Origin of the sequence: Streptomyces sp. NPDC004266, assembly GCF_042874095.1 — a bacterium.
GTDB lineage: Bacteria > Actinomycetota > Actinomycetes > Streptomycetales > Streptomycetaceae > Streptomyces.
On the sequence record NZ_JBIAMM010000001.1, the window covers coordinates 453,991 to 507,469 of the forward strand.

Sequence of the window (53,479 nt, forward strand, 5' to 3'; positions counted from 1 at the left end):
CGACGCGCAGGCCCGGATCGAGGCCGACTGGGACCGGTTCGTCGTCCCCGGCCTCGGGGTGCGCTGCGTGGTCCCCAACCCGTGGGTCACCGGCGGCGAGAGCTGCGAGCTCGCCCTCACCCTCTGGGCGATGGGGGAGTCCGACCGGGCCCTCGCGATCCTCCAGGACATCCGGCACCTGCGCGCCGCGAACGGCATGTACTGGACGGGATACGTCTTCGAGGGCGCCACGGAGGGCGACAAGGCCGTGTGGCCCGAGGAGCAGACCGCCTGGACGGCGGGCTCCCTCCTCCTCGCGGTCGCGGCCCTCGGCGGCGAGGAGGCGACCGTCGCCGTCTTCGGCGGCGAGCGGCTGCCGAGCGGCCTGGAGCCCGACTGCTGCGCCTGAACTTCCGGCGGGTTCTGGCCTGATGCATGCTTGACGCACGCAATTTTCGGGCGAGAGGCACCCCTTACAGCGCTCTAGGATATGCACGTTCATGGCTGGCATGGACATGCATATCAGGGAGAATCGGTCACAGATGGACCGTGCGGGGTCGGTCAAGGACCTGGCGAGCGAGCTGCTCGCGTTGAAGAAGGCATCGGGATCGAGCTTCGTCCAGCTCAGCGAGAAGACGCACTACGCCAAGTCGTCGTGGGAACGCTGGGTCAACGGAAAGCAGTTCCCGCCGCGCGACGCCGTGGAGCGTCTCGCCCGGCTCTGCGGGACCGATCCGGCCCCGCTGCTCGCGCTCTGGGCCGAGGAGGACGCGCGGCGCGCGGCACCGGAACCCGAGAGCGGGACCGGGGCGGAAGCCGAGGCCGGGGCGGACACCGGGACCGGGGCGGCGACGGCCCGGCGCCGCCGCGTCCTGTGGTCCTCGGTCGTGCTCGCCGTCCTCCTCGTGGCGGGCGCGATCTCCTACGCCGCCCTCTCCGGCTCCGGCGAACCGCCGGCCGCCCCTCGCCCGAAGCCCGTCGTGAAGGTCGCGGGACCGGCCACCGGCTGCACCCTCACGGGCTGCGAGGGCCGTGACCCGAAGAAGATGAACTGCGGCGCCGACGCCGTCACCGTACGCACCGGCTCCATCCCCAAGGACCTCGTCATCGAGCTCCGTTACAGCCGGGCCTGCCAGGCCGCCTGGGGCCGGATCTCCTTCGCCCAGGTCGGCGCCACCGTCGTGGTCAACAACTCCGACGGCGCCGCCCAGGCCGACGTCGTGCACTTCGACCGGGACGTCTACACGCCGCTGATCGCGGCGCCCGACGACGGTTCGGTCTGGGTCTGTGCGGCGCTCCCGAAGAACGGCCCGCGCAGCTGCACCGGCCGCTTCATCCCGAGTGAGGAGACGGCGCAGCAGCCGTAGTCGCGAGCACCTCGCGCGCGGCCTCGTCCTGGCGGGCGAGGAGGGCCGTCCAGTCCCTGGAGACGGCCGGGTGCCGGTCCAGCCAGGCCTGCTGGACGGCGGCGAGCCGGGTGTACGCGATGGTCAGATAGCCGGTCGTGCTCTTGCAGCGCAGATCCGCGCGCAGGATGTCACGGCCGCCGAGGCGGGCCCGCTGGGTGGGCAGGGACTTCAGCAGCGCCTGCGGGTCGCGCTGTCCGGGGAAGTCCGCCCGGTCCATGCACTGCTGCCAGCGGCCGGTCGCGTCCCGGAACCTCGGGTCCTTCTCCAGGGCCGCGCGGGCCTGCTCCTGCCCCTCGAAGAGCAGGATCCGCGTGCGGAGCCAGCGCGTGCGGCCGTCGCCGAGCAGGCGCGTCTCGGCCTCGGCGAGGCAGCCGTCTCCCGGCCTGGACACGCTCATGCCGAGCTCGCCCTTGACCGTCACCCGCTTGTCCTCGTCGCCGAAGAGGGCCTTCGCGTACGCGGGGGAGGCCTCGGGGCTGCCGGGCTTCGGAGGCGTCTCGCCGGGCTCGGCCGGAGTGGTCGGGGTCGGGGAAGGGGGCGTCTCCAGGCCGAAGGGACGCGGTCGTTCGTCCTCGCCGGAGCCCGCCGGGGGCGTGGCCTTCGGGGTGTAGCGGAAGCCCTTCCGCGCCATGCAGTCGACGGCGTAGCGGCGTTCGGCCTCGGCGCTGCGGGCCTGGACGCCGGTCCACGCGAAGAGACGGTCGGTTACGGGCGGCATCCGGTGCAGCCGCTCCAGGGCGGCCGTCGACACGAGGGCCTCGTCGGAGACCGGGGGAGCGCTCTGGGCGGAGGCCAGCAGCGTGCCGCCGACGACGGCCGCTCCGCCCGCCAGGACGGCGGTGAGCGTGAGCAGGACACGGCGGGGACGACGGGTCCCGGTCATGGTGCGGATGCCTTTCGTCGGCGGAGGAGTGGGCGGGGCCCGGTGCACCCCTGTGGCACCGGGCCCCGTTCGCGCGTGGTGCGCGGGGTTCGCTCGGAAGCGGGCTTCGCTCAGAAGCAGTGGATGGTCGTCGACGGACGCAGCTGGAGGGAGCTGGCCTGGGCCTCCTGCCAGCTCGCGAGGCTGCCGTAGAAGACCTGGCTGCCCGGGTTCACGCAGAACAGCAGGCCGCCGCCGTAGTTGATGTCGCGGTAGTAGTGGCTCTCGTAGCCGCCCGTGCTGGAGTTGCTGGCGGCACGCACGTTGTCGTTCACGACCGTGCCGGAGCCGGGCGTGCCGGGGTTGTCGTTGAAGTAGTCGTTGGTGAAGTTGGCGTCGCTGTTGTAGTAGTCGTGCGAGCCGCTGTCGCCCAGCTGCGCCCAGTACGCGCAGTGGTACCCGGCGCCGCACATGTAGCCCGCGGAGGCCGAGGTGGCGGTGACGACACCGCCGCCGACGAGCAGCGCGGTGGTGGCGGCGACGACCGCGGCCTTCTTGCGGAGCCCCGTGACCATGCTCATGTTTCGTTCCTTCTTTGTCGGCGATGCGTGCGCGACCGCACGCGGGCGTAAGACTTCCGTCCGGCACCCGGTCCCGTATTGGAGAAAAACGACGGATCCGCTTCCGGATCCGGGGACTCAGCCGGCGATCCAGGAGCTCGACGTCCCCCGGTCCGCGAGGAAGCGGCCCGGAGGCATGCCGGTCATCGCCTTGAACTCGACGCCGAGGTGGGCCTGGTCGTAGTAGCCGCACCGGGCGGCCGTCTCGGCGGGCCTGCCGCCCGCCCTCAGCAGCCGGATCGCACGGTTCAGCCGCAGGATGCGGGCGAGCCGCTTGGGACCGAGGCCGATCTGTTCCCGGAAGCGGCGCTCCAGGTGCCGCAGGCTGAACCCCGTGGCCGCCGCGACCTCGCGGATCTGCAGGGCCCCGGCGGACCGCTCCAGGAGCCGCCAGGCCTCCAGGACGGCCGGCGAGGGCACGCCGGCCCCGTCCGCTTCCGCCGCCCACCGCAGCAGCGTCTCGTCGAGCAGCGCGAAGCGCTCGGCCCAGCCCGGGGCGTCCGCCAGGGCCTCGCCCAGGCGGCGGGCCCGGTCGCCCAGCACGTCGACCGGGTCGGCGAGGACGTCGGTGAGCTCCGCCAGCGGGGTGCCGCCGAGGAACCGCTGCGCGGCCCAGGGGGCGAGGGCGAGCTCCACGCCGTGGACGTCGCCGCCGTGCCCGAGGACCCGCGCCCGGTTGTGCAGCCCCGACACCAGCGAGGTGTGCCCGGCCGCCCCGCGCACCCGCAGCTCGCCCCCGAAACCGATGAGCAGCGACACCCGCCCGCTCGGCACCACGAGCCGCTCCTGCGGCACGCCCGCCGTCGAGCGGAACCCCCGGTACGTGCCGATGCCCGGCCCCAGCCGGGCGTCCGGCCTCCCGTAGTGCCACTGGCACCTGCCGCCCCCCGTACACACGCGGCGTCTCACCATCGACTCCTCGAACCTCCCGTGCCCGGATCCGTCCCGGGCCGGAGATCCACTGTCGGGAGGGGCGGGAGACGGTTCCAGGGGTGACGGCGTCCCAGGGACGCGGTGGGACGTCCCTCGGCCCTGACCTGCGGAGATGTCGAGGGGCGGGGATGACGGCACCCGCACGGAGCCCGCCCCGGACCCGCCGGGACCCGTACGGCGCCGCACCGGTGGCGGGCGCCGGGGCCCCGGGTGAGGCTGGCGGCACCGTCACCAGGGAGGTCCCGTCGTGCCCAGAAGTGTTCCGCGCGGAGTCGTGGCGCTGCTGCTGTCCTGCGTCCTGCTCCTGACCACCGCCGCCTGCAACGACGGCGCGGAGGGCACGAGCGGTCCCGCGACCCCGTCGGCCTCCGCGAGCTTCGAGAAGCAGAAGCTGGCGAAGACGCGGTTCGTGGCCAACGCCGGTCTGGCCGCGGGCGCCACGTACCAGTGGATCGTGAAGCCGTACCGCGCGGGGAAGTTCAAGAAGGGCGCGGACGGCCGGACCCTCGCCCTGGTGAAGGCGGGCCTCGCGGGCGCGTTCACGTACAACCGGCTCAAGGCGGCGGTGGACAACGCCAAGGGCGACCCGTTGCTCTCGAAGGCGGTCGCACCCCTCTCCGCCGGGATCGACTCGCTCAAGGACCTGGGGACGAAGCTCCGCAAGGGCGAGGTGGGCGACGCGGACGTCGGCGCCTTCCAGAAGGTCATCGACAACGTGAAGGAGGCGGGCAGGAGCGCCGGCGCGAACGTCGTGGACAAGGTCCCCAGCGCCTCCCAGCTGGGCGGCTGAGGCTATGAGTTGAGCTCCGCCAGGAGGCGGAGCGTGGCGGGGTCCGGCGAGGTGACCAGCAGGTCCGTCACCGGGCCCCGCCGCCATGCCTCCAGGCGTCCGGCGATCCGCCTCCGGGGTCCGACGAGCGAGATCTCGTCCGCGAAGGCGTCCGGCACGGCGAGCACGGCCTCCTCGCGCCGGCCCGCCGCGAACAGCTCCTGGATGCGGCGGGCCTCCTTCTCGTACCCCATGCGTCCCATCAGGTCGGCGTGGAAGTTGCGGGCCGCGTGCCCCATGCCGCCGATGTAGAAGCCGAGCATCGCCTTGACCGGGAGCAGCCCGGCCGTCACGTCCTCGCAGAGCTGCGCCCGGACCATGGGGGCGACGAGGAAGCCCTCGGGAAGCGTCTCGGGCAGGGCGTACACCTCGGCCCAGCGGTCGGGCGTCCAGTAGAGGGGCAGCCAGCCGTCGGCGATCGCGAGGGTCTGCGCGATGTTCTTGGGGCCCTCGGCGCCGAGCAGGACGGGGACGTCGGCGCGCAGCGGATGGGTGATCGGCTTGAGGGCCTTGCCGAGGCCGGTGCCGTCCGGTCCGTCGTACGGGTGGGAGTGGTGGCGTCCGTCGAGCCGGACGGGGGCCTCGCGGCGCAGCACCTGGCGGATCACGTCCACGTACTCGCGGGTCGCGGTCAGCGGGGAGCGGGGGAAGGGGCGTCCGTACCAGCCCTCGACGACCTGTGGCCCGGACAGGCCGAGCCCGAGCAGCACGCGTCCGCCGGAGAGGTGGTCGAGGGTGAGCGCGTGCATCGCGGTGGTGGTGGGGGCGCGGGCGGCCATCTGCGCGACGGCGGTGCCCAGCCTGATGCGGCTGGTGTGGGCGGCGATCCAGGTCAGCGCGGTGAAGGCGTCGGAGCCCCACGCCTCGGCGGTCCACACGGAGTCGTAGCCGAGCCGCTCGGCCTCGCGGGCGAGGTCGAGGCGGTCGGGGGAGGGGCCGCGGCCCCAGTAGCCGAGGGCGAGTCCGAGTCGCATGCCCCACATCCTTTCTGACGGCCCGTCAGGTGTGTTGCGGGGACTGTACGGCAACGGCCCCCCGCCCGGAAGGGATTCCGGGCGGGGGGCCGTGGCGAGGAAGGGTCAGCCGCGCTGGATGCCGGTCGTGTCCTGGAGGACGCCGCGGCGGCCGTCCTGCGTCTGGGCCACCAGGCCCGGACCGCGCTGCTCCACCGCGAGGTACCAGGTACCCGGGGCCAGCTCGGCGATCGGCGCCTGCGAGCCGTCCTCCGCGTACAGCGGACGCGCGACCGGGACCGCGAACCAGAACGGCGCGAAGTCCGAGGCCGGCTGCGCGGCCGCCTGCGGCTCGGGCTGGTGCGCCGCCTGCGGCTGCGGGGCGGCGGCCTGCGCGCCGAACGGCTGACCCGCACCCTGCGAGGGGTCCTGCGGGCCGCCGTACTGCGGCTGCTGCGCGCCCGGGTAGCCGTAGCCGCCGGGGACGCCCGGCTGACCCGGCTGACCGTGCTGCATGCCGTACGGCGAGGGGGTCTGCGGCTTGGGCGCGCCGACGAGCGGGGCCTTGAGGGCGGGGACCAGCGGACCGGCGACGGCGGCACCGGCCAGGACCAGGGCGGCGATCAGGCCGAGGATCAGGCCGGCGCCGGCGTTCTCCGCCTCGAAGATCCACATGAGCAGGGTCCAGGCGGACGCGACGGTGAACGCGGCACCGACCTGGCCGAGCTCCAGGCCGGCCACCTTGCGCGGCTGCGGCAGGGAGCGGGAGACGACGACGAGGGCGGCGCCGGCGATGCCGAGGAAGAAGGAGCCCCAGCCGAGCTGCGAGAACTCCCACGAGTTCGGGGTGTCGACCTTGTCACAGATGGCGGCGCCGGCGTCGCAGCCGGCGATGCCGAGGAACGAGGCGATGAACAGCACCACCGCTGCGCCGATCAGCACGCCATCGCCTCGGGTGAGGGAGCGGATATTCACGTAAGAGTCCTTCGTCGGGTCGTCGGTCGTCGCGTCGGGGGTGGCGCTCAGGTTCATGACACGGGGGGCGGCCCCATCGTACGGAGCGAATCTATCGCCCGCCGGTACTACCCCTGGAGGTAGGTGGTGATGCCGTCCGCCAGCCCCTGGGCCGCCTTCTGCCGCCACGTCGACGACGTGAACAGCTGTGCGTCCTCGGGGTCACGCATATTGCCGCATTCGACGAAGACCTTGGGGACGGTCGAGAGGTTGAGGCCGCCGAGGTCGTCCCGCACGTCCAACCCCGTACCGGAACCGATGTAGTTGGCGGGCGAGGTCCCGGTGGCGCGTGCGAAGCGCTCCACGATCCGCTCGCCGAGGGCGCGGGAGGGGGCGACGATCTTCGCGGTGTCGGCGGAGCCCGCCCGCACCTTCGCGGGAAGGATCACGTGGAAGCCGCGGTTGCCCGTGGCCGAGCCGTCCCCGTGGACGGAGACGACGGCGTCGGCGCGGGCGGCGTTGCCGATCCTGGCCCGCTCGTCGATGCACGGGCCCCAGGGGCGGTCGCCGTCGTGGGTGAGGACCACCTCGGCGCCGCGCGCGGTGAGGAGGTCGCGCAGCCGGTGGGAGACGTCGAGGGTGAAGGAGGCCTCGGTGTAACCGGCGTCGGTGGAGGTGCCGGTGGTGTCGCACTCCTTGCGAACCGTCCCGATGTCTACCTTCTGGTTGATTTCGGCGGAATGGCGGAAATTGCCGGAGTTGTGGCCGGGGTCGATGACGACGGTCTTCCCGGCGAGCGAACGGCTCGCCCGGGAGGCGGGGAGCGGCGAGCGGGTGGGCCGGGGCGCGGAGGGCGAGGCGAACGGCGGACGGGACTGCGCCCCGCCCTCGCTCCGGGCCGCCTGGGTTTCCTGGGCCCCCCGGGCCTTCCCGCTCGGCGGCGAGGCCTGGGAGGTCGCGCACCCGGCGAGCGCGGCGCAGCAGCCCGCGGCGGCGAGGGCGAGGGCGAGGGTACGGCGGGCGGTGTTCCGGTGGTCGTACGGCACCCCGCGACTTTAGGCCCTGTGCGGGGCGAAATGCGGCAGGGGTGCGTAGCAGGTTGGTCACCGGCGTCACGGAACGGTGGACGCGTGTGGGCGAACCGTGAAGGGTAGGTGGGAACGAGGCGGTGGTGGGGTGCTGCCGCGCACCGGACCCACGAGGGGGAACCGTGGTGGGGGAAGAACCGAACGACGCACGTCCCGAACCGAACGACAGACCTCCGGGCGGCGACTGGTTGATCAAGGGGAGCGGGGCGGCGCCGGGGGCGCCGTCGGGAGACGCGTCCGGTGGCCCTGCGGAGGAGCGTTCCGCTCCTCCTTCGGCCGCATCCGGCGAGGCGCCTTCCGGCACTCCTGCGAGCGCGCCCGCCGGAACGCCCTCCGACGCTCCTCCGGACGCACCGCCCTGGGCCGCTCCGGCACCGGCCGCCCCCGCGCCGCCGCTGCCGCCGGCCTCCGGGAATCCCGGCCCGTCGGCCTCCGGCCCGGCCCCGGCTGCTTCCGGCCCGGCCCCGGCGGCTCCCGGTCCGGCTCCGACGGCTTCCGGAGTCCCTGCGGCACCGATCCCGCCGGCTCCGGCTCCGGCTCAGGCTCCGGCTCCGGCGGCCCACGAGGCCCCGGCTCCGACGGCTCCCGGGGTCCCTGCGGCTTCCGGCGCCCCCGGCGCCGGCGCGGGGACGCCCACGCTCGCCTTCGGGGCGCCGGCCGGCGCCGCGTCCGGCGCGGCGGCGGGAGCGGAGGGCGCGGGCGGCCTTCCGCCCGCCTCCCCGCCCGGCCCCGCGCCCGCGCCCGGCTGGGCGGGGGCCGGGACCGTGCCGCCGCCCGGCGCGCCGCCCGGCTTCGGGCCGCCGGGATACGGACCGCCCGGGTACGGCCCGCCCCCGGAGCGCGGCCCCGCGCGGCCGCCCGGCCCCGCGAACCCGGCTCAGGCCGCCGTGGTCGGCCTGCTCAACCTCTCCTGCCTCGGCCTCGGCTACGTCCTGCTGCGGAACCGGATCGGCGCCGCGCTCTGCTGGCTCGCCACCGCCGCCCTGCTCGTGGCCGCGCTCCCCGCCGACGCCGACGGCGTGCCCGCGGGCCTCCTCGTCGGCTACGGCGCCTTCCTGCTCGCCGTCGCCGCCGACGGCGCCCGGCGCGGGCTGCGCGCCACGCTCCGGATCGGCGCCTCCGTCCGGCGCCTGGCCCTGCCGCTCGCCCTCGTGCTGCTCGCCGTGCCCGCCGGGGGTTCCCTCGCGTACGGCGCGGCCCGCGACGAGGCGAAGGAGCAGGTGCTGCTCGAACGGCTCGCGGCGGCCGACGCCCTGGTGAAGGAGGCCGACGGCCTCGCCTTCGACAAGGCCGAGCCGACGCTCCGCAAGGCGCTCGACACCTACGCGGACCTCGGCACGAAGCACGCGGGCTCGCGGGCCGGGAAGCTCGTCCCCGACCGCCTCGACGCGTACTACGAGGCGGTCTCCGCCCCCTACGGCAAGAAGCAGTACTGCGCGGCCGTCCCGCCGCTCACGCACCTGCGGGACCTTCCCGCCACCGTGGACAAGGAGCTGCTCGGCTCCCGGCCCGCCAAGACCGACGAGCCGCTGGCCGAGTCGCTCTACGAGTGCGGCACGGCGGCGCTGGGCGTGCGGACGGCGGACCCGTCGGCGAGCGAGAGCTACGGCACGCTCCTCGGCACCTTGTCGCAGTCGCCCCAGGCCGCCCGCGTCGAACCGGCGGTCCGGGCGGCGATCAGGACGCGGACGGCGGCCCTCGGCGGCACCGAGCCCTGCGACGCCACCGAGCAGCTCCGCACCATCCGCACCTCCCTCGACGAGATCCCGGACCCGTCCCTCGAAGGCGCGTCGAAGGAGGCGGCGGACGCCATCCAGAAGGGCGACTTCGCCTGCGGGACCGACCACTTCGCGGACAAGGAGTTCAGCGAGGCGGCCACGGCCATGACGGACTACGCCAAGGCGTACCCGAACAGCCCGAAGGCCGCCCACGCCCGCTCGATCGCCATCGCCGCCGAGATCGCCGAGGAGGAGCCGGAGGCCGGCAGGCGCCTGCCGGCGGCCGACGTCCCCGACGGCGCCCGGATGGTCATGGTGGTGAGCAACGACGGCCCCGGCGAGGTCGAGCTGCTCTACACGGGCCCGATGACCGGCAGGGTCGCCCTCAAGGCGTGCGGGACCTGCAAGAAGTACCAGACCCCGCTGCTCGTGAACTCCCCGAAGATCAAGGCCTGCTCGGGCCCGTCCTCGAAGTACCCGAAGGCGACCCTGCTGCTGCCCGCCGGCGACTACCACTTCCTCCAGAAGCGGGCGGCCACAGGCACCTCCACGGCGGGCGACACCAAGTCGAGCAGGACGAAGATCGAACCGGGCTACAGCTACACCAACTGCCTGTACGTGACCTCGTTGTTCTGAGGTCCGGGGATCAGGCCAGGCGCCGCAGCACCCGCAGCGAGTCGGTGACCGAGACCTCCTCGAAGTCACCCGACTCCAGGGCGCGGAGGTAGATCCGGTACGGCGCCTGGCCGCCGTCCTCCGGGTTCGGGAAGACGTCGTGGATGACGAGCAGGCCCCCGGGGGCGACCTTGGGGGCCCAGCCCTCGTAGTCGTTCGTGGCGTGCTCGTCGGTGTGCCCGCCGTCGATGAAGACGAAGCCGAGCTGCCCGCCCCACACCTTCGCGACCTGCGGCGACCGCCCGACCACCGCGATCACGTGCTCCTCCAGGCCCGCCTTGCGCAGGGTCCGGCGGAAGGTCGGCAGGGTGTCCATCAGCCCCACCTCCGGGTCGACCACGCTCGCGTCGTGGTACTCCCAGCCCGGCTGCTGCTCCTCGCTGCCCCGGTGGTGGTCCACGGTCACCGCGACCGTCCCCGCCTGCCGGGCCACGTCGGCGAGCAGGATCGTCGACCTCCCGCAGTACGTCCCGACCTCGAGCAGCGGCAGTCCCAGCTTCGCGGCCTCGACGGCCGCCCCGTACAGCGCGAGCCCCTCCCCGACGGGCATGAACCCCTTCGCGGCCTCGAAGGCGGCGAGGATCTCGGGCGAGGGCTCGGACATGGTCACTCCTACTGGCGGGTACGCGTCTACGGGCGCCCATGGTGCCCTATGCGTCGCACGCGAACCACACCGTCTCCCCCTCGGCCGTCCCACCGCCCGGCCGTCTCCAGCGGCACGCGCTCCGGCGCGCACCGGCCGCCGACTTCGGCCGCCGTCGCGGAGAGGACGCCCCGTTAAGATCATCCGCAGCCGGCCGCCCTCCCGGTGGAGGAGCCGGCGGCCTCGACCGCCCGCACCGGGGAGGAACGCCATGAGGACCGGACGGAACCCGACGGCCGCGCGCCGTCGTGAGCCGTCCCGCGGCGGCCGGACCGGCGGCTGACCGTGGCGACCCTGGCAGGAATGGTGATCCTCGCCCTCGTGCTGCCGACGTGGGCGGTGCTCACCTACGTGAACCTGGCACGGACCCGGCGGGAGGCCGACGGGTCGCCCCCGCCGCCCCGCCCCCGCCCCCGCCGCTCGCCCGCCAGGAAGGCCGCCCGGGCCGCCGGGCTCGCCTGTCTCGCGGGCGGCGCGCTGCACCTGTACGGGCTGTCGTACCTGCCGTTCCTCTTCCCGGAGGACGCGTGCTGGTTCAACGCGGGGACGAAGGTCACTCCGGACTCCAGCAGCGCCCTGCCCGTCAGTCTGGTCTGCCGGGGCGAGGAGATCGTCCCGTGGTGGGTCAATCCCGGGCTCCTCGTCCTCGCGGTCACCGCCGTCGCCGCGACCGTCACGAGCGTCGTCCTCGCCCTGAGGCGGCCCGCCGGCACCCGCTGACGGGTCAGGCCCCGGTGAGGACGGCCCGCAGTCTCCGCACCCCCGCCTTCCACTCCTCGCCGTCCGACTCCTCCCAGAGCTCCAGGAGTTCCGAGGGCTCCGTGAGGACCCGGTCCAGGGCCTCGGCGGCCATCGGGCGCAGCTCCGGCGGGAGTTCGGGCAGCGGCTTCTGCGGGCCGTACGAGGTGGTGACCGGCTCGCCGCCCGGGCACTGCGCCGCCACCAGCGCCGCCGACGCGATCGCCTCCACCGCCAGGTCCGCGTCCAGGTACTCCTCGCCCGTCGCGGTCACCTCGCGGAAGGCCGCGAGCAGCACCTCGGCCCGCTTCTCCTCCGGGGCTTCGTCGACCCGGTACGAGAAGTCGGCGGCGGTGTCGTTGTCGAAGGGGCCGATGTCCCAAGTGCCCATGGCGTGCTCTCTCTCCGGAGTCGTCGAGGTGTTCCGGGGATCGTGACAGGCGCCACTGACAATCCGCGTCCGGATCCCCCCTGGTGTCAGGGGCGGGGGCCTTCGAGGTCCTCGATCATGCGCTCCAGGACGCGGACGGCGGTCCCGTACCCCTCCGGTGAGATGCCCTCGACTGACCGGGCGCGGAACGCGGCCACCTCCGCGCCGACCTCCGCCGGCCGGCGGACGCCGCCGGGGGTCAGGGCGAGCCGTCCCGGGGCCGGGCGGGACCCCCAGCCGCCGGTGACGGTGGTGTCGATGGCGGCGGTCGGGGCGGGGGCGTCGGCGTCGGCCGAGAGGGCCGACGGGACCTCGCGAGATGGTTGCCGTGTGGCACATCCTCCGTGTCGCGCAGAAGTGCTCCACCCCGCTTTCCCCGCGTCACGCAGGTTGCTTCGAATCGAGTTTCTGACCTTCCGTCAGAATGAAACGTGTTCTAGTCTGCCGCGCATGGGCATCAGCATGGGCATCGCCATCACGCACGAACAGCGGGAGCTCGCCCGATCCGTCCGGGGCTGGCTCACCCGCGCCGTACCCCCCGAGGAGGTCCGCAAGCACCTGGACGTCCCCGACACCGCCACCGGACGGCCCTCGTACTGGGACGCCGCCGCCGGGCAGGGGCTCCTCGGGCCGCACCTCCCCGAGGAGTGCGGCGGCGGGGGCGGCGACCTCGGAGACCTCGCCGTCGTCGTGGAGGAGGCGGCGCGGGCCCTGCTGCCCGGGCCCTACCTGCCCTCCGTGCTCGCCGCCGAACTCCTCCACCGGTGCGGCCTGCGCGAAACGGCGGGCACGCTCGCGCGGGGGGAGCGGATCGGGGCCGTCGCCCTCGGCGGCACCGGCACCCTCACCGCCGTCCGCACCGCGAGCGGCTACCTCCTCGACGGCACCGCGCCCCCCGTCCTCGGCGGCGCCCAGGCCGACCTGGTGCTCCTCCGCGCCGCCACCTCCGACGGCTCCGTCTGGCTCGTCGCCGACACCGAGGGCCTCGCCGTCCGGCCCCACGAGAGCGCCGACCCGACCCGGCCCACCGCCGAGATCACCGCCCGAGCCGCCCACGTGCCCGACGCGCACGCCCTGGACCTCGACACCACCCTCGTCCACGACCTCGCCGCCGTCCTCTTCGCCGCCGACGCCTGCGGCACCGCCGCCCGCGCCGTCGAGACCGCCGCCGAACACGCCCGCACCCGCGAGCAGTTCGGCCGGCCCATCGGACGGTTCCAGGGCGTCAAACACCTCTGCGCCGACATGCTCGTCCGGCTCGAACAGGCCCGCGCCCTCACCTGGGACGCCGCCCGCGCCGCCCAGGACAGCCAGGAGGGAGTCCGCTCCCTCACCGCCGCGCTCGCCGCCGCCACCGCCCTCGACACCGCGTACACCTGCGCCAAGGACTGCATCCAGATCCTCGGCGGCACCGGCTTCACCTGGGAGCACGACGCCCATCTGCTGCTGCGCCGGGCCCTCGTCGCCCGCCAGCTCCTCGGCACCGGCGACCACCACCGGCTCGCCGCCCTCCGGCACGCCGCCGCCGGCGTCCGCCGCGGCCTCCGCCTCGACCTGCCGCCCGAGGCCGACGCGTACCGGCGCGCGGCCCGCGAAGCCGTCGCCCCCGCCATCGGGCTCGACCCGGCCGCCGCCCGGCGCGCCCTCGCCCCCACCGGCCACGCGGCCCCGCACCTCCCGGAGCCGTACGGGCTCGGCGCGGGCCCCCTCCAGCAGCTCGCCGTGCAGCGGGAGCTGGACGAGGCCGGGATCACCGTCGCCGGACTCGGCATCGCCACCTGGGTGGTGCCGTCCCTGCTCGCCCACGGCACCCCGGCCCAGCAGGCCGAGCACCTCGGCCCGACCCTGCGCGGCGAACGCCTCTGGTGCCAGCTCTTCTCCGAGCCCGGCGCCGGCTCCGACCTCGCCTCCCTCCGCACCCGCGCCGAGCGCACGGAGGACGGCCGCTGGCGGATCAACGGCCAGAAGGTGTGGACGAGCGCCGCCCAGTGGGCCCACCACGGCATCCTGCTCGCCCGCACCGACCCCACCGCCCCCAAGCACCAGGGGCTCACCTACTTCCTCGTCGACATGCGGAACACGCCCGGGATCGACGTCCGGCCGCTCAAGGAGATCACCGGGGACTCCCTCTTCAACGAGGTCTGGTTCGACGACGTCCTCCTCCCCGCCGACGCCGTCGTCGGCGAGGTGAACGACGGCTGGCGGGTCGCCCGCAACACCCTCGGCAACGAACGCGTCCACATGGCCGACCAGGTCGCCTTCGACACCGGCCTCGAAGCCGTCATCGCCCGGGCGGACCGGGTCGACAGCTCCGTGCGCGTACGGATCGGGGCCCTGCTCGCCGAGGCGCACGCGCTCGCGTGCATCGGTCTGCGCACCACCCTGCTCCAGGTGTCCGGGCTCGAACCCGGCGCGGGCGCCAGCGTCCGCAAACTCGTCCAGACGCTCCACCAGCAGAGGCTCGCCGAACTCACCCTCGAACTCCTCGGCCCCGAGGGGGCCGTGCGCGAGGGCCCCGGCGAGCGGGCCGTCCACGGACTGCTCATGTCCCGCTGTCTCACCATCGCGGGCGGCACCACCCAGGTACAGCTCAACGTCGTCGCCGAGCGCCTGCTCGGCCTGCCGAGGGACTGAGGGGGAGACACGGATGGGCAAGGCGTACGTCATCGGCGTCGGAATGACGAAGTTCGAGAAGCCGGAGACCCGGGACTGGCAGTACTGGGACATGGCCCGCGAGGCGGGCACCGCGGCCCTCGCCGACGCGGGCGTCCCCTATGCGCGCGTGGAACAGGCCGCCGTCGGCTACTGCTTCCAGCCCTCCACCGCCGGCCAGCGCGCCGTCTACGAACTCGGCCTCACCGGCATCCCCGTCTACAACCTCAACAACAACTGCGCCACCGGCTCCACCGCCCTCATGACCGCCCGGCAGTTCGTCGAGGGCGGCATCGCCGACTGCGTCCTCGCCCTCGGCTTCGAGAAGATGTCCCGCGGGTCCCTGGGGGGCGGGTCCGGCGCGGGTGACCTCAAGACGTCCCCCGTCGCCCGGCACTACGGCATCATGGCCGCCGCCCACGGCTTCGAGACGTCCCCGCCCACCGCCCAGATCTTCGGCAACGCCGCCCGGGAGCACATGGAGCGGTACGGGACGACCGAGGTGCAGCTCGCGGCCGTCGGCGCCAAGAACCACCGGCACTCGGCGAACAATCCCAACGCCCAGTTCCAGGAAGTCCACACGGTCGACGAGATCCTCGCCGCGAAGACCGTCCACCGGCCCCTCACCAGGCTCCAGTGCTCGCCCACCTCCGACGGCGCGGCCGCCGCCGTCGTCGTGTCGGAACGATTCGTCACCGAACACGGCCTCCAGGACCGGGCCGTGGAGATCGCCGGCCAGGCGATGACCACCGACACCGAGGCCTCCTTCGCCTCCGGCTCCTGCATCGACGCCGTCGGCCGCCCCATGTCCCGGGCCGCCGCCCGCCTCGCGTACGAGCGCTCGGGCCTCGGCATCGAGGACGTGGACGTCGTCGAACTCCACGACTGCTTCTCCGTCAACGAGCTGCTGACGTACGAGGCGCTCGGCATGTGCGAGGAGGGCGCCTCCGGCAAACTCGTCGAGTCCGGCGCCACCACCTACGGCGGGCGCTGGGTCGTGAACCCCTCCGGAGGCCTCATCTCCAAGGGCCACCCGCTCGGCGCCACCGGCCTCGCCCAGGCCGCCGAACTGGTCTGGCAGCTGCGCGGCGAGGCGGGAGCCCGGCAGGTGACGGGGGCGCGGGTCGGACTCGCCCACAACATCGGCCTGGGCGGGGCGGCGGTGGTGACGCTGCTGCGGAAGGCGTAGGGCGTAGGGGGAGGGGCGGGAGCGGAGGCGGGGGCGGGGCAGGGCCCACCAGCCCTGGGACCCGCGGCCCCGGCCCGCCCTACGAAGGACGTATGTACGGGGCGTAAGCAGTCTGCGACCATCACACTCATGTCGCAGACCGACTCCGCCACCCCGGCCACGTCCTCCGCCGCCCGACGCTCCTCCCGCCCCTGGGCGGTCGTCCTGACCGCCTGCGCGGGACAGTTCCTCGTCGTCCTCGACGTCTCCGTCGTGAACGTCGCACTGCCGTCGATGCGGGCCGACCTCGGACTCTCGGCGGCCGGCCTGCAGTGGGTGATCAGCGCGTACGCCATCGCCTTCGCGGGGTTCATGCTGCTCGGCGGGCGGGCCGCCGACCTCTACGGGCGCAAGGCGACGTTCCTGCTCGGGCTCGGGCTCTTCACCGCCGCCTCGGTCGCCGGCGGCCTCGCCCAGGAGGGCTGGCAGCTGGTCGCGGGCCGCGCGGTCCAGGGCCTCGGCGCGGCCCTCCTCTCTCCGGCCACGCTGACCCTGGTCACCGGCGCCGTCCCGGCCGGCTCCGCCAGGACCCGGGCCATCGCCACCTGGACGGCGGTGGGCGCGGCCGGCGGCGCGGCGGGCGGCTTCGTCGGCGGCCTCCTCGTCGACCTGCTCTCCTGGCGCTGGGTCCTCCTGGTCAACGTCCCCGTGGGCGTCGTCGTCCTGGCGGGCGCGGTGCTCCTGCTCCGCGAGAGCCGCACCGCCGGCGGCCGCCGCCTCGACCTGCCGGGCGCCGTCCTCGTCACCGCGGGCCTCGCGACCCTCGCGTACGGCATCGTCCAGACCGAGGCGGTCGGCTGGACCGACCCGGCGACCCTGCTCACGCTCCTCGGCGGCCTCGCGCTCCTCGCGGTCTTCGTGACCGTCGAGGCCCGCACGGCGGCCCCGCTGATGCCGCTGAAGCTCTTCCGGACGCGGGCGGTGTCGGCGGCCAACGTGGGGATCCTGCTGTGCGGTTCGAGCTCGTTCGGCATGTGGTTCTTCATGACGACGTACGCGCAGAGCGTCCTCGGCCACACCCCGCTCCAGGCCGGTCTGGCGCTCGTCCCCAGCTCCCTCAGCGTCATCCTGGGCTCGAAGCTGGCCCCGCGCCTGATGCCGGCCGTCGGCGCCCGGAACCTCGCGGTGACCGGCGCGCTCGTCGGAGCCGCCGGCTTCGCCTGGCAGTCGACGATGACCGCCGACGGCAGCTTCCTGACGACGATCCTCGGCCCCGGGATCCTGATGATGGGCGGCATCGGCCTGGCGACCACCCCGCTGGCCACCCTCGCCACGTCCAGCGCCGCCCCGGGTGACGCGGGCCTCGTCTCCGGCCTCGTCAACACCTCCCGCACGATGGGCGGCGCCCTCGGCATCGCGGCCCTGACCACGCTCGCGACCGCCGTCACGGGCCCGACCCCGACCGCCGCCGGCCTCACCGCCGGTTACGCCGCGGCCTTCCGCGCCTCGACGGCCGTCCTCGTCGGGGCGGCCCTGCTGATGCTGGTGTGGCTGCCGAAGCGGACTCCCGGGGCTCGGATCCGGCCCCGCTGACGCGCCGATCCCCAGGTCTCGGATCCGGCCCTGCCGACGCGCCGACCCCCAGGGCTCACAGCCACCCCTGCTGCCGCGCCGCCCGCACCGCCTCCATCCGGTTCCGCGTGCCCGTCTTGCCGATCGCGGAGGAGAGGTAGTTGCGGACGGTGGACTCCGAGAGGTGGAGGGTGGCGGCGATGTCCGCGATCGTCGCGCCGTCCACCGAGGCCGCCAGGGCGTCCCGCTCACGGGCCGTCAGCGGGTTCGGGCCCGCGCCGAGGGCCGCCGCCGCGAGGGCCGGGTCGATCACCGTCTCGCCCCGCAGCACCTGCCGGACCGCCTCCGCCAGGTCCTCCACGGGGCCGTCCTTCACGAGGAAGCCCGCCGCGCCCGCCTCCATCGCCCGGCGCAGGTAACCGGGGCGGCCGAAGGTGGTGAGGATCAGGACCTTGCACTCCGGGACCTCGTCCCGCAGGTCCGCCGCCGCGTCCAGGCCCGACCGTCCCGGGAGCTCGATGTCGAGCAGGGCCACGTCGGGGCGTGCCACGAGCGCCGCGTCGACGATCTCGTCCCCGCGTCCGACCTGCGCGACGACCTCGATGTCGTGCTCCATCCCGAGCAGCAGGGCCAGCGCCCCGCGCATCATGCCCTGGTCCTCGGCGAGCAGAAGTCTGATCATTCCGTGGGCTCCCCCTCGTGCGGTGCGGGGGTCTCCACGGGGAGCTCCGCGGTGACCCGGAACCCGCCTCTCGGAGCCGGCCCCGAGTCCAGGGTGCCGCCTGCCGCGGCGACCCGCTCGCGCAGGCCGCGCAGGCCGCTGCCGGGCGTGGTGCCGGAGGGGCCGCGGCCGTCGTCCGTGACGGTGAGGCGGACCCGGTCGGCGGAGCCGGTGAGGTCGATCTCGCAGCGGGACGCCCCGCTGTGCCGTACCGCGTTGGTCGCCGACTCCCGCACCACCCAGCTCAGCAGGGCCTCCGTCTGGGGCTCCAGGAGCGGGCCCGAGCGGCGTACGACCGGTTCGATGCCGGCCGAGGAGAGCGCGTCGCGCGCCCGGTCCAGCTCGGTGGCGAGGCTGCCCTCGCGGTAGCCGGTCACCGCCTCCCTGATCTCGGTGAGCGCCTGACGGCCCACGGACTCGATGTCCGCGACCTGTGCCAGGGCCGCGTCCAGGTCGTGCGGGGCGAGCCGCCGGACGACCTCGGACTTCACCACGATCACCGAGAGGGTGTGGCCGAGCAGGTCGTGCAGGTCGCGCGAGAACCGCAGCCGTTCCTTCTCGACGGCCGTCCTGGCCAGCTCCTCCCGGGTCGCCCGCAGCTGCCGGACCGTCTCGTCGAGCGCGAGGAGCGTCGCCGTCACCATCACCGAGATGAAGGTGCCGTACACGACGCCGATGGAGCCCCAGTCGTCCTTCCAGAGCGTCACCGCTCCGGTCGCGGCGACCAGCGGGAGCGCGATCAGGGGCAGTCGCCTGCCCCGCCGGACCACGGCGCCGACCGCGAGGCCCAGGAGCGGGAAGAGGAGCAGCCACTCCCGGCCGTAGCCGACGGCGAGGGCGAAGGTGAGCGCGCCGAGGGCGGCGAGGAGGATCCAGGTCAGCGGGGCCTCGCGGCGGCCGCGGTCGAAGGCCCGGAAGACGATCGCGATGTAGAGGGTGTTGAAGGCGAGCAGGCCGAGGCCGCCGATCCACGGGTTCGGTGCCTCCCCGCCGAGGAGGTGGGAGAGCGCGCCGAGACCCATGAGGAGCCAGGGGAGGAGGCTCGCCCCGGTCGGCCCCCGGTCCTCCCGCCGACACCGCCGTGTCGTCACGGTCCGCCCCCACGCGCTGTCGCTCATGCCCACTTCCTACACCGTCCTCGCCGAACGCCGGTACGAGACCGCCGCGTACGTCCCGAACAGCGCGGCCCAGGCGGCGATGACCGCGAGCGCCGCCGCGCCCGGGGCGTGGCCGCCGGAGACCGAGACGCCGAGCTCGGCGAAGCGGTTGGTCGGGGTGTATGCGGAGAGGGAGCGCAGCCAGTCGGGGAAGAGGGCGACCGGGAACCACAGGCCGCCGAGGACGGCGAGGCCCAGGTTGCAGGCGATGTTCGCGACGCCGGTCGTCTGGGCGGTGAGCCGGTAGCCGTTGCCGATGCCGAGGAGGGTGAAGGGGAGGGAGCCGAGCCAGAGGGTGAGGGCGACCGCGGCCCACTGCCAGGCAGCCAGGCGGACGCCGTTGGCGAGGCCGCCGGCGAGCAGGACCCCGACGATCGCCGGGAGCACGACCACCGAGCCGGTGAGGGCGCGGCCGGTGACGACCTGGCGCGGGCTCATCGGGGTGATCCGCAGTTGCCGCAGCCAGCCGGTCCCCTTGTCCTCGGCGACGCCCGTGCCGATCGACAGGGCGGCGCCGAGCGCTCCGTACGCCGCCATGCCGACCATGGAGGCGGTCTTCCACTCCTCCTCGTTCTGGCCGCCGAGGTTGGTGAAGAGGAGGTACATCATCACCGGGACGGCGATCGTGCCGATGGCGAAGCCGGTGTCGCGCAGGGTGCGGCGGACTTCGAGGCGTACGTACGCGGTGATCATCGGGTCGTCTCCAGGGGGCGGGCGTGCGCGGTGAGGGCGAGGAAGGCGTCGTTGAGGGACACGGGGGCGACTTCGAGACCCCGGATCGCGTTCCGTCCGGCGAGCGCGCGGACGGTCGCGTCGGAGTCGGCGCTGTGGAGCCGGGCGCGGTCGCCGCGGATCTCCACGGAGGTCACTCCGGGGAGCAGTTCCAGGCCCTCGCTGGGGCCGCCGGCCAGGTCGAAGGCGACGAGGCTGCCGCCGGCCGCGCGCTTGAGCTCCTCGCCGGTGCCCTCGGCGAGGACGCGGCCGGAGTCGATGACGACGATCCGGTCGGCGTGGGCGTCGGCCTCCTCCAGGTAGTGGGTGGAGAACAGGACGGTGTTGCCGCGCCGGGCGTAGCCGCGCATGGAGCCCCAGAAGACCTCGCGGGCCTCGACGTCGAGGGCGGCGGTGGGCTCGTCGAGGACGATCAGCTCGGGGTTGCCGGCGAGGGCGACGGCGAAGCGGACGCGCTGGACCTGGCCGCCGGAGAGGCGGTCGACGCGACGGTCGGCGAGCTCGGTGAGGCCGGCGAGCGCGAGGGCCTCGGCGACCGGCAGGGGCCTCGGATGGGTACGGGCGACGAAGGCGACGAGCTCGCGGACGGTGACGCGGGGGACCGGGCGGCCGTCCTGGAGCATGGCGCCGGTCCTTCCGGCGGCGACGGCGCGGGCCGGGGCGTCGCCGAAGAGCCGCACCTCGCCGCCGTCGGGCTCGTCGAGGCCGAGGAGCAGGCCGATGGTGGTGGACTTGCCCGCGCCGTTGCGGCCGAGCAGGGCGACGGTCTCGCCGCGCCGGATGGTGAGGTCGATGCCGTCCACGGCGCGGACCGGTCCGAAGGACCGGGTGACTCCGGTGAAGGCGACCGCTGTCTCGTTCTTCATGGGGACGACGCTACGAAGCGGGGACCCCCGCCCGGCAGGCGTGGATGTACGGACCTGGCCGTGACAAATGTCCCGGGTGCCTTTCCACGAAGGGTTTCTGACATGCCGTCAGGAGGGTTCACAACTCCCTCGGCCTCGGCTATACATGGGGTCCACCGACCTAGAACGCGTTCTAGAACGGGCGCGTACGGGACGGTCCCCGCACGGCCTCGGTGCGGCCGACGGTGCGGACGGCCGCGCCGAGGTCTTCCATGGAACGAGGAGCAGCAGCCCGATGCCCATCGACCCCGCCAAGGCCGTCGCCGCCGAACCCCGCAGCGCCGAGATCTCCTGGGACCACAAGGACGTCCAGCTCTACCACCTGGGTCTCGGAGCGGGCGTCCCCGCGACCGACCCCGACGAGCTCCGCTACACCCTGGAGTCCCGGCTCCACGTCCTGCCCAGCTTCGCCACCGTCGCGGGCGCCGGCATGGGCGTCGTCGGCGGGCTCTCCGCCCCCGGCATCGACATCGACCTCGCCGCCGTCCTGCACGGCGGCCAGTCGATCACCCTCCACCGCCCCCTCCCCACCGGCGGCCGGGCGGTCTCCACCTCCCGCGTCGCCGCCGTGTACGACAAGGGCAAGGCCGCCGTCCTCGTCCTGCGCTCCGAGGCCGCCGACGAGGACGGGCCGCTCTGGACCAGCGACGCCTCGATCTTCGTCCGCGGCGAGGGCGGCTGGGGCGGCGACCGGGGCCCCTCCGAGCGCCTCCCGCTCCCGGACCGCGCCCCCGACGCCGGCGTCGAGCGGCCGATCCGCGAGGAACAGGCCCTGCTCTACCGGCTCTCCGGGGACTGGAACCCGCTCCACGCCGACCCCGAGTTCGCCAAGCTCGCCGGTTTCGACCGGCCGATCCTGCACGGCCTCTGCTCGTACGGCATGACCCTCAAGGCGGTCGTGGACACGCTGCTCGGCGGAGACGTCACCCGGGTCCGCTCGTACCGCACGCGCTTCGCCGGGATCGTCTTCCCCGGCGAGACCCTGCGCATCCGGATGTGGGCCGGCGACGGCCGCGTCCAGGTGGCGGTGACGGCCGTGGAGCGCGACGACGCCCCGGTCCTCGCCGACACCCTCGTCGAACACTCCTGATCGCCCGATTGGAGCCGCACCATGCGCGCAGCCGTACTGCACGAGATCGGCCAGGAAAAACTCGAGGTCCTCGACGACGTCGAGGCGGTGGGCTTCGGCCCGGGCAAGGTGCGGATCCGGGTGAGGGCCACCGGCCTGTGCCACTCCGACGTCTCCGCGATGAGCGGCGTCCTCCCGCAGCCCGCCCCCTTCGTTCCCGGCCACGAGGGCGCCGGCGAGATCCTCGACGTCGGCGACGGCGTCACCGGGCTCGCCCAGGGGCAGCGGGTCCTGCTCTGCTGGCTGCCCGCCTGCGGCAGCTGTCCCGCCTGCAGGCGCGGCCAGACCCAGCTGTGCCTGGCCGGCTTCATGAACGCCGGCACGCCCAACTTCAAGCGCCCCGGCGGTGACGTCTTCGGCTTCGCCGGCACCGGCACCTTCACCGAGGAGGTCGTCGTCGACGCGGGCTGCGCCGTCCCGATCCCCGACGACGTGCCCTTCGACATCGCCGCCCTCATCGGCTGCGGCGTCACCACCGGCCTCGGCGCCGCCATCAACACCGCCGAGGTGGAGGCCGGTTCGTCGGTCGCCGTCATCGGCTGCGGCGGCGTCGGCATCTCCGCGATCCAGGGCGCCAAGCTCCAGGGCGCCGCCCAGATCGTCGCCGTCGACCCCGTCGAGTCGCGGCGCGAGGCCGCGCTGGGGTTCGGCGCCACCGAGGCGGTCGCCCCCGAGGCGCTCGCCGACGCCCGGCAGCGGATCACCGGCGGCGAGGGCTTCGACTACGTCTTCGAGGTCGTCGGCAAGTCCGCCACCGCCCGCACCGCGTACGAGACGACCCGGCGCGGCGGCACCCTCTGCGTCGTCGGCGCGGGCGCCCTCGACGACTTCCTCCAGCTCAACATGTTCGAGCTGTTCTTCGACGAGAAGCGGATCCTGCCCTCGATGTACGGGGGCGGGGACGTGCTCCGCTCGTACGAGCGCGCCATCGCGCTCTGGCGGGCCGGCCGCATCGACCTGGAGTCGCTGATCACCCACCGGGTGCCGCTGGCGGGCGTCAACGAGGCCCTGGAGCAGATGCGGACCGGCGCGGCCCTCCGCACCTGCATCGAGATCTGAGAGGACTCCGGTCATGTCACTGCCTCTTGAGGGGCTGAGCGCGATCGTCACCGGCGCCGGGCGCGGACTCGGCCGCGCCGAGGCCCTGGAACTGGCCCGGCTCGGCGCCGCCGTCGTCGTCAACGACTACGGGCAGCCCGGCCGCGACGGCTCGGGCGAGTCCTCCGCCGCGCCCGCCGAGGAGGTCGCGGCGGAGATCCGCGCGGCGGGCGGCCGGGCGGTCGCCCACCTCGGCGACGTCTCCGACTTCGAGACGGCACGGGGCCTGGTCGACCTGGCGGTGGCCGAGTTCGGGAAGCTGGACGTCCTGGTCAACAACGCGGGCATCCTGCGCGACCGGATGGTCTTCTCGATGAGCGAGGACGAGTGGGACTCGGTGATACGGGTCCACCTCAAGGGCCACTTCAACACCACCCACTTCGCGGCGGTCCACTGGCGCGGCCGCGCCAAGGCGGGCGAGGCCGGCGTCTACGGCCGCATCGTCAACACCTCCTCGGAGGCCTTCCTCGCGGGCTCGGCCGGCCAGCCCAACTACGCGGCGGCCAAGGGCGGCATCGTGGGCCTGACCACCTCGTCGGCGCTCGCGCTCGCCCGGTACGGCGTGACGGCCAACGCGATCTGCCCGCGGGCCAGGACGCGGATGACGGAGGACGTCTTCGCGGGCTTCGGGGAGCCGGGGGAGGGCGAGCTCGACCCGCTGTCCCCGGACCACGTGGCCCCGCTCGTCGGCTATCTGGCGTCCCCGGCGGCGGCCGGGGTCAACGGGCAGCTGCTCGTCGTGCACGGCGGGATGGTGGCGGTCGTGGACCGGCCGAAGGTCTCGGCCAAGTTCGACACGGCCAAGGAGGCGTTCACGTACGAGGAGCTGGACTCCCTCCTGACCCCGCACTACGCGTCCCGCCCGGCGGGCGAGACCTTCGCGGCGACGGAGGTGCTGGGTCTGAAGAAGGGCTGAGCCACGAGGGTGGCGGTGGGGAAGGGCGAAGGGCCCCGGGGTCACCCCCGGGGCCCTTCGCCTCCTCCGTCAGTGCGCGTGGGCGTCGCCCTCGCGGCGGTGCCGGCCGTGCGGCGAGGACGTGGAGTCCTCCGCCGGGGACGCCTGACCGCGGTGCTTTCCGGAGCCGTGCGACTCCGTACCCTGCGTGCTTGCTTCGGACATGCTGGAACTCACCCCGTACGTCTTGCTCTTGCTGTGCGGCCGTGAGTCTAACGAGCCGGTCCGCGGTCCGTCAGGGGAGCCTGCTGCAAAGGCACCGGACGGCACACCCGGGGCTCCTCGACGACCACCGGCTCGGGCTCGGGCTCCGGCTCCGGCGGCATCTCCAGACCGGCGAGCCCGCACGGCGCCCCGGCCGTCGCGTACGGCAGCCGCAGCACGCCCTCGGCCGTCCACAGGCCCGCCCCGGCGAGCCAGCCCTGGGGCGCGGCCAGTTGGACCATCCGGCGGGACGAGGGCTGCCAGACGCCCACCCAGCTGCCGCCCGCCGCGTCGATCCGCAGCGCCACCGCGCAGCTCTCCGGCATCAGCACCTGCCCCGGCTGCACGGCGAACGGCGTCACGGCCGCGTCGTCGAGCCGCAGGCACTCGGGGAAGCGCACCGGCAGCAGGCTGCCGAGCACGCCCCAGCCGAGCCGGTCGTGCCCCGGCGCGTCGGAGCGGATCAGGAGCAGTCCGCTGTCCGGGTCGGCGAGCAGCAGCCGGTCGTCGCTCTCCTCGGTGATCTGGAGCAGCGGCGTCACCTCCCCGCCCCGCTCCAGGTCGACGGCGACCGCCTTCACCGGGCCGCCGTCGAGCCGCCGGTCGAGCGCGAGCATCCGGCCCGTGCGGTCGAGCCACACCCCGCCCGTGCAGCGGCCCTCGACCTCCGCCACCTGCTCCGGACCGAAGGCCCCGCCCGCCACCAGCCACAGCGTCGTCGTGTCGGGACCGACGCACATCGCGTACGCGCAGATGCCGTCCGGCGAGGGCGGGAGCAGCACCAGCCGCTCGGAGCCGGGCGCCTCCACCGAGCCGAGCCGGAGCTCGCCGGTGTCCGGGCCGGTGGGGTACAGCAGCGAGAACGTGTTCCGCCGCCCGTCGACGCGGCGGGCGACGAGGACCCGGCCGTCCGCGAGGGGCAGCAGCCGGGTGCCGGGCTCCTCCGGCTGGCCGAGGGGGAGCGGCACGGCGTACGGCTCGGGGCCGTCGAGGGTCCACCTCTCCACGTACAGGGCGTCGCCCTCGCCCGCGAGCCTGGCCGCGTACGCGCCGTTGGCCGTGATCGTGAACCGCGCCGGCCAGGCCGCACCGGGGTCGCGGTCGTCGTCCTCGGCCGTGGTCTCGATGGCACACGCTGTCATCGACTCGTCACCTCCGGCCACGAAGCTAGTTTTCGCACTTCCAGCCGAACAACACGAGCAGGGTCACTTCACACATAAGGGTGGCCCTGCGGCGGTTCGGCCGAGGCTGCGGGGGCGGTTGTGCTGGAGTGACCCGTGGTGAGTAAGGTAAGGCGAACCTAAGCGGAGCTTGTGCCTCCGTCAGGACGAGCCCGTGTCCCCGCCAGGACGACCCGTACAGGAGCCTTCTCATGTCCCTCCGCCGCCGCGGCACCGCCGTCGTCGTCGCCCTCGCCGCCGCACTCTCGCTCGCGGCCTGCGGAGGCGGCGACGGGTCCTCCGGCCCCGCCGAGAAGGAGGGCGCGTCCAAGAAGAAGGACGTCGCCACCGGCGGCAAGGACTTCGGCGACGCCGCCGCCAAGACCGCGGCCATGGGCACCGACGCCAAGCCCGGCCAGTTCCCGCGCACCCTCACCCACGCCCTCGGGAAGACCGAGCTGAAGGCCGCCCCCAAGCGGGTCGTCGTCCTCGACGTCGGCGAGCTCGACAACGTCGTCTCCCTCGGCGTCAAGCCCGTCGGCTACGCCCCCTCCGAGGGCGACGACGGCATCCCCGGCTACCTCGCCGAGGACGCGGGCACCCCGAAGTCCGTCGGCACCATCAGCAACCTCAACCTGGAGGCCATCGCCAACCTCCAGCCCGACCTCATCCTCGGCAGCCAGCTGCGCGCCGCCGACAAGTACGACGAGCTGTCGAAGATCGCGCCCACCGTGTTCTCCATCCGTCCGGGCTTCACCTGGAAGGAGAACTACCTCCTCAACGCCGCCGCGCTCGACAGGACCGCCGAGGCGAAGGCGAAGCTCGCCGCGTACGAGACCAAGGCGAAGCGGCTGGGGACGGACATCGGCCCGAACAAGCCGACCGTCTCCATGGTCCGCTACCTCCCCGGCAAGATCCGCCTCTACGCCAGGGCCTCCTTCATCGGCACGATCCTGGAGGACGCCGGCCTGCCCCGGCCGAAGAACCAGCAGATCGACGAGCTCGCCGCCGAGATCAGCCCCGAGAGGATCGACGAGGCCGACGCCGACTGGATCTTCACCGGCGTCTACGGCGACGCCAAGGCCACCAAGAAGGACACCGCCCAGGCCAACCCGCTCTGGAAGAACCTCGGGGCCGTCAAGGCCGGCCGGGCCAAGGACGTCCCGGACGAGACCTGGTACCTCGGGCTCGGCGTCACGGCGGCGAACAGCGTCCTCGACGACCTGCGCGCCGACCTCGTCAAGTAGGCCCGGACGAGTTCCTCCACAGGCCGGGACCCAGGCCAGAGCAAGGGGGCGCGGGGGACAGGTAGCCTTTCCCTCGTGCCCCGTCTGTCTGAAGTCATCGCCGAGCTCGACGCCCTCTGGCCACCGGAGCGGGCCGAATCGTGGGACGCCGTCGGCACCGTCTGCGGCGACCCCGACGCCGAGGTCACCCGCGTCCTCTTCGCCGTCGACCCCGTCCAGGAGATCGCCGACGAGGCCGTCGCCCTCGGCGCCGACCTGATCGTCACCCACCACCCGCTCTACCTGCGCGGCACGACGACGGTCGCGGCCGGCCACTTCAAGGGCCGCGTCGTGCACACCCTGATCAAGCAGGACGTCGCGCTCCACGTCGCGCACACCAACGCCGACACCGCCGACCCCGGCGTCTCCGACGCCCTCGCCGGCGCGCTCGACCTCCGGGTCACCGGACCGCTCGTCCCCGAGAACAACCTCGGCCGGATCTGCGAGCTCGACCGCCCCGAGACCCTCGCCGACTTCGCCGCCCGCGCGGCGAAGCGGCTGCCCGCCACCGCGCAGGGCATCCGGGTCGCCGGCGACCCCGCCATGACCGTGCGCCGCGTCGCCGTCAGCGGCGGCTCCGGCGACAGCCTCTTCGACGCCGTGCGAGCCGCGGGCGTCGACGCCTTCCTCACCGCCGACCTGCGCCACCACCCGGTCTCCGAGGCCACCCAGCACTCTCCGCTGGGCCTGGTCGACGCCGCCCACTGGGCCACCGAATGGCCCTGGTGCGAGCAGGCCGCCGCACAGCTCGACGAGATTTCCGACCGCCACGGCTGGGGCCTCCGCGTCCACGTCTCGAAGACGGTCACCGACCCCTGGTCCTCCCACCACACCTCTCCTGGAGCCCCCAACTGAACGCCGCGCCCGCCGACCAGATCCGCCTCCTCGACGTCCAGGCCCTGGACGTCCGCCTCCAGCAGCTCGCCCACAAGCGCCGCTCGCTGCCCGAGCACGCCGAGATCGAGGCGCTGACCAAGGACCTCACCCAGCTGCGCGACCTGCTCGTCGCCGCGCAGACCGAGGAGAGCGACTGCGGCCGCGAGCAGACCAAGGCCGAGCAGGACGTCGACCAGGTCCGCCAGCGCGCCGCCCGCGACCAGCAGCGGCTCGACTCCGGCGCCGTCTCCTCCCCGAAGGACCTGGAGAACCTCCAGCGCGAGATCGTCTCCCTCGCCAAGCGCCAGGGCGACCTGGAGGAGATCGTCCTCGAGGTCATGGAGCGCCGCGAGGCCGTCCAGGAGCGCCTCGCCGAGCTGACCGAGCGGGTCGCCGCCGTGCAGTCCAAGGTGGACGACGCCACCGCGCGCCGCGACGCCGCGCAGGCCGAGCTGGACGGCGAGGCCGCCTCCGTCGCCAAGGAGCGCGAGCTCGTCGCGGGCTCCGTCCCGGCCGACCTGATCAAGCTGTACGAGAAGCTGCGCGAGCAGCAGGGCGGCGTCGGCGCGGCCCGGCTGTACCAGCGCAAGTGCGAGGGCTGCCACATCGAGCTCAACATCACCGAGCTCAACGAGGTCCGCGCCGCCGCCGCCGACACGGTCGTCCGGTGCGAGAACTGCCGCCGCATCCTCGTCCGCACCTCGGAGTCCGGCCTGTAATGCGCGAACTCGTGGTCGAGGCGGACGGCGGCTCCCGGGGGAACCCGGGGCCCGCCGGTTACGGCGCGGTCGTCCTCGACCCGGCGACGGGGGAGACCCTCGCGGAGGCCGCCGAGTACATCGGCGTGGCCACGAACAACGTCGCCGAGTACAAGGGCCTCGTGGCGGGCCTGAAGGCGGCCCGGGAGCTCTTCCCGGACGCCCTCGTCCACGTCCGCATGGACTCCAAGCTGGTCGTCGAGCAGATGTCCGGCCGCTGGAAGATCAAGCACCCGGACATGAAGCCGCTGGCGGCCGAGGCCGGACGGGTCTTCCCGGCGGGCCGCGTCCGCTACGAGTGGATCCCGCGCGAGCGGAACAAGCACGCGGACCGGCTCGCGAACGAGGCGATGGACGCGGGCAAGCGGGGCCTCCGGTGGGAGCCCTCGGCCTCCACGGCGGGCCTGGACGCCTCGGCCGCCCGCAACGCCGCGACCCCGCCCCCCTCGGGTCCGCCCGGCGACGCGACGGCGGGCGCGGCACGGGCGCGCGCGGCGCTGAGCGCTTCCGCGCCGACGGCATCCACGGCCGGTACGGGCACGGGCTCGGGCGCCTGGCCGGGCGCCGTGGCGCGCCCGACGCCCCAGGGCACCGACCAGGACGAAGACCTGTTCACCGGGCCGGACGCCGGCTCGGACGAAGGCCTGCCCGCCGGGCCGGACGCCGACCGGGACGACGGCCTGTTCGCCGGTTCGGACGACGGCCTGTTCGCCGCCGAGGAGGCCGTCGCGGCCTCGGTGGCCTCCGGCGACTTCGAGGCCGAGGCGGGCGCCCTGGCCCCGACGGGCCACGCGGCGCGCGCCCACGCGCCGACCGCACCGCACGGGACCGGTGCCGCCGCTCCGACCGCGCAGGGCCCCGTCGCCGCCCCGGCCCCTCAGCCGCGGGCGCCCGCCGCCCCCCGCCAGGGCTGGACCGCCCCCGACATGGGCGCGCCCGCGACCTTCGTGCTGCTGCGGCACGGGGAGACCGCCCTCACGCCCGAGAAGCGGTTCTCGGGGAGCGGGGGGAGCGACCCCGAGCTGTCGGCGGCCGGGCTGCGGCAGGCCGAGGCCGTCGCCGGGGCGCTCGCCGCGCGCGGCACCGTCCAGGAGATCGTCAGCTCGCCGCTCGCCCGCTGCCGCCAGACCGCCGGTGCCGTCGCCGCCCGGCTCGGTCTGGACGTGCGGATCGAGCAGGGCCTGCGGGAGACCGACTTCGGCGCCTGGGAGGGCCTGACGTTCGGTGAGGTCCGGGAGCGGTACCCGGAGGACCTCGACGCCTGGCTGGCCTCGCCGAAGGCCGCGCCGACCGGCGGGGGCGAGAGCTTCGCGACCGTCGCCCGGCGCGTCGCCGCGACCCGGGACCGCCTGACCGCCGCGTACGCGGGCCGCACGGTCCTCCTGGTCACCCACGTCACGCCCATCAAGACCCTGGTCCGGCTCGCGCTCGGCGCCCCGCCGGAGTCGCTGTTCCGGATGGAGCTGTCGGCCGCCTCGATCTCGGCCGTGGCCTACTACGCCGACGGCAACGCCTCCGTGCGGCTCCTCAACGACACCTCGCACCTGAGGTAGCCGCAAACCGCTGGCGCCGGCGCCCGGCCCCGTACCACCATCACCCGCATGACGTGGTCCTTCACCGAGAGCGCCGCCGCCTTCCGGGCCGCCGCCGCCGAGCACCTCGCCGCCGAGCCCGTCCGCAACACCGCCGTGCTCACGCTCATGGACACGGCCGGACGGCTCGGCTGGTGGGCGGAGCCGGACGGCGGGGTCACCGGCGTCCTCGTGGTGTCACCGCCCGGCGAGCCCTCCCTCGGGGCCATGACAAAGGAGGCGGCCCGCGCGCTCGCCGCCGAGGGGCTCCCCGGCGGTGAGCGGCCCACCGCGGTGCGCGGCGAGACCGCCGCCGTCGAGGCGTACGCGGAGACCACCGGCCGCCCCTGGGCACCGGTCGCCCGCATGCGGCTCTTCCGGCTCGGCGAGCTGACCCCGCCGGACCCCGCCCCCGAGGGCCGCGCCAGGGTCGCCACCGGGGCCGACGTCCCGCTCGTCGCCGAGTGGACCAAGGAGTTCGCGAGGGCCATCGGGGACGAGCCCGCCGAGGACTACACCGGCTTCGTCACCGAGCGGATCTCCGAGGAGCGGCTGTGGCTCTGGGAAGGACCCGACGGGCGCCCCGTCTCGATGGCCGCCGTCTCCCGCACGATCGGGGGCCAGGCCCGCGTGCACCTCGTCCACACACAGCCCGCCGAGCGCGGCCGGGGCTACGCGGCGGGCGTCACCGAGGCGGTCAGCCGGGCCGCGCTCGACGCCGGCACGGAGCGGGTCCTGCTCTTCACCGACCTGGCCAACCCCACCAGCAACGCCCTCTACCGGCGCCTCGGCTACCGCCCGGTCACCGACCACCTCACCGTGACGTTCACCGACTGACCGGCGCCGGCGCCCCCAGCTCCGCCGCCCCGCGCGCGAGGGACTCCACGCGCCCCCAGTCGCGGGCGGCGAGCGCGGCGGGCGGCAGCATCCACGTGCCGCCGACGCAGCCGACGTTCGGCAGGGCCAGATAGGCGGGGGCGGAGCCGGGGGAGATGCCGCCCGTGGGACAGAAGCGGGCCCGGGGGAGCGGGCCCGCGAGGGACTTCAGGTACGGGACGCCGCCCGCCGCCTCGGCCGGGAAGAACTTCATGTCCTCGACCCCGCGCTCGATGAGGGCCACGACCTCCGAGGCCGTCGAGACCCCCGGCAGGAACGGCACGCCGGAGTCCCGCATCGCGCCGAGCAGCCGCTCGGTCCACCCCGGGCTGACCAGGAACCGCGCCCCCGCGCCCACCGCGTCCGCGACCCCGGCCGCCGACACGACGGTGCCCGCGCCGACGACGGCCCCCGGCACCTCGGCCGCGATCGCGCGGACGGCGTCGAGCGCGGCGGGGGTGCGCAGGGTGACCTCGATCAGCGGCAGCCCGCCGGCCACCAGGGCCCGCGCCAGGGGGACGGCGTCGGCGGCGTCCTCGATCACGACGACGGGGACGACGGGGACGTCACGGTCCCCCGGGGCAAGGCCGAACACGCTCGTCATGGGCGTCATCCTGCCCAGGGCGAGCGTCACCCGCAACGAGCGTTGCGGAGGGTGCAACGACCCCGCTAGTGGATCTCGTCCACCAGCACGTCGAGCGCCCCCGCCTTGCCGCCCTCCTCCACGACGTACCGCAGATCGCGCAGCGCCTCCACCAGCTCCGCCGGCGAACCGGGCTCCGCGCCCGCCTCCAGGAGGCTCCGCACGATCCGGCCCTTCGTCGCCTTGTTGAAGTGGCTGACCACCTTCCGGGTCGGCGCGTGCAGCACCCGCACCGTCGCCGTCCGGGCCGCGACCTCACCCTTCGGCTTCCACGCCGACGCGTACGCCGACGAACGCAGGTCGAGGACGAGGCCGTCCCCGGCCGCCTCCGGCAGCACCGAGACCATCGCCCCCCGCCAGTGCGCGCCGAGCGCCCCGAGCCCGGGCAGCTTCACCCCCATCGAGCAGCGGTACGACGGGATCCGGTCCGTCACCCTCACCGCACCCCAGAGCCCCGAGAACACGAGCAGCGAGCTCCCCGCCCGCTCCAGGGCCGGCGCGTCCAGGGTCGCCAGACCCAGCGCGTCGTACAGCACGCCCGTGTAGATCTCCCCGGCCGGACGCGCGCCCGCCGTCCGCAGCTCCGCGTTCTTCGCGACCTCGCCGCGCAGCCCCTCGCTCAGGCCGAGCACCTCGCGCGCCTTCTCCTCGTCGGCGGCGCACAGCTCGACCAGCTCGTCCAGGACCGCCGCCCGCGCCTCCGCGAGCCCCGGCAGGGACAGCGACTCCGGCTTGAGCGGCGCCCCGCGCCCCGAGGAGGCCTTGCCTTCGGAGGGCGGCAACAGCACGAGCACGGTGGTTCTCCTTCGTCCGTACGGGGATGGGGGTGCGGCCCCGACGGTCCAGCGTACGAGGTCCCGCCCCCGGCCCCGCCCCCGCACGGGGGCCCCGGCCCCGCCCCGTACGGGATCCCGGGCCCGGCCCCCGCCCCGTACGAGGTGCCGCGCCCCGCCCCAGCTCATACGCTCGGTCCATGCCCCGCCGCCACCTCCACGTGACCGGCGCAGCCGAGGCTCCGCTGCGGGCCGCCCTGCGCGCACTCCGTACCGAGCTCGCGATCCCCGAGGCCTTCCCGCCCGCCGTCCTCGCGGAGGCCGAGGCCGCCGCCGAGAACCCCCGGCTCCCCCCGTACGACGCCACCGACCTGCCGTTCTTCACGATCGACCCGCCCGCCTCCACCGACCTCGACCAGGCCATGCACCTGGCCCGCCGGGCCGACGGCGGCTACCGGGTGCACTACGCCATCGCCGACGTCGCCGCCTTCGTCACCCCCGGCGGCGCGATCGACGCCGAGGCCCACCGGCGCGTCCTCACCCTCTACTTCCCCGACCTCAAGATCCCCCTCCACCCCGCCGTCCTCTCCGAGGGCGCCGCCAGCCTGCTCCCCGGCGAACCCCGCCCCGCCCTGCTCTGGCGCATCGACCTCGACGCCGAGGGGCGGAGGGTCGCGACCGACGTCCGCCGCGCCCTCGTCCGCAGCCGCGCCAAACTCGACTACGCGGGCGTGCAGCGGCGGATCGACGACGGGACCGCCGAGGAACCGCTCGCCCTCCTCCGGGACATCGGCCGGCTCCGCGAGGCGCTCGAAGCCGAACGCGGCGGCATCTCCCTCAACGTCCCCGAGCAGGAGATCGTCGAACGGGACCACACCTACACCCTCGAATACCGGGCGCCGCTCCCCGCGGACGGCTGGAACGCCCAGATCTCCCTCCTCACCGGCATGGCCGCCGCCGACCTCATGACCGCCGCCGGCACCGGCATCCTGCGCACCCTCCCCACCGCCCCCGACGGCGCCGTCGCCCGGCTGCGCCGCTCCGCCCACGCCCTCGGCGTCGACTGGCCGCACCACGTCTCGTACGCGGACGTCGTCCGCTCCGCCGACCCCACGAACCCGCGCCACGCCGCCTTCCTCCAGGAGTGCACCACCCTCCTGCGCGGCGCCGGCTACACCGTCTTCACCGACGGCCACGTCCCCACCCCGGCCGTGCACGCCGCCGTCGCCGACGAGTACACCCACGCCACCGCCCCGCTGCGCCGCCTCGTCGACCGGTACGCGGGCGAGCTGTGCGTGGCCGCCGTCGCCGGGGACGAGCCGCCCGAGTGGGTGCGGGCCGCCCTGCCCGCGCTGCCCGACGAGATGGCCACCGGCGCCCGCCGCGCCAACACCGTCGAACGCGAGAGCGTCGACATCGTCGAGGCGGCCCTCCTGAGGGAACGGATCGGCGAGATCTTCGACGCGTACGTCATCGACGTGAAGGAACGCGAACCGGCCGTCGGCACCGTCCATCTGGAGGACCCGGCGGTCGTCGCCCGGATCGAGGGAGGCGGGACGAAGCTCCCCCTGGGAGAGTGGCTCCGCGTCAGGCTGTCGGCAGCGGACCCGGGGACGGCGAAGGTCCTGTTCGCGCCCGCGTGAGCGCGTCGTACAGGGCCTTGGGGTCGTCGGCGTGCAGCCGGACCAGCCGTACGGGGCGGGGCGCGCCGAGCAGCCGGGGCGCGTCGACCGGCCCGGTCAGCTCGATCGTGACGGAGGTCTGGGAACCGACGGCGAGGTTCAGCTCGCCCTCGGCCTTCTCGTGCGAGAAGCACAGCTCGCGACGGACGGCCGAGATCCGGTCGAGCGGGACCGCCACGTCGACGTGCGCGGCCCGCCGCAGCCGCAGGACGTTCCCGGCGAGCGTGTGCGGGCGCGTCACGGAGGCGGCGTGCAGCCCCAGGACGAACAGCACGGTGTAGACGTCCAGGACGAGGACGACCGCGTGGACGAAGGGCCACTCGGCCAGCATGTACGACACGCCGACCGTCTCGACCAGGCACACGAACGCGAAGCCGTACATCAGCGCCGCCTGGTCCCGGGCGTGCGGGAACACCCCGTCCGCGCCCTCCACCCCGTGCGGCCGCCGCGCGACCCAGCGCCCCAGGCTCGTCATCAGACGAAGCTCGTGCCCCAGGAGCCGCAGCACGGGCCCGGGCACCAGCTCGGCCACGACGGCCCGCCGGGAGAGCCCCCGCCTCCGCAGCCGCACCCAGACGACGCCCTCGGCGGCGAGCAGCCCCAGGACGAGCCCCTCCCCGACGAGCAGCACGCCCTCGGGCATCCGTACGCCTCCCAGGAGGCAGACGAAGAGCACGAGCTCGGCGGGCAGCGCGGCGTACGCGACCCCGCGCAGCAACCGCGCCACCCGGCCCCGCGCGTGCACGCCGCCCGCCCGTCCCCCGGCCGTCGTGCGACCGGCGCCGCCGGCCCCCGACTCCGTCACCGGACCGCCCGCCTCGCCCGGCACCCGCGCACCCGTCATCGACCCGACCCCCTTCTTCCGCCGGAACCGGCGCCCTCCTCGGCCCGTTCCCCCGACACCAGCCCGATCGCCCGCCGCACCGCCGCGGACTGGGCCGGTGCCAGGTCCGCGAAGAAGGCGTCGGCGAGGCCGCCGGAGCCCTCCTCGGGCAGCTCCACGTCCATCCCGTCCGGCAGGACCGCGGCCAGGGCGCGAGCGGCCTCGTCCACCCGGGGATCGTCGGGCGCCACGTCGGCGAGGGCGTCGAGGAGCGCGTACAGCTCCCGCGCACCGCCCGCCGCCCCGCGCATCAGCTCCATCAGCCGGGCCCGCTCCGCGTCGGGGACGACGACGTCGAGCAGGGTCAGGATCTCCCGGTCCTTCGCCGCCATCGGGGAGCCGGGCAGCCCGTCCACACCCGCGAGCAGCGTCGCCAGCTCCGGCGACACGGGCCCCTCGGCGGGCAGGCGCCCCGCCCGGGCCTCGGCGAGGAGAGGGGCGAGACGCTCCCGGCGCTCCCTGATCACCGCCTCCTGCCGGGCCAGGTCGTCCGCCAGCTCCTCCAGCACCTCCACGAGCCCCCGCCCCTCGTCGTCCGCGAGCACGTCCCGCACCTCGTCGAGCCCCAGCCCCAGTTCGGTCAGCCGCCGGATCCGGGCGAGCAGCACGGCGTCCCGCACGCCGTACTCCCGATACCCGTTGGCCCGCCGCTCCGGCTCGGGCAACAGCCCCGACTGGTGGTAGTGCCGCACGGCCCGGGGGGTGACCCCGACGAGCGCGGCGATCTCGCCGATCCGCATGCGCCCAGTAGAAACCCTGACGCTGCGACAAGGTCAAGCGGTCGCCCGAGGAGGGGAGAGGGCCGACCTCCTCCGCATCGGCAGGTAGCATGGTCGGCACGGCAGACGAGCCGGGCGGACGGCCGCGTGGAGATCCTCGGATCTTCCCGAGGAACGTCCGGGCTCCACAGAGCAGGGTGGTGGCTAACGGCCACCCGGGGTGACCCGCGGGACAGTGCCACAGAAAACAGACCGCCGGGGACCTCGGTCCTCGGTAAGGGTGAAACGGTGGTGTAAGAGACCACCAGCGCCTGAGGTGACTCAGGCGGCTAGGTAAACCCCACCCGGAGCAAGGTCAAGAGGGGACACCCCGGTGTCCCTGCGCGGATGTTCGAGGGCTGCTCGCCCGAGTCCGCGGGTAGACCGCACGAGGCCGGCGGCAACGCCGGTCCTAGATGGATGGCCGTCGCCCCGACGACCGCGAGGTCCCGGGGCACAGAACCCGGCGTACAGCCCGACTCGTCTGTCGGCCCACGCGGGGAGGGCCCCCGACCAGGTTTCCGCCCGGTCGGGGGCCCTTCTCGTGTCCGCGGTGTCAGGGGCGCCGGACCTCGAAGTGGAAGCAGCCGTACTCGACCGCCCGGACGTGCACCAGGGCCACCGCCGGGTCGGCGAAGGCCTCGGCGAAAGCCCGGTCGAAGCCGTCGGCGGGGGTCTCCGGGAGCTCCAGGAGACGGCCCCCGACGATCCGGCCGGCCGCGTCGTAGCGGCGGAGGACGCGGAGCGCCCCGGGGCGGGAGAAGGGGTATGCCTCCGAGGGCGCGGGGCCGCCGCAGTCCTCGGCGTGGATGAAGACGGGGCCCTGCTCGTCGTACGCGCCGGGCTCGGCACCGGTCCCGGCGGCCCAGCGGCGCAGGGGCGCGTACGAGACGAGGGCGATCCGCTCGCCGGGCGCGGAGGGGCGCAGGCAGCAGCGGAGGGGATCGCCGCCGTCGGTGGCGGTGCGGGGCACGCAGGCGCGGCCGGCGTCGTCGGTGACGCGCAGCCGGGCGAGGGCCGCGGAGGGGATCGCGAGGGCGCGGTACGCCGTGGCGGTGTGGGTGCTCATGACGTCAGGGTGCCGGGGCGGCCCCCGTACCGCCGGCGCGATTCGGACGGGGCGTTCCCGTCCGGTGATCCGCCGGACGGCTGTCAGTGGGCTTCGGTACGGTCGGCTCTCGAACCGTTGTGAAGGGAGCAGTCCGAATGAGCCGCCGTTTCCAGGTCACCTTCGACGCCCACGACCCCCGCGCGCTGTCCTCCTTCTGGCGCGACGCGCTGGGGTACGTCCACCCCGCCCCGCCCGGGGTCGAACTGCCCGAGGGCGCCGACCCGTTGGCCGCCTGGGACGACTTCCTCTCGAAGGTCGGCGTGCCGGAGGCGGAGCGCGATGCGAGGTCCGCCATCGAGGACCCGGACGGGCAGGGCCCGCGCGTCTTCTTCCAGCGGGTGCCGGAGGACAAGGCCGGCAAGAACCGGGTGCACCTCGACGTCCGCGCCGCCCCGGGGCTCGTGGGGGACGAGCGCATGGCGGCCCTGGAGGCCGAGTGCGACCGGCTCGTCGGCCTCGGGGCGAAGCGGGTGCGCCGCTTCGAGCCCGCTCCGCCGATGAGCGGCGGCCACATCGTGATGACCGACCCCGAGGGCAACGAGTTCTGCCTGGACTGAACGTCCGGCCCTGGGCGCGGCCGGCGAATTCGCAGGTCATACCCTGTGGGGCGCTGAGACGTCATCAGGGAGGGGCGGGGTCGCGTGGGCGTGTCGCTGGACAAGGGTCCGGTTCGGGAGGAGCAGTGGTGGCGACGGCCCGGGTTCGTCGTCTTCTGTCTGTTCCTCATGCCGCCGGCCGGCATGGTGCTGGCCTGGCGGACCCGTTGGTCGCCCGGCAGGAAGGTCCTCGCGACCGTCCTGTCCGCCGTCTGGTTCGTGGCGGTCGGCACGAGTGACCCGCCGGCGGACCGGCCCGCGGCGGCCGACGCCCGGCCGGGGGCCGCCGCCTTCCCGTCCTTCACCCCGTACACCCCGCCCACGCCCACCCCGACCCCGCTCGTGCGGCGGGTGGTCGCCGACTACACCGGGCAGAACCTGGAGACGGCTTCGAAGGCGGCGTACGAGGCCGGGTTCCGGACGCGCTCGCACGACGCCACCGAGGCCGACCACATGCAGTTCGTCGACAGCAACTGGAAGGTCTGCTTCCAGGAGCCGGCCGCGGGGGAGGCCGTCACGACCGAGGAAGGGCGGCGGGGGCGGATCGAGTTCGCCGTCGTCGAGAAGGCCAGCCCCTGCCCGGCGCGGGACGGCGAGGCCGTCGTCTTCCCCAAGGTGCCGAACGTCGTCGGCAAGACCTTCGGGAACGGCTCCGCGATCCTCCGGAAGGCGGGCCTGACCGAGATCCGGGGCGACAGCGTCTACACGGACGTCGACCTGGCGGCCGGTCACGACGACTGGCGGATCTGCTTCCAGGACCCGGAGGCGGGCGAGGACATCGAGGACCCGCGGTACATGTCCGTCCGGCTCTCCCTCGCACGCCCCGGCCTCTCCTGCCCGGGCGAGGACTACGCCCGGCTGCACCCGGACCCGGACCCGGACCGCAACGGCTCCGGATCCGGCTCGGGTTCCGGCTCGGGGTCCGATTCCGGCGGATCCGGCGGCGGCCTCGCCTACTACAAGAACTGCGACGCCGTCCGCGCCGCCGGCAAGGCCCCCATCTACCGGGGCCAGCCCGGCTACCGCTCCGGCCTCGACCGGGACGGCGACGGCAAGGCCTGCGACTGGTCCTGACGCTCCGGCACCGCTGTCGGGGGGACCTCACGGCCCGGGCGAACGGGCCGGGAGGTCCCGCGGGTGTACGGGTGGGACATGACCATTCCCGTGAACAAGCTCAGCGACCCGGCCGTGCGCGCCTTCGTCACGGCTCTCAACGCCCACGACGAGACCGCCCTCCTGGAGGCCCTGGCCCCCGGCGCGACCATGTCCGACGACGGCTCCGACCGCGACGTGCGGCAGTGGCTCGACAAGGAGGTGTTCGCCCCGCGCGGGCACATGGACGTCGAGAGCGAGGCGGACGGCGGGCTCGCGCTCGTCGCCCGCTACCGCAACGACACCTGGGGCGAGATGCGCACCAAGTGGCGCTTCACCGTCGACGGCGGGAAGGTCTCCCGGTTCGAGACCGGACAGGCCTGACGCCCCGCCGGCCGGGGGCGGGACCCGCCCCCGGCCGGTGTGCGGCACGACGCCTCACCCTCCCCGGCCGGTGTGCGGCACGGGGTCGCCCCCCGGCCGGTGTGCGGTACGGCGTCTCAGCCCCGTCCGATGTACGGCATCGTCGTCGCCATCACCGTCGCGAACTGCACGTTCGCCTCCAGCGGCAGCCCCGCCATGTGGACCACCGTCGCCGCCACGTCCGCCGCGTCCATCACCGGCTCCACCGCCAGCTCGCCGTTGGCCTGGAGGATGCCGGTCTGCATGCGGGCCGTCATCTCCGTCGCCGCGTTGCCGATGTCGAGCTGACCGCAGGCGATCCGGTACGGCCGTCCGTCGAGGGACAGGGACTTCGTCAGGCCCGTCATCGCGTGCTTCGTCGCCGTGTACGCGATCGAGTGCGGGCGCGGCACGTGCGCGGAGATCGAGCCGTTGTTGATGATCCGGCCGCCCTGCGGGTCCTGCTCCTTCATGGTCCGGAAGGCCGCCTGGGCGCAGAGGAACGCGCCCGTCAGGTTCACGTCGACGACCGCGCGCCAGGTCGCCGGGTCCAGGTCCTCGACGGGGACGCCGCCGCCCGCGAACGTGCCGGCGTTGTTGAAGAGCAGGTCGACCCGGCCCCAGTGGTCCCGTACGGACGCGAAGAGGGCCGTCACCTCCTCCTCGGAGGTCACGTCCGTCGGGACGGACAGGAAGTCGCCCGCCGGGAGGGCCGCCGCCGTCTCCTCCAGGGCCTCGGCCCTGCGGCCCGCGAGGGCCACCGACCAGCCGGCCGCCGCGAGGGCCAGCGCCACGCTCCGCCCGATGCCCGAACCGGCTCCCGTCACCACTGCGATGCTCATGGGCGCGCAGCGTACGCGAGACGCGTGCCCCATGAACTCATCCGTCCGACACGTGGATGTTCTGTACTCGCCAATGAGAGGTCGTTCCCTCCCCTTCGAATGACGGGCGGACAGCATCCGTCTGGGGAGGGACACATGACCCACGTACAGCATTCCGAGGAACTCCGCGCCGCCGCGCGCCACTTCGGGCGCCGCCGGTTCCTCACCGTCACCGGCGCGGCCGCCGCGCTCGCCTTCGCGACCCAGCTGCCCGCGGCCGGTGCCGCGGCCGCCGCCGAGCTGGACGCCCGGCGTGTCACGGAGGACCCGTTCACCCTGGGCGTGGCCTCGGGCGACCCGCTGCCCGGCTCCGTGCTCCTGTGGACGCGGCTCGCTCCCCGCCCCTTCGAGCCCGACGGCGGGCTGCCCGCCGGCCGGGTCTCCGTGCACTGGGAGCTCGCCCGCGACGAGCGCTTCACCCGGATCGTCCGGCGGGGCCTGGCCATCGCGCACCCCGAGTTCCGGCACGGCGTCCACGTGGAGGTCGAGCACCTCGACCCCGACCGCGTGTTCTTCTACCGCTTCCGGGTCGGCGGATGGACCAGCCCGGTGGGCCGGACCCGCACCGCCCCGGCCCCCGGCGCCCGGAACACCGCCCTGAAGCTCGCCGCCGTCTCCTGCCAGGCCTACCACGACGGGTACTTCACGGCCTACGGCCACCTCGCCCGGGAGGACGTCGACGTCGTCTTCCACCTCGGCGACTACCTGTACGAGTACGCCGTGAACGCCACCGGCGGCGCCCGTGCCTACACCGACCGCACGCTCCCGGCGGTCTTCGACCGCGAGACGCTCACCCTGGAGGACTACCGGCTCCGCTACGCGCTCTACAAGTCGGACCCCGACCTGCGCGCCGCGCACGCCGCCCACCCCTTCGTCGTCACCTGGGACGACCACGAGACCGAGAACAACTACGCGGGCGACGTCCCCGAGAACGGCGTCCCGCCGGAGGAGTTCCTGCTCCGGCGCGCCGCCGCCTACCGCGCCTACTGGGAGCACCAGCCCCTGCGCCGCCCCCAGCTGCCCGAGGGCCCCGACATGAGGCTGTACCGGCGGCTGCGCTTCGGGCGGCTCGCCCAGTTCGACATCCTCGACACCCGCCAGTACCGCTCCGACCAGGCGTACGGGGACGGCTGGCAGGTCCCGGGCCCCGAGTCCGAGGACCCGGCGCGCACCCTGACCGGCGCCGCCCAGGAGCGCTGGCTGCTCGACGGCTGGCGCGCCTCCGGGGCCCGCTGGAACGTGCTGCCGCAGCAGGTGGTGTTCTCCGAGCGCCGCGACCGCTCCACCGCCGACTTCAAGCTGTCCATGGACTCCTGGGACGGCTACCCGGCCTCCCGGCAGCGGATCCTGGCGGGCGCCGAGGCCGCCGGCGTCGAGAACCTGATGGTGCTCACCGGTGACGTCCACGTCGGCTACGGGCTCGACATCAAGGCCGACTTCCGCGACCCGGCCTCCCGCACCCTCGGCACCGAGATCGTCGCCACGTCCGTCGCCAGCGGCAAGGACGGCGCCGACCGGCCCTCGAACTACGACAGGCTCATGCAGGCCAACCCGCACCTGAGGTTCTTCAACGGGCGCCGCGGCTACGTGACCGTCGAGCTCGGCGAGGAGAGCGCCCGCGCCGACTTCCGCACGGTCCCGTACGTGACCCGGCCGGGCGCCCCCGTCACCACCGCCGCCTCCTACGTCACGGAGGTCGGCGACCCGGGCCTCAAGCCCGCGTAGCCGCGAGTTCGGCGGGGTAGCGGACGCCGATGCGGTCCCGTACCGCGTCGAGCGTCCGCATCACCGCGAGCGAGCCGTCCAGGGGGACGAGCGGGGACTCCGTCCCGCCGCCGCGCAGACAGCGCATCACCTCCGCCGCCTCGTGCCGCAGCGAGTGGGGGTCGTCCTCGTTCACGTACTCCTCCGGTTCCGCGCCGTCGCGCAGCAGCGTGAACCGCTCGGGGAAGAAGAAGCCGCGCGGGACGTCGATCCGCCCCTTCGTGCCCGTCACCGAGGCCGTCAGCGGGGTGTCCGCCTCCAGCGAGCAGGACAGCAGGGCCGAGGCGCCCGAGTCCCAGCCCAGCAGCATGCCCGTGTTGAGGTCGACGCCCTCCGGCGAGAGCCGCGCGTGCGCGTGGACCGCGGACGGTTCGCCGAGCAGCAGCTGCGCGAACGACACCGGGTACACCCCCAGGTCGAGCAGCGCCCCGCCGCCCACCGCCGGATCCCGCAGCCGGTGGCCGGCGTCGAAGGGGCCCGCGATCCCGAAGTCGGCCTGGACGGTGCGGACCTCGCCGATCGCGCCGTCGCGCACGAGCTCGGCGATCCGCCGGACCAGCGGGTTGCAGTACATCCACATGGCCTCCATCAGGAAGAGGCCGCGGTCCCGGGAGAGCGTGACGAGTTCCTCCGCCTCGCGGGCGTTGAGTGTGAGAGCCTTCTCGCAGAGCACCGCCTTCCCCGCCTCCAGGGCGAGGCCGGCCGCCGCCCGGTGCGCGTGATGCGGAGTCGCCACGTACACCACGTCGACGTCCTCGTCGGCGAAGAGCCCGGCCCACTCCCCGTACGCCCGCGGAATCCCGAACCGCTCCGCGAAGGCCTTCGCCGACGCCTCCGCGCGGGACGCCACGGCGACGACCTCGGCGCCGTCGAGCGTCAGCAGGTCCGCGGTGAACCGTTCCGCTATGCCGCCCGTCGCCAGGATCCCCCAGCGCACCGTCCTGTTCGCGTCCATCCCCACCCCACAGGTCTCGACCACTCGGTCGAGCTGAGAGCATAGACAAGGATTCAACGAAATGGAGCAGTCGATGCCGGAGAGCGGCCAGAGAACAACACAAGGGCACATAACCGAAACCGCCCCGGTCGTCACCGCCGCCCGGCGGACGGGCATCCTCGTCACCCTCGTCCTGGGAGGGCTCACCGCCCTCCCCCCGCTCTCCATGGACATGTACCTCCCGGCACTCCCGGAGGTCACCGGCGCGCTGCGGGCCCCCGCCGCCACCGTGCAGCTCACCCTCACCGCCTGCCTCGCCGGCATGGCCCTCGGCCAGCTCGTCGTCGGCCCCATGAGCGACAAGTGGGGACGCCGGCGCCCGCTGCTCATCGGCATGGCCGTGTACGTCCTCGCCACCGCCGTCTGCGCCCTCGCGCCCAGCGCCGAACTCCTCATCGGCTTCCGGCTCCTGCAGGGCCTCGCCGGAGCCGCCGGCATCGTCATCGCCCGCGCCGTCGTCCGCGACCTCTACGACGGCGTCGAGATGGCCCGCTTCTTCTCCACCCTGATGCTGATCTCCGGCGTCGCCCCGATCATCGCCCCGCTCATCGGCGGCCAGATCCTCCGGCTCACCGACTGGCGGGGCGTCTTCCACGTCCTCACCGCGATCGGCGTCCTGCTCACCCTCGTCGTCTGGCGCTTCCTCCACGAGACGCTGCCCCCCGAGCGGCGGCACGAGGGCGGGGTCGGACAGGCCCTGCGCACCATGCGGGGGCTCCTCGCCGACCGGGTCTTCACCGGCTACATGCTGACCGGCGGACTCGCCTTCGCCGCCCTCTTCGCGTACATCTCGGCCTCCCCGTTCGTCGTGCAGGAGATCTACGGCGCCTCCCCGCAGACCTTCAGCCTGCTCTTCGGCCTCAACTCGATCGGGCTCGTCGCCGTCGGCCAGATCAACGGCAAGCTCCTCGTCGGCCGCGTCAGCCTCGACAAGGCACTCGGCTGCGGCCTCGGCGTCATCCTGCTCGCCGGCCTCGCGCTCACCCTCATGACCACCGGCGTCCTCGGCGAGCCCGGGCTCGCGCCCATCGCCGCCGGACTCTTCGTCCTGATGTCCGCGATGGGCCTGGCCATGCCCAACACCAACGCCCAGGCCCTCATGCGCACCCCGCACGCCGCCGGATCCGCCTCCGCCCTCCTCGGCACCTCCTCCTTCCTCATCGGCGCCGTCGCCTCCCCGCTCGTCGGCATCGCGGGCGAGCACACCGCCGTCCCCATGGCGGTCGTCCAGCTCGGCTGCGCCGTCCTGGCCCTGGCCTGCTTCCTGGGCCTCTGCCGCCCCTGGCGCACGACGGAGAACCGGACCGGCGAGCCCGCCTAGACTGACTCGGTGAACGCCTCAGCTCCCTCCGCCGACTCCCTGCGCGCCGCCCTCGCCGGGCTCCTCGACGGGCTGCCGCCCAACCGGGCCGCGCAGGCCGTCGAGCGGCTGATCGCCAACTACCGGGGCACCACCCCGACGGACGCCCCCGTGCTGCGCGACCGCTCCGACGTCGCCGCGTACGCCGCGTACCGCATGCCGGCGACCTTCGAGGCGGTACGGGGCGTCCTCGCCGCCCTCCGGGAGGCCGCGCCCGACTGGGCGCCGCGCACCCACACCGACGTCGGCGGCGGCACGGGCGCGGCGAGCTGGGCCGTCGCCGAGGCCTGGGAGGAGGAGCCGCCGCGCACCACCGTCCTCGACTGGGCGGAGCCCGCCCTCGCCCTCGGCCGCGAGCTGGCCGGCGGCGTCCTGGACGCGGAGTGGCGGCGCGAGCGGATCGGCTCCGCCCTGGGCCTCGCCGACACCGACCTCGTCACCGTCTCGTACGTCCTCAAGGAGCTGACCGAGGCCGACCGGACGGCGCTCGTCACCGAGGCGGCCCGCGCCGCGCAGGCCGTGGTGATCGTGGAGCCCGGCACGCCCGACGGCTACGAGCGGATCATCGCGGCCCGCACCCTGCTGATCGACGCCGGCTTCACCGTCGCCGCGCCCTGCCCGCACAGCGGTGCCTGCCCGATCGTGCCCGGCACGGACTGGTGCCACTTCTCCGCCCGGGTGAGCCGCTCCTCGCTGCACCGGCAGGTGAAGGGCGGGTCGCTGCCGTACGAGGACGAGAAGTACGCGTACGTGGCGGCCGTGCGCTTCCCCGTCACCCCGGCGCCCGCCCGCATCACCCGCAGGCCGCAGATCCGCAAGGGGCAGGTGCTCCTGGAGCTGTGCGGTCCCGGGGGCCTCGGCCGCGAGACCGTCACCAAGCGTCACGGGCCCCTGTACAAGCAGGCCCGCGACGGGGAGTGGGGCGACTCCTGGCCGCCGGAGGAGGAGCTCTAGGGCCGCAGCTCCTGGGTGCAGCACTTCACGCTGCCGCCGCCCTTGAGGAGCTCGCCCAGGTCCGTGCCGACCGGCTCGAAGCCGCGGTCGCGGAGGGGCTCGAAGAGGCCCACCGCGGTCTGCGGGAGCAGGACGTGCCGGCCGTCGCTCACCGCGTTGAGGCCGAGGGCCGCCGCGTCCTCGCCGGTCGCGATCAGGGCGTCCGGGAAGAGCCGGGCGAGCACCGCGCGGCTGCCGGGGGAGAAGGCGTCCGGGTGGTACATGACCTCGTCCCGGGCGTCGTCCAGGACGCACAGCGCCGTGTCCAGGTGGTAGTAGCGCGGGTCCACCAGCTCCAGGCCGATCACCGGGCGGCCGAAGAACTCCTGCGCCTCGTCGTGGGAGAGCGGGCTGGAGCGGAAGCCGCGGCCGGCGAGGATCCAGGAGGCGGTGACGGCGAAGTCGCCCTCGCCCTCGTTCACGTGCTCCGGCACGCGCACGTCGTCGTCCGCCCAACCGTTCCTGCGGAACCAGGCCAGATGGGCGTCGGCCTCGCGGGCCCGCTCCGGGTGGGCGAACTTCGCCCCGAGGACCCGGCCCCCGACGACCGTCGCGCCGTTCGCCGCGAAGACCATGTCCGGCAGGGCCGGGTCGGGCTCCAGGAGCTCCACGGTGTGGCCGAGCGAGCGGTAGCGGTCGCGCAGGTCCTCCCACTGGGCGAGGGCGAGCGACAGGTCGACCGGTTTCGTGGGGTCCATCCAGGGGTTGATGGAGTACGTCACCGCGAAGTGCGTGGGTGGGCACATCAGATAGCGACGGGGCGAGGGCGTGCGCGGAGTGGGGCGCAATGAAGGCTCCTCACGGACGGGCGGCCGGAACGGCCGATGATCGGTGGACCCCATGGTCCGCTCTCGACGGGCTCCGCGCTGTGGACCGTTCGGGTGGTTCGGGACCCGTCCGACGGGCGAGACGCGGCGTCTCGTCGGCTGCTAGATTGGAGCCATGCCCGAGACCGGATCCGCCAAGACCGCCCCCGACGCCTCCCGCCGCAGCGAGCGCTCCCGCCGCGCCATCTTCGACGCCGCCCTCGCCCTCGTCTCCGAGACCGGCTACGCGAAGACCACCATCGAGGGCATCGCCGCCCGCGCCGGCGTCGGCAAGCAGACCATCTACCGCTGGTGGCCCTCCAAGGCGGCCGTCCTCCTCGACGCCTTCCTCGACCTCGCCGCCCGGGCCAACGGGGCATCTGGGCGGAAGGATGCCCACGGAGGGGAAGGCGCCGGTGAGATCCCCGACACCGGAGACCTCGCCGCCGACCTCAAGACCGTCCTGCGCGCCACCGTCGACGAGCTGGCCGACCCCGCCTTCGACGGCCCCACCCGCGCCCTCGCCGCCGAGGGCGTCGTCGACCCCGAGCTCGGCGCCCGCTTCACCGAGGCCCTGCTCGAACCCCAGCTCCAGTACTACGTCCGCCGCATCGAGGCCGCCCAGGCCAAGGGCGACATCGACCCGGCGGTCGATCCCCGCGTCGCCGTCGAACTCCTCGTCGGACCGCTCCACCACCGCTGGATCCACCGCACCCTGCCGCTCACCCACGCCTACGCCGACACCCTCGTGGACCTCGCCCTGCGCGGCCTCGCCCCCCGCCCCTGACCCCCTCCCGGCCCCCGCTCCCGCACACCGGGGGCACCCCGGTTCCGCACTCCGGTCACCCGGGGCGCAGGATGGTGGGACCATGGGCAGAGCCGAACGGGCGAGCATGAGGTGTGAGGGGATAGATGGGCGACGGCATCGGCCGCTACCGCGGCACGGAGAGCAGACTCGCACAGTGGCTGCGCAGGCGCCCCAAACGCACCGCGGCCGACGACGAGAACGACCGCGAGAAGCTGCTCCTGGCCACCGCCGCCGCCGGGCTGCCCCTGGCCCCCGCCGCGTACCCCGTGGGCTACAGCTGCTCCTGTGAGCGGATCGGCTGTCCCACCCCCGCCCGGCACCCCGTCTCCTTCGCCTGGCAGACGCAGTCGACCACCGACCGCGCCCAGATCGAGCGCTGGGCCCGCAACGAGCCCGAGGCGAACTTCGTCACCGCCACCGGCATGGTCCACGACGTCCTCGACGTCCCGCTGGCCGCCGGCCGCGCCGCCCTGGAGCGCCTCCTCGCCGAGGGCGTGGAGGTCGGCCCCGTCGCCGAGTCCGCCGACGGCGACTCGGTCGGCGGGCGGATGCTCTTCTTCACCGCCACCCGCGGCACCCCCGAGGACGAGGACGAGTGGTGGCCGTGCGAGCTGGACTGCCACCCCGAGACGATGGACGAGCACCCGGGGCTGCGCTGGCACTGCCGCGGCAGCTACGTCCTCGTGCCGCCGGCCCGGCTGCCCGGGGACGAAAACGCCCACCCGGTCGTCGCCTGGCTCCGCGGCCCCGAGCACCCGCTGCCCGACCCGCTGAACCTGCTGGAGGCCCTCCAGGACGCCTGCGCCCGCCACGCGGCCGAGCGCGAGGCGGACGGGGACGGGGAGCACACGGCCCACGAGATCGCCTGGCCGCTGACGCGCTGAGCCCCGCACGGGGGCGGGGGAGGCCGGGACCCGTCCTCCGGATCGGGCCGGGCCCGTCCCGGAGGGCGGGGCCTACGAGCCCTCCGCGCCCACCACGCCCTGGAGCCGGCTCGCGACCGTGACCCCGTTCCGGTCCGTGCCCGCCGGCTTCACCAGGGCCGCCTGGCTCGACACCCACTCCCGGGTGACCGTGTTCCTGATCTCGCCGGTCAGCAGCGCCTTGGTGTCGGGGCCGACCTTCGGCCGGTAGCCCTGAGCCGCCGTCTGCCGCTCGAAGTACCGCGTCGCGAAGAAGACGAGCGCGCCGCCGTCCCGGGTCCGCAGCCCGAGCGGCGCGAAGTCCCCCTGGTCCGTGACCCGGTCGATGTACTGGGTGGCCATGCCCATCCGCTTGGCGGCCTTCTGCCGCTGCCTCCGCCACTCCGTGGTGTGGGTGCCCGGCGCGAACGGCCCCCGCCGCCCGTCCGTGAGGTACGCGACGTACTCCTTGCCGAGGTCCCGGGGCGCGACCGCCAGCGCGTCGGTGTCCGCGGCGACCGGCACCGCGTACCCCTCCTCCTCGGCGAACTGGGGCACGACGGACCGGGAGAGGATCGTGAGGTAGGCGGCCTCCCACAGCTGGTCGGGGCCGTTGCGCACGAAGACCAGGAGCCAGCGCTGGTCGCCGGAGGACCGGTTGGAGGCGGTGTCCGCCACGAACCAGCGCGGCCAGCCCGCCTTCCGGGGCAGCACGAACCGCGCGTCGGTCAGTTCGAGGGGCTTGTGGTCCGGATTGCCGCCCGGGGTGTTGACCGACCGGGCCCGCAGGCCCGCCTGGTTGACCTCCCCGAGCGGGCCGGTGACCCGGCCCGCGTCCAGGGCCGGGTCATAGGCCTTGTCGGCCTTGTTGTAGGCGGCCGTGAAGTCCGCGAGGGCCCGCGCCGCCTCGGCCTTGGTCGCCGGGGGCAGCAGTGCCAGCTCGCCGTGGACGGTCACGCAGCCGCTCGCCGTCAGCGACAGGACGGTCGCCGCCGCCGTCGCCGCGAGGAACCTCGCCGGTCGGCGGCCCCCCGGGGACGACAGCCGCTCAAGCGGTCGTCTCGGCGCTCGCCTCAGCCTCAGCCTTCTCATGGGTCGCCTTCTGCTTCTTCACCCGCACGGACGGACCCGACCCTATCGGGGCCAGGAACAGCGCGAGAGTCGGGATCAGATACAGCGCCCACACCGTGACCTGAAGGACCGTCGGGTCCGGCTGGAAGTTGAAGACGCCCTTGAGGAGCGTGCCGTACCAGCTGTCCGGCGGGATCGTCGCCGAGATGTCGAAGGCCTTGTCCGCGAGGCCGCCGAGGAAGCGCGCCTCCTGGAGGTCGTGCACGCCGTACGCGAGCACGCCCGCCGCCACCACGACCAGCATCCCGCCGGTCCAGGTGAAGAACTTCGCCAGGTTGATCTTCAGCGCGCCCCGGTAGAACAGCCAGCCGAGGAAGACGGCCGTGAGCAGGCCCAGAACGACGCCGACCAGCGGCGCGTACGAGCCGTCCGAGGAGGCCCGCACCGACGCCCACACGAAGAGCGCCGTCTCCAGGCCCTCGCGGCCCACCGCCAGGAAGGCGGTGGCGACCAGCGCGCCGGTGCCCATCTGCAGGGCCGCGTCCAGCTTGCCGTGCAGCTCCGTCTTGAGGTGCCGGGCCGTGCGCCGCATCCAGAAGACCATCCAGGTCACCAGGCCCACGGCGAGCACCGACAGCGAGCCGCCGAGCGCCTCCTGCGCCTCGAAGGTCAGCTCCTGGGAGCCGAACTCCAGCCCGGCGCCGAAGGCCAGGGCGACGCCGACGGCCACGCCGATGCCGATCCAGATCGGCTTCAGCGCGTCCCGGCGCCCGGTCTTCACCAGGTACGCGATGAGGATGCAGACGACCAGGCTGGCCTCCAGGCCCTCGCGCAGGCCGATCAGATAGTTTCCGAACACCTCGGTTCTCCTCCTCGGCTACGCGAACAGCGCCCGGCCCCACCAGTCGTCCTTGTCACGGACGCCCGGCGGGACGGCGAAGAGCGCCGAACCCACGTGCTGTGTGTACTCGTTGAGCGCGTCGGCCTTGGCCAGCGAACTCTGCACCGGGATGAAGCCGGTGCGGACGTCCTTCTGGTACGCCAGGAAGAACAGGCCCGCGTCCAGACGGCCGAGGCCGTCCGTGCCGTCGGTGAAGGAGTAGCCGCGGCGAAGGATCGTCGCCCCGTTGTTGCTGTCCGGGTGGGCGAGCCGGACGTGCGAGTCCGGCTTCATCGCCTTCAGGAACGGCTCGTCGTGCTCCTTGGCCTTGCCGACCGGGGCGCCTTCCTTCTTGTCCCGGCCGAAGATGTCCTCCTGCTCGGAGAGCGGGGTGCGGTCCCAGGTCTCGACGTTCATGCGGATGCGACGGGCGACGAGGTACGAGCCGCCGTCCATCCAGGCCGCGGCGCCCTCGGCGTCCTTGCCCGACACCCACACGTGCTTCGCGAGCCGCTCGGTCTCGGTGCCCGCGATGTTGCGGGTGCCGTCCTTGAAGCCGAAGAGGTTGCGCGGGGTCTGGGCGTCCGGAGTGGTCGAGGACGTCTTGCCGAAGCCCAGCTGCGACCAGCGCACCGCCACCTTGCCGAAGCCGATCCGGGCGAGGTTGCGGATGGCGTGCACGGCGACCTGCGGGTCGTCCGCGCAGGCCTGCACGCAGATGTCGCCGCCGCTGCGCGCCGGGTCCAGGTTGTCGCCCGGGAACTTGGGCAGGTCCACCAGGGCCCCGGGCCGCTTGTCCTTCAGCCCGAAGCGGCCGTCGAAGAGCGAGGGGCCGAAGCCGATGGTGAGGGTGAGGCGGGAGGGCTTGAGGCCCAGGGCCTCGCCCGTGTCGTCCGGCGGAGCCTCCGGCAGGCCGCCGTAGGCGCCCTCGCCGACCTCGGCGCCGGCCGTCATGCGCTCGGCGGCCCGGGTCCAGTCCTTGAGGAGCTGGACCAGCTCGTCGCGGTCCTTCGTCTTCACGTCGAAGGAGGCGAAGTGCAGTCGGTCCTGCACGGCGGTGGCGATGCCGGCCTGGTGCGGGCCGTGGAAGGGGACGGCCCCGCCGCTCTCGGCGACCGGGACGGTGGGGTCGCCGTCGCGGGTCAGCGCGACGGCGCCGCCGGCCGCGGCGGCACCGAGCGCGAGCCCGGCACCGCCCCAGCCGATGACCTTGCGACGGGAGGGCGCGGCGGTCTGCTCCGCGGCGGCCTGCTCCGTGGTGGTGGTCTCGTCGGTCATGGCTCTTCCCCCTGTTACTTCACGACCGCGGCGGCGAGCTTGGAGAGCGGCTCGGCCAGGGCGTTGACGCCGTCCGACAGCTCCTTGCGCTCGGGCTTGCCGACCTTCTCGTACGAGGTGAAGACGTAGCCGCTCTTGTCCGTGCGGTACTTGTCGAGCAGCGTGTTCAGCGCGGCGAACTGCTTGTCGAGTTCGGCGACGAGCTTCGGGTCGTTCTTCGAGGCGACCGGCTTGAGCAGCTCGAAGGACTTCTGCGCGCCCTCGACGTTCGCCTTGAAGTCGACGAGGTCGGTGTGGGAGTAGCGCTCCTCCTCGCCGGTGACCTTGCCGGTGGCGACCTCGTCCAGGAGCTCCTTGGCGCCGTTGGCCATGGAGGTCGGGGTGATCTCGGCCTTGCCGACCCGCTTCTGCCAGTCCGCGAGGTCCTTGTCGAGGAGGTCGGCGAGCTGCTTCTCGCGGTCGCCGATCTTCTTGTCCTGCCAGAGGGCCTTCTCCAGGCGGTGCCAGCCGGTCCAGTCCTTCGCCGGGTCCTGGCCGTCCTCCAGGCCGTCCTCGCGGACGTCGACCTTGGGGTCGATGTCGCCGAAGGACTCGGCGACCGGCTCGGTGCGCTCCCAGCCGATGCGGGACTCGGCGTAGGCCTTCTTCGCGGCCTCGACGTCACCGGCGCGGACGGCGTCGGTGAAGACCTTGACCTTGGGGAGGGTCTCGTCGGCCTGCGCCTGGACGTACTGGCGGTAGGCGGCGACGGCGGCGTCCATCTCGGGGGAGCGCTTGGCGGCGGCCTTGCCGCCGGTGGCCTTGACCTGCTGGCGGATGCCGTCGCCCTTCATGCCGGGCTTGCAGGCGATGGCGTAGTCGCCGGCCTTGATCTCGGCGGTGATGGTGGCCTTGGTGCCGGGGCCGATGTTCTCGCGCTCGGTGACGATCCGGTCGTCCGGGAAGAGGACGTAGACTTCGGTGATCTTGGAGCCGCGGTTCTCGACGGCCAGCTTCACGTGCCCGGCGGGGAACTCCTTCTTGGAGACCTCGCAGGAGTCGTCCTTGGCCACGACGGTGATGGCGTCGTCGGCCGCCTTGGAGTCGCTTTTCTCGGCGCAGCCCGTGACGGCGGTCAGAGCAGCCGCGGTCGCGGCGGCGGTGACGACGGAGAAGCGGACGGCTCGCATGGGGACTCCAGGAACGCGGGGACGGACTGAGGCGGACCTAACTTAACCGAGGCTTACCTCAGCAGTGCCCACGCGTCCAGTGATTCAGCTCTCAGGCCGGGCGTACCGGACACGGCGGGGTCACGGGGGCCTCATGAGCCCCTCATGGCTTGGTCAAGGGAGGGTCAAGCGAGACGGAATGTCCCGTTTCCGGTTACGCCTCGGTAGGGCCGTGGGGAAACGGTCGTACGGTCCTGTCGACGTGCGGCGGGTGGTTGAATTCCGCCATGAACACGACCGCCACTGACATCGACGTCCTCAGGGTCTTCTGTGCGGGAGACGGCCGGCACGGCAACCGTCTCGGGGTCGTGCGGGACGCCCGTACCCACCCCGACGAGTCCTCGCGGCAGGCGCTCGCGAAGGAACTCGGCTTCAGCGAGACGGTGTTCGTGGACGACCCGGAGCGCGGGATCGTCGACATCTACACGCCCGGCCTGCGGCTGCCGTTCGCCGGGCACCCGCTCGTCGGCGCCGCCTGGCTGCTCGACCTGGAGGTCGTCCACCCGCCCGCCGGCGAGGTGTGGGTGCGCGGCGACGGCGAGTTCACCTGGATCGAGGCGCGCGCCGAGTGGGCGCCGCCCCGCACCCTGCGCCAGTACGGCTCCGTCGCCGAGGTCGACGCCCTGGAGGTGCCCGAGCCGGGGGAGTGGGTCTACGCCTGGGCCTGGGAGGAGGAGGCCGCCGGCCGGATCCGGGCGCGCGGCTTCCCGGGACGCGGGGACGGCATCGACGAGGACGAGGCGACCGGCGCGGCCGCCCTGCTCCTCACGGCGGAACTGGGCCGGGCCCTGAACATCACGCAGGGCCGCGGCTCCCAGCTCCTCACCGCCCCCGGCCCCGGCGGCATCGTGGAGCTGGGCGGCCGGGTCCTCCTGGAGGGGACGCTCACGCGCTAGGGGCCCTCGTGCGAGGGGCCCCGGGCCGGGGCCGCTTCAGGCGCTGAGGGAGTACTCCCCGCCCAGCTCGCGGAAGACCGCGGTGTTGAAGTCGAAGGCGCGCCTGCACTCGTCGACGATCCGCTGTTTCTCCAGGTCGTCGGCGTCCACCCCGTCGAGCAGTTCCCGGTACGCCCGCTTGAACGCCGCCGGGTTGGAGATCTCCTCGAAGACGTAGAAGCGGACCCCGTCCCCCTTGCGGTCGAAGCCCCAGGTCCGCTCCGCCTTGTCGCGGATGATCTGACCGCCCGACAGGTCGCCCAGGTAGCGCGTGTAGTGGTGGGCCACATAGCCGGCGGGCCAGCCGCGGGCGCACTCCGCGACCCGCTCGGCGTAGGCGGCGGTGGCGGGCAGCGGGGAGACCCCGGCGCGCCAGTCCGGGCCCCGCAGGTGGGCGAGGTCCTGCTCCAGGGCGGCCGTGCGGAACAGCTCGGGCTGTATGAACGGACCGGCGACCGGGTCCTCGCGGAGCGCCTCCGCGCCCTCCTCCAGGGCCCGGTACACGAACCAGAGCTGCTCGGTGTAGCGCGCGTACGCGTCGACGGCGAGCCGCCCGCCCAGCAGGTCGCTCATGAAGGACGACGTCTCCGCCTCCGTGTGCTGCTCGTGCGAAGCCGTGCGGATCAACGTGGAGAAGGGCGTGTCCAAGGCGGGCCTCCGAGACCGATGGGACGGGAACCAGTGACGATCCTGCCGAGTTAGGCTTGCCTAAGTCAACTGGTTCCCGACGTCCTGTCGGTAAAAACGCTACCCGTTCGAGCGGTCAGGGCAACGTGAGGATTTCGGCCCCGTCGTCGGTCACCACGAGCGTGTGCTCGAACTGCGCCGTCCGCTTCCGGTCCTTGGTCACCACGGTCCAGCCGTCGTCCCACATGTCGTAGTCGTGGGTCCCGAGCGTCAGCATCGGCTCGATCGTGAACGTCATGCCGGTCTTGATCTCGGTGGTGTGGTGGGGCGAGTCGTAGTGCGGCACGATCAGGCCGGAGTGGAACGACGAGTTGATGCCGT

Annotated in this window: 54 protein-coding genes and 1 other RNA gene (2 of these 55 running past the window's edge); 27 read left to right on the plus strand and 28 right to left on the minus strand. The window is 74.1% G+C overall.

From position 1 onward, the window contains the following. Nucleotides 1-388 carry the 3' portion of a prenyltransferase gene (locus ACFYUZ_RS02005; RefSeq protein ID WP_389305416.1) on the plus strand. Its footprint begins 701 nt before the window's first position, so 388 of the gene's 1,089 nt are visible here — the last part of the coding sequence; its start codon lies off the left edge, out of view; the stop codon is at nt 386-388. A gap of 133 nt (nt 389-521) precedes the next feature. After that, nucleotides 522-1,346, plus strand: coding sequence for a DUF2690 domain-containing protein (locus ACFYUZ_RS02010; RefSeq protein WP_389305417.1), 825 nt, complete (start codon nt 522-524; stop codon nt 1,344-1,346). Here ACFYUZ_RS02010 and ACFYUZ_RS02015 read toward each other — a convergent pair. The 3 genes from ACFYUZ_RS02015 to ACFYUZ_RS02025 all read right to left on the minus strand — a co-directional run bounded on the left by ACFYUZ_RS02015 (nt 1,312) and on the right by ACFYUZ_RS02025 (nt 3,779). Beyond that, entirely contained in the window at nt 1,312-2,271 is a 960-nt protein-coding gene (locus ACFYUZ_RS02015) for a hypothetical protein (protein ID WP_389305418.1), read from the minus strand. The two genes, ACFYUZ_RS02010 and ACFYUZ_RS02015, sit on opposite strands and share 35 nt — an antisense overlap. Nucleotides 2,272-2,381: 110 nt before the next feature. Then, nucleotides 2,382-2,831, minus strand: coding sequence for a hypothetical protein (locus tag ACFYUZ_RS02020; RefSeq protein WP_389305419.1), 450 nt, complete (start codon nt 2,829-2,831; stop codon nt 2,382-2,384). Between the two features lie 117 nt (nt 2,832-2,948). Next, nucleotides 2,949-3,779: a helix-turn-helix domain-containing protein gene (locus tag ACFYUZ_RS02025; RefSeq protein ID WP_389305420.1), complete on the minus strand. Its 831-nt coding sequence runs from the start codon at nt 3,777-3,779 to the stop codon at nt 2,949-2,951. A 271-nt stretch (nt 3,780-4,050) separates the two neighbouring features. On the opposite strand from ACFYUZ_RS02025, the gene ACFYUZ_RS02030 reads away from it, so the two are divergent. Further along, entirely contained in the window at nt 4,051-4,593 is a 543-nt protein-coding gene (locus ACFYUZ_RS02030; protein WP_389305421.1) for a hypothetical protein, read from the plus strand. A gap of 2 nt (nt 4,594-4,595) precedes the next feature. On the opposite strand, the gene ACFYUZ_RS02035 is transcribed toward ACFYUZ_RS02030, so the two are convergent. The 3 genes from ACFYUZ_RS02035 to ACFYUZ_RS02045 form a co-directional block, all read right to left on the minus strand. After that, on the minus strand, nt 4,596-5,606 hold the full coding sequence (locus ACFYUZ_RS02035; protein WP_389305423.1) for an LLM class F420-dependent oxidoreductase: 1,011 nt from the start codon (nt 5,604-5,606) through the stop codon (nt 4,596-4,598). 105 nt (nt 5,607-5,711) lie between these two features. Continuing rightward, nucleotides 5,712-6,560, minus strand: a complete 849-nt coding sequence (locus tag ACFYUZ_RS02040; RefSeq protein WP_389306251.1) for a hypothetical protein — start codon at nt 6,558-6,560, stop codon at nt 5,712-5,714. A 107-nt stretch (nt 6,561-6,667) separates the two neighbouring features. After that, on the minus strand, nt 6,668-7,585 hold the full coding sequence (locus tag ACFYUZ_RS02045; RefSeq protein ID WP_389305425.1) for an N-acetylmuramoyl-L-alanine amidase: 918 nt from the start codon (nt 7,583-7,585) through the stop codon (nt 6,668-6,670). An 806-nt stretch (nt 7,586-8,391) separates the two neighbouring features. Here ACFYUZ_RS02045 and ACFYUZ_RS02050 point away from each other — a divergent pair. Beyond that, on the plus strand, nt 8,392-9,981 hold the full coding sequence (locus ACFYUZ_RS02050) for a hypothetical protein (RefSeq protein WP_389305427.1): 1,590 nt from the start codon (nt 8,392-8,394) through the stop codon (nt 9,979-9,981). Between the two features lie 10 nt (nt 9,982-9,991). Here the strand turns inward: ACFYUZ_RS02050 and ACFYUZ_RS02055 are convergent, their stop codons facing one another. Continuing rightward, the gene (locus tag ACFYUZ_RS02055) at nt 9,992-10,624 is read right to left on the minus strand and encodes a class I SAM-dependent methyltransferase (RefSeq protein ID WP_389305428.1); all 633 of its coding nucleotides are present in this window, start codon (nt 10,622-10,624) and stop codon (nt 9,992-9,994) included. 342 nt (nt 10,625-10,966) lie between these two features. Between ACFYUZ_RS02055 and ACFYUZ_RS02060 the strand changes: the two genes are divergently transcribed. After that, nucleotides 10,967-11,383 (plus strand): hypothetical protein, encoded by a 417-nt coding sequence (locus ACFYUZ_RS02060; protein ID WP_389305430.1) that lies wholly within the window; start codon nt 10,967-10,969, stop codon nt 11,381-11,383. A 4-nt stretch (nt 11,384-11,387) separates the two neighbouring features. Here the strand turns inward: ACFYUZ_RS02060 and ACFYUZ_RS02065 are convergent, their stop codons facing one another. Continuing rightward, the gene (locus ACFYUZ_RS02065) at nt 11,388-11,792 is read right to left on the minus strand and encodes a DUF4259 domain-containing protein (RefSeq protein ID WP_389305432.1); all 405 of its coding nucleotides are present in this window, start codon (nt 11,790-11,792) and stop codon (nt 11,388-11,390) included. A 501-nt stretch (nt 11,793-12,293) separates the two neighbouring features. Here ACFYUZ_RS02065 and ACFYUZ_RS02070 point away from each other — a divergent pair. From ACFYUZ_RS02070 to ACFYUZ_RS02080, 3 genes are all read left to right on the plus strand, one after another. Beyond that, nucleotides 12,294-14,465 carry an acyl-CoA dehydrogenase gene (locus ACFYUZ_RS02070; RefSeq protein ID WP_389306252.1) on the plus strand — a complete coding sequence of 724 codons (2,172 nt, stop codon included), beginning with the start codon at nt 12,294-12,296 and terminating at the stop codon, nt 14,463-14,465. Nucleotides 14,466-14,478: 13 nt separating this feature from the next. Continuing rightward, nucleotides 14,479-15,672, plus strand: a complete 1,194-nt coding sequence (locus ACFYUZ_RS02075) for a lipid-transfer protein (RefSeq protein ID WP_389305433.1) — start codon at nt 14,479-14,481, stop codon at nt 15,670-15,672. 129 nt (nt 15,673-15,801) lie between these two features. Beyond that, nucleotides 15,802-17,244 carry an MFS transporter gene (locus ACFYUZ_RS02080; RefSeq protein WP_389305435.1) on the plus strand — a complete coding sequence of 481 codons (1,443 nt, stop codon included), beginning with the start codon at nt 15,802-15,804 and terminating at the stop codon, nt 17,242-17,244. A gap of 55 nt (nt 17,245-17,299) precedes the next feature. Here the strand turns inward: ACFYUZ_RS02080 and ACFYUZ_RS02085 are convergent, their stop codons facing one another. The 4 genes from ACFYUZ_RS02085 to ACFYUZ_RS02100 are packed head-to-tail and all read right to left on the minus strand — an operon-like array spanning nt 17,300 to nt 20,699. Further along, the gene (locus tag ACFYUZ_RS02085) at nt 17,300-17,905 is read right to left on the minus strand and encodes a response regulator (RefSeq protein WP_389305437.1); all 606 of its coding nucleotides are present in this window, start codon (nt 17,903-17,905) and stop codon (nt 17,300-17,302) included. After that, entirely contained in the window at nt 17,902-19,062 is a 1,161-nt protein-coding gene (locus ACFYUZ_RS02090) for a sensor histidine kinase (protein ID WP_389305439.1), read from the minus strand. The genes ACFYUZ_RS02085 and ACFYUZ_RS02090 overlap by 4 nt, the downstream gene beginning before the upstream one ends. A 9-nt stretch (nt 19,063-19,071) precedes the next feature. After that, a complete protein-coding gene (locus tag ACFYUZ_RS02095; RefSeq protein ID WP_389305441.1) occupies nt 19,072-19,794 on the minus strand; it encodes an ABC transporter permease in 723 nt (240 codons plus the stop codon). After that, nucleotides 19,791-20,699 carry an ABC transporter ATP-binding protein gene (locus tag ACFYUZ_RS02100; RefSeq protein ID WP_389305443.1) on the minus strand — a complete coding sequence of 303 codons (909 nt, stop codon included), beginning with the start codon at nt 20,697-20,699 and terminating at the stop codon, nt 19,791-19,793. Before ACFYUZ_RS02100 ends, ACFYUZ_RS02095 begins: the two co-directional genes overlap by 4 nt. A gap of 274 nt (nt 20,700-20,973) precedes the next feature. Here ACFYUZ_RS02100 and ACFYUZ_RS02105 point away from each other — a divergent pair, with 274 nt between their 5' ends. The 3 genes from ACFYUZ_RS02105 to ACFYUZ_RS02115 are packed head-to-tail and all read left to right on the plus strand — an operon-like array spanning nt 20,974 to nt 23,881. Beyond that, nucleotides 20,974-21,828, plus strand: a complete 855-nt coding sequence (locus ACFYUZ_RS02105) for a MaoC/PaaZ C-terminal domain-containing protein (protein WP_389305445.1) — start codon at nt 20,974-20,976, stop codon at nt 21,826-21,828. Between the two features lie 21 nt (nt 21,829-21,849). Next, nucleotides 21,850-22,926 (plus strand): Zn-dependent alcohol dehydrogenase, encoded by a 1,077-nt coding sequence (locus ACFYUZ_RS02110; protein WP_389305447.1) that lies wholly within the window; start codon nt 21,850-21,852, stop codon nt 22,924-22,926. A 13-nt stretch (nt 22,927-22,939) separates the two neighbouring features. Then, a complete protein-coding gene (locus ACFYUZ_RS02115; RefSeq protein WP_389305448.1) occupies nt 22,940-23,881 on the plus strand; it encodes a 3-oxoacyl-ACP reductase in 942 nt (313 codons plus the stop codon). A gap of 69 nt (nt 23,882-23,950) precedes the next feature. Here the strand turns inward: ACFYUZ_RS02115 and ACFYUZ_RS02120 are convergent, their stop codons facing one another. Both ACFYUZ_RS02120 and ACFYUZ_RS02125 read right to left on the minus strand, forming a co-directional pair. Beyond that, entirely contained in the window at nt 23,951-24,085 is a 135-nt protein-coding gene (locus tag ACFYUZ_RS02120) for a hypothetical protein (RefSeq protein ID WP_263986620.1), read from the minus strand. A 47-nt stretch (nt 24,086-24,132) separates the two neighbouring features. Continuing rightward, nucleotides 24,133-25,266, minus strand: coding sequence for a hypothetical protein (locus ACFYUZ_RS02125; RefSeq protein ID WP_389305450.1), 1,134 nt, complete (start codon nt 25,264-25,266; stop codon nt 24,133-24,135). Nucleotides 25,267-25,496: 230 nt separating this feature from the next. On the opposite strand from ACFYUZ_RS02125, the gene ACFYUZ_RS02130 reads away from it, so the two are divergent. From ACFYUZ_RS02130 to ACFYUZ_RS02150, 5 genes are all read left to right on the plus strand, one after another. After that, nucleotides 25,497-26,531, plus strand: a complete 1,035-nt coding sequence (locus tag ACFYUZ_RS02130) for an ABC transporter substrate-binding protein (RefSeq protein WP_389305452.1) — start codon at nt 25,497-25,499, stop codon at nt 26,529-26,531. A 75-nt stretch (nt 26,532-26,606) separates the two neighbouring features. Then, nucleotides 26,607-27,425 carry a Nif3-like dinuclear metal center hexameric protein gene (locus ACFYUZ_RS02135; protein WP_389305454.1) on the plus strand — a complete coding sequence of 273 codons (819 nt, stop codon included), beginning with the start codon at nt 26,607-26,609 and terminating at the stop codon, nt 27,423-27,425. Further along, the gene (locus ACFYUZ_RS02140; protein WP_389306254.1) at nt 27,422-28,165 is read left to right on the plus strand and encodes a zinc ribbon domain-containing protein; all 744 of its coding nucleotides are present in this window, start codon (nt 27,422-27,424) and stop codon (nt 28,163-28,165) included. Before ACFYUZ_RS02135 ends, ACFYUZ_RS02140 begins: the two co-directional genes overlap by 4 nt. After that, nucleotides 28,165-29,757, plus strand: coding sequence for a bifunctional RNase H/acid phosphatase (locus ACFYUZ_RS02145; protein WP_389305456.1), 1,593 nt, complete (start codon nt 28,165-28,167; stop codon nt 29,755-29,757). The genes ACFYUZ_RS02140 and ACFYUZ_RS02145 overlap by 1 nt, the downstream gene beginning before the upstream one ends. A gap of 48 nt (nt 29,758-29,805) precedes the next feature. Next, nucleotides 29,806-30,612 carry a GNAT family N-acetyltransferase gene (locus ACFYUZ_RS02150; RefSeq protein WP_389305458.1) on the plus strand — a complete coding sequence of 269 codons (807 nt, stop codon included), beginning with the start codon at nt 29,806-29,808 and terminating at the stop codon, nt 30,610-30,612. Here ACFYUZ_RS02150 and eda read toward each other — a convergent pair. Continuing rightward, entirely contained in the window at nt 30,602-31,255 is a 654-nt protein-coding gene (gene eda / locus ACFYUZ_RS02155) for a bifunctional 4-hydroxy-2-oxoglutarate aldolase/2-dehydro-3-deoxy-phosphogluconate aldolase (RefSeq protein ID WP_389305460.1), read from the minus strand. The two genes, ACFYUZ_RS02150 and eda, sit on opposite strands and share 11 nt — an antisense overlap. 65 nt (nt 31,256-31,320) lie before the next feature. Beyond that, a complete protein-coding gene (gene yaaA / locus ACFYUZ_RS02160) occupies nt 31,321-32,088 on the minus strand; it encodes a peroxide stress protein YaaA (protein WP_389305462.1) in 768 nt (255 codons plus the stop codon). Nucleotides 32,089-32,267: 179 nt separating this feature from the next. Here yaaA and ACFYUZ_RS02165 point away from each other — a divergent pair, with 179 nt between their 5' ends. Then, nucleotides 32,268-33,710, plus strand: coding sequence for an RNB domain-containing ribonuclease (locus tag ACFYUZ_RS02165; RefSeq protein WP_389305464.1), 1,443 nt, complete (start codon nt 32,268-32,270; stop codon nt 33,708-33,710). Here the strand turns inward: ACFYUZ_RS02165 and ACFYUZ_RS02170 are convergent. Beyond that, nucleotides 33,655-34,593, minus strand: a complete 939-nt coding sequence (locus ACFYUZ_RS02170; protein WP_389305466.1) for a hypothetical protein — start codon at nt 34,591-34,593, stop codon at nt 33,655-33,657. The genes ACFYUZ_RS02165 and ACFYUZ_RS02170 overlap by 56 nt on opposite strands. Further along, nucleotides 34,590-35,372 carry a MerR family transcriptional regulator gene (locus ACFYUZ_RS02175; RefSeq protein ID WP_389305468.1) on the minus strand — a complete coding sequence of 261 codons (783 nt, stop codon included), beginning with the start codon at nt 35,370-35,372 and terminating at the stop codon, nt 34,590-34,592. The genes ACFYUZ_RS02170 and ACFYUZ_RS02175 overlap by 4 nt, the downstream gene beginning before the upstream one ends. A gap of 106 nt (nt 35,373-35,478) precedes the next feature. On the opposite strand from ACFYUZ_RS02175, the gene rnpB reads away from it, so the two are divergent. Further along, nucleotides 35,479-35,877, plus strand: an RNA gene (rnpB, locus tag ACFYUZ_RS02180) — RNase P RNA component class A. Between the two features lie 69 nt (nt 35,878-35,946). Here rnpB and ACFYUZ_RS02185 read toward each other — a convergent pair. After that, nucleotides 35,947-36,459 (minus strand): DUF1203 domain-containing protein, encoded by a 513-nt coding sequence (locus ACFYUZ_RS02185; RefSeq protein WP_389305470.1) that lies wholly within the window; start codon nt 36,457-36,459, stop codon nt 35,947-35,949. 137 nt (nt 36,460-36,596) lie between these two features. On the opposite strand from ACFYUZ_RS02185, the gene ACFYUZ_RS02190 reads away from it, so the two are divergent. The 3 genes from ACFYUZ_RS02190 to ACFYUZ_RS02200 all read left to right on the plus strand — a co-directional run bounded on the left by ACFYUZ_RS02190 (nt 36,597) and on the right by ACFYUZ_RS02200 (nt 38,573). Further along, complete coding sequence (locus tag ACFYUZ_RS02190; protein ID WP_389305474.1) at nt 36,597-37,058, plus strand: VOC family protein; 462 nt, start codon at nt 36,597-36,599, stop codon at nt 37,056-37,058. Between the two features lie 84 nt (nt 37,059-37,142). Further along, entirely contained in the window at nt 37,143-38,171 is a 1,029-nt protein-coding gene (locus tag ACFYUZ_RS02195) for an excalibur calcium-binding domain-containing protein (protein WP_389305476.1), read from the plus strand. Nucleotides 38,172-38,249: 78 nt separating this feature from the next. After that, nucleotides 38,250-38,573 (plus strand): nuclear transport factor 2 family protein, encoded by a 324-nt coding sequence (locus ACFYUZ_RS02200; RefSeq protein WP_389305478.1) that lies wholly within the window; start codon nt 38,250-38,252, stop codon nt 38,571-38,573. Between the two features lie 116 nt (nt 38,574-38,689). Here the strand turns inward: ACFYUZ_RS02200 and ACFYUZ_RS02205 are convergent, their stop codons facing one another. Then, nucleotides 38,690-39,466 (minus strand): SDR family oxidoreductase, encoded by a 777-nt coding sequence (locus ACFYUZ_RS02205; RefSeq protein WP_389305480.1) that lies wholly within the window; start codon nt 39,464-39,466, stop codon nt 38,690-38,692. Between the two features lie 102 nt (nt 39,467-39,568). Between ACFYUZ_RS02205 and ACFYUZ_RS02210 the strand changes: the two genes are divergently transcribed. Continuing rightward, the gene (locus ACFYUZ_RS02210; protein WP_389305482.1) at nt 39,569-41,197 is read left to right on the plus strand and encodes an alkaline phosphatase D family protein; all 1,629 of its coding nucleotides are present in this window, start codon (nt 39,569-39,571) and stop codon (nt 41,195-41,197) included. Here the strand turns inward: ACFYUZ_RS02210 and ACFYUZ_RS02215 are convergent. Further along, on the minus strand, nt 41,184-42,191 hold the full coding sequence (locus tag ACFYUZ_RS02215; RefSeq protein WP_389305484.1) for a Gfo/Idh/MocA family protein: 1,008 nt from the start codon (nt 42,189-42,191) through the stop codon (nt 41,184-41,186). The two genes, ACFYUZ_RS02210 and ACFYUZ_RS02215, sit on opposite strands and share 14 nt — an antisense overlap. Before the next feature lie 73 nt (nt 42,192-42,264). Between ACFYUZ_RS02215 and ACFYUZ_RS02220 the strand changes: the two genes are divergently transcribed. Then, nucleotides 42,265-43,551, plus strand: a complete 1,287-nt coding sequence (locus ACFYUZ_RS02220) for a Bcr/CflA family multidrug efflux MFS transporter (RefSeq protein WP_389306255.1) — start codon at nt 42,265-42,267, stop codon at nt 43,549-43,551. 9 nt (nt 43,552-43,560) lie between these two features. Next, nucleotides 43,561-44,544, plus strand: coding sequence for a small ribosomal subunit Rsm22 family protein (locus ACFYUZ_RS02225; protein ID WP_389305486.1), 984 nt, complete (start codon nt 43,561-43,563; stop codon nt 44,542-44,544). Here the strand turns inward: ACFYUZ_RS02225 and ddaH are convergent. Further along, nucleotides 44,541-45,371 (minus strand): dimethylargininase, encoded by an 831-nt coding sequence (ddaH, locus tag ACFYUZ_RS02230; protein ID WP_389305488.1) that lies wholly within the window; start codon nt 45,369-45,371, stop codon nt 44,541-44,543. The two genes, ACFYUZ_RS02225 and ddaH, sit on opposite strands and share 4 nt — an antisense overlap. A gap of 154 nt (nt 45,372-45,525) precedes the next feature. Here ddaH and ACFYUZ_RS02235 point away from each other — a divergent pair, with 154 nt between their 5' ends. Together ACFYUZ_RS02235 and ACFYUZ_RS02240 are read left to right on the plus strand one after the other, a co-directional pair. Next, a complete protein-coding gene (locus tag ACFYUZ_RS02235; RefSeq protein ID WP_389305490.1) occupies nt 45,526-46,176 on the plus strand; it encodes a TetR/AcrR family transcriptional regulator in 651 nt (216 codons plus the stop codon). Nucleotides 46,177-46,301: 125 nt separating this feature from the next. Continuing rightward, a complete protein-coding gene (locus ACFYUZ_RS02240) occupies nt 46,302-47,081 on the plus strand; it encodes a bifunctional DNA primase/polymerase (RefSeq protein WP_389305492.1) in 780 nt (259 codons plus the stop codon). A gap of 72 nt (nt 47,082-47,153) precedes the next feature. Here the strand turns inward: ACFYUZ_RS02240 and ACFYUZ_RS02245 are convergent, their stop codons facing one another. The 4 genes from ACFYUZ_RS02245 to efeO are packed head-to-tail and all read right to left on the minus strand — an operon-like array spanning nt 47,154 to nt 51,497. Next, nucleotides 47,154-48,191, minus strand: coding sequence for a hypothetical protein (locus ACFYUZ_RS02245; protein WP_389305494.1), 1,038 nt, complete (start codon nt 48,189-48,191; stop codon nt 47,154-47,156). Continuing rightward, complete coding sequence (gene efeU, locus ACFYUZ_RS02250; protein ID WP_389305496.1) at nt 48,148-49,029, minus strand: iron uptake transporter permease EfeU; 882 nt, start codon at nt 49,027-49,029, stop codon at nt 48,148-48,150. Before efeU ends, ACFYUZ_RS02245 begins: the two co-directional genes overlap by 44 nt. 18 nt (nt 49,030-49,047) lie before the next feature. Continuing rightward, nucleotides 49,048-50,328, minus strand: a complete 1,281-nt coding sequence (gene efeB / locus ACFYUZ_RS02255) for an iron uptake transporter deferrochelatase/peroxidase subunit (protein ID WP_389305498.1) — start codon at nt 50,326-50,328, stop codon at nt 49,048-49,050. Between the two features lie 14 nt (nt 50,329-50,342). Beyond that, on the minus strand, nt 50,343-51,497 hold the full coding sequence (gene efeO / locus ACFYUZ_RS02260) for an iron uptake system protein EfeO (RefSeq protein WP_389305500.1): 1,155 nt from the start codon (nt 51,495-51,497) through the stop codon (nt 50,343-50,345). Nucleotides 51,498-51,763: 266 nt separating this feature from the next. On the opposite strand from efeO, the gene ACFYUZ_RS02265 reads away from it, so the two are divergent. After that, complete coding sequence (locus ACFYUZ_RS02265) at nt 51,764-52,432, plus strand: PhzF family phenazine biosynthesis protein (RefSeq protein WP_389305502.1); 669 nt, start codon at nt 51,764-51,766, stop codon at nt 52,430-52,432. Nucleotides 52,433-52,468: 36 nt separating this feature from the next. Here the strand turns inward: ACFYUZ_RS02265 and ACFYUZ_RS02270 are convergent, their stop codons facing one another. Together ACFYUZ_RS02270 and map are read right to left on the minus strand one after the other, a co-directional pair. Then, entirely contained in the window at nt 52,469-53,119 is a 651-nt protein-coding gene (locus ACFYUZ_RS02270; protein WP_389305504.1) for a heme oxygenase (biliverdin-producing), read from the minus strand. Between the two features lie 115 nt (nt 53,120-53,234). Beyond that, nucleotides 53,235-53,479, minus strand: the 3' portion of a protein-coding gene (gene map / locus ACFYUZ_RS02275; protein WP_389305506.1) for a type I methionyl aminopeptidase. Its footprint extends 613 nt past the window's final position; the window shows 245 of its 858 coding nt (coding positions 614-858); its start codon lies beyond the right edge, outside the window; the stop codon is at nt 53,235-53,237.

Bases quoted from the DNA above. Each gene is read 5' to 3' on its own strand.
- ACFYUZ_RS02060 (WP_389305430.1), top strand. From the start codon at position 10,967: ATGGTGATCCTCGCCCTCGTGCTGCCGACGTGGGCGGTGCTCACCTAC.
- ACFYUZ_RS02095 (WP_389305441.1), bottom strand. From the start codon at position 19,794: ATGATCACCGCGTACGTACGCCTCGAAGTCCGCCGCACCCTGCGCGAC.
- ACFYUZ_RS02015 (WP_389305418.1), bottom strand. From the start codon at position 2,271: ATGACCGGGACCCGTCGTCCCCGCCGTGTCCTGCTCACGCTCACCGCC.
- ACFYUZ_RS02185 (WP_389305470.1), bottom strand. From the start codon at position 36,459: ATGAGCACCCACACCGCCACGGCGTACCGCGCCCTCGCGATCCCCTCC.
- ACFYUZ_RS02090 (WP_389305439.1), bottom strand. From the start codon at position 19,062: ATGAGCGACAGCGCGTGGGGGCGGACCGTGACGACACGGCGGTGTCGG.
- ACFYUZ_RS02200 (WP_389305478.1), top strand. From the start codon at position 38,250: ATGACCATTCCCGTGAACAAGCTCAGCGACCCGGCCGTGCGCGCCTTC.
- ACFYUZ_RS02055 (WP_389305428.1), bottom strand. From the start codon at position 10,624: ATGTCCGAGCCCTCGCCCGAGATCCTCGCCGCCTTCGAGGCCGCGAAG.
- ACFYUZ_RS02070 (WP_389306252.1), top strand. From the start codon at position 12,294: ATGGGCATCGCCATCACGCACGAACAGCGGGAGCTCGCCCGATCCGTC.
- ACFYUZ_RS02020 (WP_389305419.1), bottom strand. From the start codon at position 2,831: ATGAGCATGGTCACGGGGCTCCGCAAGAAGGCCGCGGTCGTCGCCGCC.
- ACFYUZ_RS02115 (WP_389305448.1), top strand. From the start codon at position 22,940: ATGTCACTGCCTCTTGAGGGGCTGAGCGCGATCGTCACCGGCGCCGGG.
- ACFYUZ_RS02265 (WP_389305502.1), top strand. From the start codon at position 51,764: ATGAACACGACCGCCACTGACATCGACGTCCTCAGGGTCTTCTGTGCG.
- efeB (WP_389305498.1), bottom strand. From the start codon at position 50,328: ATGACCGACGAGACCACCACCACGGAGCAGGCCGCCGCGGAGCAGACC.
- efeO (WP_389305500.1), bottom strand. From the start codon at position 51,497: ATGCGAGCCGTCCGCTTCTCCGTCGTCACCGCCGCCGCGACCGCGGCT.
- ACFYUZ_RS02210 (WP_389305482.1), top strand. From the start codon at position 39,569: ATGACCCACGTACAGCATTCCGAGGAACTCCGCGCCGCCGCGCGCCAC.
- ACFYUZ_RS02205 (WP_389305480.1), bottom strand. From the start codon at position 39,466: ATGGGGCACGCGTCTCGCGTACGCTGCGCGCCCATGAGCATCGCAGTG.
- ACFYUZ_RS02085 (WP_389305437.1), bottom strand. From the start codon at position 17,905: ATGATCAGACTTCTGCTCGCCGAGGACCAGGGCATGATGCGCGGGGCG.
- ACFYUZ_RS02080 (WP_389305435.1), top strand. From the start codon at position 15,802: ATGTCGCAGACCGACTCCGCCACCCCGGCCACGTCCTCCGCCGCCCGA.
- ACFYUZ_RS02165 (WP_389305464.1), top strand. From the start codon at position 32,268: ATGCCCCGCCGCCACCTCCACGTGACCGGCGCAGCCGAGGCTCCGCTG.
- ACFYUZ_RS02130 (WP_389305452.1), top strand. From the start codon at position 25,497: ATGTCCCTCCGCCGCCGCGGCACCGCCGTCGTCGTCGCCCTCGCCGCC.
- ACFYUZ_RS02170 (WP_389305466.1), bottom strand. From the start codon at position 34,593: ATGACGGGTGCGCGGGTGCCGGGCGAGGCGGGCGGTCCGGTGACGGAG.
- ACFYUZ_RS02100 (WP_389305443.1), bottom strand. From the start codon at position 20,699: ATGAAGAACGAGACAGCGGTCGCCTTCACCGGAGTCACCCGGTCCTTC.
- ACFYUZ_RS02245 (WP_389305494.1), bottom strand. From the start codon at position 48,191: ATGAGAAGGCTGAGGCTGAGGCGAGCGCCGAGACGACCGCTTGAGCGG.
- ACFYUZ_RS02105 (WP_389305445.1), top strand. From the start codon at position 20,974: ATGCCCATCGACCCCGCCAAGGCCGTCGCCGCCGAACCCCGCAGCGCC.
- ACFYUZ_RS02235 (WP_389305490.1), top strand. From the start codon at position 45,526: ATGCCCGAGACCGGATCCGCCAAGACCGCCCCCGACGCCTCCCGCCGC.
- ACFYUZ_RS02035 (WP_389305423.1), bottom strand. From the start codon at position 5,606: ATGCGACTCGGACTCGCCCTCGGCTACTGGGGCCGCGGCCCCTCCCCC.
- ACFYUZ_RS02240 (WP_389305492.1), top strand. From the start codon at position 46,302: ATGGGCGACGGCATCGGCCGCTACCGCGGCACGGAGAGCAGACTCGCA.
- ACFYUZ_RS02220 (WP_389306255.1), top strand. From the start codon at position 42,265: ATGCCGGAGAGCGGCCAGAGAACAACACAAGGGCACATAACCGAAACC.
- ACFYUZ_RS02215 (WP_389305484.1), bottom strand. From the start codon at position 42,191: ATGGACGCGAACAGGACGGTGCGCTGGGGGATCCTGGCGACGGGCGGC.
- ACFYUZ_RS02145 (WP_389305456.1), top strand. From the start codon at position 28,165: ATGCGCGAACTCGTGGTCGAGGCGGACGGCGGCTCCCGGGGGAACCCG.
- ACFYUZ_RS02010 (WP_389305417.1), top strand. From the start codon at position 522: ATGGACCGTGCGGGGTCGGTCAAGGACCTGGCGAGCGAGCTGCTCGCG.
- ACFYUZ_RS02125 (WP_389305450.1), bottom strand. From the start codon at position 25,266: ATGACAGCGTGTGCCATCGAGACCACGGCCGAGGACGACGACCGCGAC.
- ACFYUZ_RS02120 (WP_263986620.1), bottom strand. From the start codon at position 24,085: ATGTCCGAAGCAAGCACGCAGGGTACGGAGTCGCACGGCTCCGGAAAG.
- ACFYUZ_RS02075 (WP_389305433.1), top strand. From the start codon at position 14,479: ATGGGCAAGGCGTACGTCATCGGCGTCGGAATGACGAAGTTCGAGAAG.
- ACFYUZ_RS02190 (WP_389305474.1), top strand. From the start codon at position 36,597: ATGAGCCGCCGTTTCCAGGTCACCTTCGACGCCCACGACCCCCGCGCG.
- ACFYUZ_RS02110 (WP_389305447.1), top strand. From the start codon at position 21,850: ATGCGCGCAGCCGTACTGCACGAGATCGGCCAGGAAAAACTCGAGGTC.
- ACFYUZ_RS02175 (WP_389305468.1), bottom strand. From the start codon at position 35,372: ATGCGGATCGGCGAGATCGCCGCGCTCGTCGGGGTCACCCCCCGGGCC.
- ACFYUZ_RS02065 (WP_389305432.1), bottom strand. From the start codon at position 11,792: ATGGGCACTTGGGACATCGGCCCCTTCGACAACGACACCGCCGCCGAC.
- eda (WP_389305460.1), bottom strand. From the start codon at position 31,255: ATGACGAGCGTGTTCGGCCTTGCCCCGGGGGACCGTGACGTCCCCGTC.
- ACFYUZ_RS02150 (WP_389305458.1), top strand. From the start codon at position 29,806: ATGACGTGGTCCTTCACCGAGAGCGCCGCCGCCTTCCGGGCCGCCGCC.